Annotated in this window: 59 protein-coding genes (2 of these 59 running past the window's edge); 40 read left to right on the top strand and 19 right to left on the bottom strand. The window is 63.9% G+C overall.

Annotated elements, in window-relative coordinates:
- From flhB to motA, 5 genes are all read right to left on the bottom strand, one after another.
- Nucleotides 1-1,011: the 5' portion of a flagellar biosynthesis protein FlhB gene (gene flhB / locus AC04SH_RS17670; RefSeq protein WP_488575981.1), read on the bottom strand. 72 nt of this gene lie to the left of the window's left edge; only the first 1,011 of its 1,083 coding nucleotides appear in the window; its start codon is at nucleotides 1,009-1,011; its stop codon lies off the left edge, out of view.
- An 82-nt stretch (nucleotides 1,012-1,093) separates the two neighbouring features.
- Complete coding sequence (locus tag AC04SH_RS17665; RefSeq protein ID WP_488575980.1) at nucleotides 1,094-2,110, bottom strand: flagellar motor switch protein FliG; 1,017 nt, start codon at nucleotides 2,108-2,110, stop codon at nucleotides 1,094-1,096.
- Between the two features lie 108 nt (nucleotides 2,111-2,218).
- A complete protein-coding gene (gene fliN / locus AC04SH_RS17660) occupies nucleotides 2,219-2,608 on the bottom strand; it encodes a flagellar motor switch protein FliN (RefSeq protein WP_488575979.1) in 390 nt (129 codons plus the stop codon).
- 33 nt (nucleotides 2,609-2,641) lie between these two features.
- Nucleotides 2,642-3,574, bottom strand: coding sequence for a FliM/FliN family flagellar motor switch protein (locus AC04SH_RS17655; protein ID WP_488575978.1), 933 nt, complete (start codon nucleotides 3,572-3,574; stop codon nucleotides 2,642-2,644).
- 35 nt (nucleotides 3,575-3,609) lie between these two features.
- On the bottom strand, nucleotides 3,610-4,485 hold the full coding sequence (motA, locus tag AC04SH_RS17650) for a flagellar motor stator protein MotA (RefSeq protein ID WP_112559342.1): 876 nt from the start codon (nucleotides 4,483-4,485) through the stop codon (nucleotides 3,610-3,612).
- Between the two features lie 143 nt (nucleotides 4,486-4,628).
- On the opposite strand from motA, the gene AC04SH_RS17645 reads away from it, so the two are divergent.
- The 32 genes from AC04SH_RS17645 (at nucleotide 4,629) to AC04SH_RS17490 (ending at nucleotide 35,812) form a co-directional block, all read left to right on the top strand.
- Nucleotides 4,629-6,440, top strand: coding sequence for a DUF1217 domain-containing protein (locus AC04SH_RS17645; protein WP_488575977.1), 1,812 nt, complete (start codon nucleotides 4,629-4,631; stop codon nucleotides 6,438-6,440).
- 7 nt (nucleotides 6,441-6,447) lie between these two features.
- Nucleotides 6,448-7,173 (top strand): flagellar basal-body rod protein FlgF, encoded by a 726-nt coding sequence (flgF, locus tag AC04SH_RS17640; protein WP_488575976.1) that lies wholly within the window; start codon nucleotides 6,448-6,450, stop codon nucleotides 7,171-7,173.
- A gap of 3 nt (nucleotides 7,174-7,176) precedes the next feature.
- Nucleotides 7,177-8,598 (top strand): flagellar protein export ATPase FliI, encoded by a 1,422-nt coding sequence (gene fliI / locus AC04SH_RS17635; RefSeq protein ID WP_488575975.1) that lies wholly within the window; start codon nucleotides 7,177-7,179, stop codon nucleotides 8,596-8,598.
- Nucleotides 8,585-9,766: a hypothetical protein gene (locus AC04SH_RS17630; RefSeq protein WP_488575974.1), complete on the top strand. Its 1,182-nt coding sequence runs from the start codon at nucleotides 8,585-8,587 to the stop codon at nucleotides 9,764-9,766. The genes fliI and AC04SH_RS17630 overlap by 14 nt, the downstream gene beginning before the upstream one ends.
- A 95-nt stretch (nucleotides 9,767-9,861) precedes the next feature.
- Entirely contained in the window at nucleotides 9,862-10,242 is a 381-nt protein-coding gene (flgB, locus tag AC04SH_RS17625) for a flagellar basal body rod protein FlgB (RefSeq protein WP_112559338.1), read from the top strand.
- 2 nt (nucleotides 10,243-10,244) lie between these two features.
- Complete coding sequence (gene flgC / locus AC04SH_RS17620; RefSeq protein ID WP_142865957.1) at nucleotides 10,245-10,661, top strand: flagellar basal body rod protein FlgC; 417 nt, start codon at nucleotides 10,245-10,247, stop codon at nucleotides 10,659-10,661.
- Nucleotides 10,661-10,996 (top strand): flagellar hook-basal body complex protein FliE, encoded by a 336-nt coding sequence (gene fliE, locus AC04SH_RS17615; protein ID WP_203278535.1) that lies wholly within the window; start codon nucleotides 10,661-10,663, stop codon nucleotides 10,994-10,996. The genes flgC and fliE overlap by 1 nt, the downstream gene beginning before the upstream one ends.
- An 11-nt stretch (nucleotides 10,997-11,007) precedes the next feature.
- Nucleotides 11,008-11,796, top strand: a complete 789-nt coding sequence (gene flgG / locus AC04SH_RS17610; RefSeq protein ID WP_112559336.1) for a flagellar basal-body rod protein FlgG — start codon at nucleotides 11,008-11,010, stop codon at nucleotides 11,794-11,796.
- A gap of 6 nt (nucleotides 11,797-11,802) precedes the next feature.
- Nucleotides 11,803-12,327, top strand: a complete 525-nt coding sequence (gene flgA / locus AC04SH_RS17605; RefSeq protein ID WP_488575973.1) for a flagellar basal body P-ring formation chaperone FlgA — start codon at nucleotides 11,803-11,805, stop codon at nucleotides 12,325-12,327.
- Complete coding sequence (locus AC04SH_RS17600) at nucleotides 12,324-13,565, top strand: flagellar basal body P-ring protein FlgI (protein WP_192254426.1); 1,242 nt, start codon at nucleotides 12,324-12,326, stop codon at nucleotides 13,563-13,565. Before flgA ends, AC04SH_RS17600 begins: the two co-directional genes overlap by 4 nt.
- Before the next feature lie 3 nt (nucleotides 13,566-13,568).
- Nucleotides 13,569-14,144: a MotE family protein gene (locus AC04SH_RS17595; RefSeq protein ID WP_488575972.1), complete on the top strand. Its 576-nt coding sequence runs from the start codon at nucleotides 13,569-13,571 to the stop codon at nucleotides 14,142-14,144.
- On the top strand, nucleotides 14,141-14,845 hold the full coding sequence (gene flgH / locus AC04SH_RS17590; RefSeq protein ID WP_488575971.1) for a flagellar basal body L-ring protein FlgH: 705 nt from the start codon (nucleotides 14,141-14,143) through the stop codon (nucleotides 14,843-14,845). The genes AC04SH_RS17595 and flgH overlap by 4 nt, the downstream gene beginning before the upstream one ends.
- A 17-nt stretch (nucleotides 14,846-14,862) precedes the next feature.
- Entirely contained in the window at nucleotides 14,863-15,363 is a 501-nt protein-coding gene (locus AC04SH_RS17585; protein WP_477351143.1) for a flagellar basal body-associated FliL family protein, read from the top strand.
- Nucleotides 15,360-16,091, top strand: a complete 732-nt coding sequence (gene fliP, locus AC04SH_RS17580) for a flagellar type III secretion system pore protein FliP (RefSeq protein WP_192254432.1) — start codon at nucleotides 15,360-15,362, stop codon at nucleotides 16,089-16,091. The genes AC04SH_RS17585 and fliP overlap by 4 nt, the downstream gene beginning before the upstream one ends.
- Before the next feature lie 213 nt (nucleotides 16,092-16,304).
- Nucleotides 16,305-17,189 carry a flagellin N-terminal helical domain-containing protein gene (locus AC04SH_RS17575; protein ID WP_112559330.1) on the top strand — a complete coding sequence of 295 codons (885 nt, stop codon included), beginning with the start codon at nucleotides 16,305-16,307 and terminating at the stop codon, nucleotides 17,187-17,189.
- Nucleotides 17,190-17,466: 277 nt separating this feature from the next.
- Nucleotides 17,467-18,351 (top strand): flagellin N-terminal helical domain-containing protein, encoded by an 885-nt coding sequence (locus AC04SH_RS17570; protein ID WP_488575970.1) that lies wholly within the window; start codon nucleotides 17,467-17,469, stop codon nucleotides 18,349-18,351.
- A gap of 194 nt (nucleotides 18,352-18,545) precedes the next feature.
- Nucleotides 18,546-20,189, top strand: a complete 1,644-nt coding sequence (fliF, locus tag AC04SH_RS17565) for a flagellar basal-body MS-ring/collar protein FliF (RefSeq protein WP_488575969.1) — start codon at nucleotides 18,546-18,548, stop codon at nucleotides 20,187-20,189.
- A gap of 3 nt (nucleotides 20,190-20,192) precedes the next feature.
- Nucleotides 20,193-20,819, top strand: coding sequence for a hypothetical protein (locus AC04SH_RS17560; protein ID WP_488575968.1), 627 nt, complete (start codon nucleotides 20,193-20,195; stop codon nucleotides 20,817-20,819).
- Entirely contained in the window at nucleotides 20,816-22,165 is a 1,350-nt protein-coding gene (locus AC04SH_RS17555; RefSeq protein ID WP_488575967.1) for a MotB family protein, read from the top strand. The genes AC04SH_RS17560 and AC04SH_RS17555 overlap by 4 nt, the downstream gene beginning before the upstream one ends.
- Nucleotides 22,162-23,586: a chemotaxis protein MotC gene (locus AC04SH_RS17550; RefSeq protein WP_488575966.1), complete on the top strand. Its 1,425-nt coding sequence runs from the start codon at nucleotides 22,162-22,164 to the stop codon at nucleotides 23,584-23,586. Before AC04SH_RS17555 ends, AC04SH_RS17550 begins: the two co-directional genes overlap by 4 nt.
- Nucleotides 23,583-24,977 (top strand): flagellar hook-length control protein FliK, encoded by a 1,395-nt coding sequence (fliK, locus tag AC04SH_RS17545; RefSeq protein WP_488575965.1) that lies wholly within the window; start codon nucleotides 23,583-23,585, stop codon nucleotides 24,975-24,977. Before AC04SH_RS17550 ends, fliK begins: the two co-directional genes overlap by 4 nt.
- Nucleotides 24,910-25,497 carry a transglycosylase SLT domain-containing protein gene (locus AC04SH_RS17540; protein ID WP_477233399.1) on the top strand — a complete coding sequence of 196 codons (588 nt, stop codon included), beginning with the start codon at nucleotides 24,910-24,912 and terminating at the stop codon, nucleotides 25,495-25,497. Before fliK ends, AC04SH_RS17540 begins: the two co-directional genes overlap by 68 nt.
- A 221-nt stretch (nucleotides 25,498-25,718) precedes the next feature.
- Complete coding sequence (locus AC04SH_RS17535) at nucleotides 25,719-26,387, top strand: response regulator transcription factor (protein ID WP_112559323.1); 669 nt, start codon at nucleotides 25,719-25,721, stop codon at nucleotides 26,385-26,387.
- Between the two features lie 79 nt (nucleotides 26,388-26,466).
- Nucleotides 26,467-27,720 carry a flagellar hook protein FlgE gene (locus tag AC04SH_RS17530; RefSeq protein ID WP_488575964.1) on the top strand — a complete coding sequence of 418 codons (1,254 nt, stop codon included), beginning with the start codon at nucleotides 26,467-26,469 and terminating at the stop codon, nucleotides 27,718-27,720.
- Nucleotides 27,721-27,896: 176 nt separating this feature from the next.
- Nucleotides 27,897-29,351: a flagellar hook-associated protein FlgK gene (flgK, locus tag AC04SH_RS17525; RefSeq protein ID WP_477233047.1), complete on the top strand. Its 1,455-nt coding sequence runs from the start codon at nucleotides 27,897-27,899 to the stop codon at nucleotides 29,349-29,351.
- Between the two features lie 3 nt (nucleotides 29,352-29,354).
- Nucleotides 29,355-30,398, top strand: a complete 1,044-nt coding sequence (locus tag AC04SH_RS17520) for a flagellar hook-associated family protein (RefSeq protein ID WP_477233048.1) — start codon at nucleotides 29,355-29,357, stop codon at nucleotides 30,396-30,398.
- A gap of 30 nt (nucleotides 30,399-30,428) precedes the next feature.
- A complete protein-coding gene (gene flaF, locus AC04SH_RS17515) occupies nucleotides 30,429-30,776 on the top strand; it encodes a flagellar biosynthesis regulator FlaF (protein WP_192254454.1) in 348 nt (115 codons plus the stop codon).
- Nucleotides 30,773-31,216, top strand: coding sequence for a flagellar biosynthesis repressor FlbT (gene flbT / locus AC04SH_RS17510; protein WP_488575963.1), 444 nt, complete (start codon nucleotides 30,773-30,775; stop codon nucleotides 31,214-31,216). Before flaF ends, flbT begins: the two co-directional genes overlap by 4 nt.
- Complete coding sequence (flgD, locus tag AC04SH_RS17505) at nucleotides 31,216-31,623, top strand: flagellar hook assembly protein FlgD (protein ID WP_192254459.1); 408 nt, start codon at nucleotides 31,216-31,218, stop codon at nucleotides 31,621-31,623. Before flbT ends, flgD begins: the two co-directional genes overlap by 1 nt.
- Nucleotides 31,624-31,649: 26 nt before the next feature.
- Nucleotides 31,650-31,916, top strand: a complete 267-nt coding sequence (fliQ, locus tag AC04SH_RS17500) for a flagellar biosynthesis protein FliQ (protein ID WP_127853917.1) — start codon at nucleotides 31,650-31,652, stop codon at nucleotides 31,914-31,916.
- A 151-nt stretch (nucleotides 31,917-32,067) separates the two neighbouring features.
- Nucleotides 32,068-33,933 (top strand): asparagine synthase (glutamine-hydrolyzing), encoded by a 1,866-nt coding sequence (asnB, locus tag AC04SH_RS17495; protein ID WP_488575962.1) that lies wholly within the window; start codon nucleotides 32,068-32,070, stop codon nucleotides 33,931-33,933.
- A 235-nt stretch (nucleotides 33,934-34,168) separates the two neighbouring features.
- A complete protein-coding gene (locus AC04SH_RS17490) occupies nucleotides 34,169-35,812 on the top strand; it encodes an MFS transporter (protein WP_477233051.1) in 1,644 nt (547 codons plus the stop codon).
- A gap of 24 nt (nucleotides 35,813-35,836) precedes the next feature.
- Here the strand turns inward: AC04SH_RS17490 and AC04SH_RS17485 are convergent, their stop codons facing one another.
- The 9 genes from AC04SH_RS17485 to AC04SH_RS17445 all read right to left on the bottom strand — a co-directional run bounded on the left by AC04SH_RS17485 (nucleotide 35,837) and on the right by AC04SH_RS17445 (nucleotide 44,510).
- On the bottom strand, nucleotides 35,837-36,205 hold the full coding sequence (locus AC04SH_RS17485) for a cupin domain-containing protein (protein WP_488575961.1): 369 nt from the start codon (nucleotides 36,203-36,205) through the stop codon (nucleotides 35,837-35,839).
- Nucleotides 36,206-36,207: 2 nt separating this feature from the next.
- A complete protein-coding gene (locus tag AC04SH_RS17480; RefSeq protein ID WP_488575960.1) occupies nucleotides 36,208-37,593 on the bottom strand; it encodes an NAD(P)/FAD-dependent oxidoreductase in 1,386 nt (461 codons plus the stop codon).
- 21 nt (nucleotides 37,594-37,614) lie between these two features.
- The gene (locus AC04SH_RS17475; protein WP_488575959.1) at nucleotides 37,615-38,730 is read right to left on the bottom strand and encodes an ABC transporter ATP-binding protein; all 1,116 of its coding nucleotides are present in this window, start codon (nucleotides 38,728-38,730) and stop codon (nucleotides 37,615-37,617) included.
- Complete coding sequence (locus tag AC04SH_RS17470) at nucleotides 38,727-39,524, bottom strand: ABC transporter permease (protein WP_488575958.1); 798 nt, start codon at nucleotides 39,522-39,524, stop codon at nucleotides 38,727-38,729. Before AC04SH_RS17470 ends, AC04SH_RS17475 begins: the two co-directional genes overlap by 4 nt.
- Nucleotides 39,524-40,396 carry an ABC transporter permease gene (locus AC04SH_RS17465; RefSeq protein WP_488575957.1) on the bottom strand — a complete coding sequence of 291 codons (873 nt, stop codon included), beginning with the start codon at nucleotides 40,394-40,396 and terminating at the stop codon, nucleotides 39,524-39,526. The genes AC04SH_RS17470 and AC04SH_RS17465 overlap by 1 nt, the downstream gene beginning before the upstream one ends.
- Nucleotides 40,397-40,418: 22 nt before the next feature.
- Entirely contained in the window at nucleotides 40,419-41,495 is a 1,077-nt protein-coding gene (locus AC04SH_RS17460) for an extracellular solute-binding protein (RefSeq protein WP_488575956.1), read from the bottom strand.
- A gap of 39 nt (nucleotides 41,496-41,534) precedes the next feature.
- Entirely contained in the window at nucleotides 41,535-42,188 is a 654-nt protein-coding gene (locus AC04SH_RS17455) for a helix-turn-helix domain-containing protein (protein WP_488575955.1), read from the bottom strand.
- A 91-nt stretch (nucleotides 42,189-42,279) separates the two neighbouring features.
- The gene (locus AC04SH_RS17450) at nucleotides 42,280-44,013 is read right to left on the bottom strand and encodes a chloride channel protein (RefSeq protein ID WP_488576043.1); all 1,734 of its coding nucleotides are present in this window, start codon (nucleotides 44,011-44,013) and stop codon (nucleotides 42,280-42,282) included.
- Between the two features lie 197 nt (nucleotides 44,014-44,210).
- Nucleotides 44,211-44,510: a putative quinol monooxygenase gene (locus AC04SH_RS17445; RefSeq protein WP_477233060.1), complete on the bottom strand. Its 300-nt coding sequence runs from the start codon at nucleotides 44,508-44,510 to the stop codon at nucleotides 44,211-44,213.
- A gap of 121 nt (nucleotides 44,511-44,631) precedes the next feature.
- On the opposite strand from AC04SH_RS17445, the gene flhA reads away from it, so the two are divergent.
- From flhA to AC04SH_RS17430, 3 genes are read left to right on the top strand one after another with little or no spacing between them, the layout of a single operon-like run.
- Nucleotides 44,632-46,719 (top strand): flagellar biosynthesis protein FlhA, encoded by a 2,088-nt coding sequence (gene flhA / locus AC04SH_RS17440; RefSeq protein ID WP_192254471.1) that lies wholly within the window; start codon nucleotides 44,632-44,634, stop codon nucleotides 46,717-46,719.
- Nucleotides 46,716-47,468, top strand: coding sequence for a flagellar biosynthetic protein FliR (gene fliR / locus AC04SH_RS17435; protein WP_477233061.1), 753 nt, complete (start codon nucleotides 46,716-46,718; stop codon nucleotides 47,466-47,468). The genes flhA and fliR overlap by 4 nt, the downstream gene beginning before the upstream one ends.
- Before the next feature lies 1 nt (nucleotide 47,469).
- Entirely contained in the window at nucleotides 47,470-47,853 is a 384-nt protein-coding gene (locus tag AC04SH_RS17430) for a hypothetical protein (protein WP_488575954.1), read from the top strand.
- Nucleotides 47,854-47,948: 95 nt separating this feature from the next.
- Here the strand turns inward: AC04SH_RS17430 and AC04SH_RS17425 are convergent, their stop codons facing one another.
- The 3 genes from AC04SH_RS17425 to AC04SH_RS17415 form a co-directional block, all read right to left on the bottom strand.
- Entirely contained in the window at nucleotides 47,949-48,764 is an 816-nt protein-coding gene (locus AC04SH_RS17425) for an oxidoreductase (RefSeq protein ID WP_488575953.1), read from the bottom strand.
- Between the two features lie 94 nt (nucleotides 48,765-48,858).
- The gene (gene fabF / locus AC04SH_RS17420) at nucleotides 48,859-50,136 is read right to left on the bottom strand and encodes a beta-ketoacyl-ACP synthase II (protein ID WP_488575952.1); all 1,278 of its coding nucleotides are present in this window, start codon (nucleotides 50,134-50,136) and stop codon (nucleotides 48,859-48,861) included.
- A 46-nt stretch (nucleotides 50,137-50,182) separates the two neighbouring features.
- Nucleotides 50,183-50,761, bottom strand: coding sequence for a TetR/AcrR family transcriptional regulator (locus AC04SH_RS17415; protein WP_488576042.1), 579 nt, complete (start codon nucleotides 50,759-50,761; stop codon nucleotides 50,183-50,185).
- A gap of 222 nt (nucleotides 50,762-50,983) precedes the next feature.
- Here AC04SH_RS17415 and AC04SH_RS17410 point away from each other — a divergent pair, with 222 nt between their 5' ends.
- From AC04SH_RS17410 to AC04SH_RS17395, 4 genes are all read left to right on the top strand, one after another.
- A complete protein-coding gene (locus AC04SH_RS17410; RefSeq protein WP_488575951.1) occupies nucleotides 50,984-51,556 on the top strand; it encodes a rod-binding protein in 573 nt (190 codons plus the stop codon).
- A gap of 13 nt (nucleotides 51,557-51,569) precedes the next feature.
- Nucleotides 51,570-51,986 (top strand): hypothetical protein, encoded by a 417-nt coding sequence (locus AC04SH_RS17405; protein ID WP_488575950.1) that lies wholly within the window; start codon nucleotides 51,570-51,572, stop codon nucleotides 51,984-51,986.
- A 28-nt stretch (nucleotides 51,987-52,014) separates the two neighbouring features.
- The gene (locus tag AC04SH_RS17400; RefSeq protein ID WP_192254485.1) at nucleotides 52,015-52,563 is read left to right on the top strand and encodes a hypothetical protein; all 549 of its coding nucleotides are present in this window, start codon (nucleotides 52,015-52,017) and stop codon (nucleotides 52,561-52,563) included.
- 193 nt (nucleotides 52,564-52,756) lie between these two features.
- Nucleotides 52,757-53,041, top strand: coding sequence for an SCP2 sterol-binding domain-containing protein (locus AC04SH_RS17395; protein ID WP_434221183.1), 285 nt, complete (start codon nucleotides 52,757-52,759; stop codon nucleotides 53,039-53,041).
- A gap of 111 nt (nucleotides 53,042-53,152) precedes the next feature.
- On the opposite strand, the gene AC04SH_RS17390 is transcribed toward AC04SH_RS17395, so the two are convergent.
- Entirely contained in the window at nucleotides 53,153-53,821 is a 669-nt protein-coding gene (locus tag AC04SH_RS17390) for a GNAT family N-acetyltransferase (protein WP_488575949.1), read from the bottom strand.
- A 143-nt stretch (nucleotides 53,822-53,964) separates the two neighbouring features.
- A complete protein-coding gene (odc2, locus tag AC04SH_RS17385) occupies nucleotides 53,965-55,098 on the bottom strand; it encodes an ornithine/lysine decarboxylase (protein ID WP_488575948.1) in 1,134 nt (377 codons plus the stop codon).
- A gap of 540 nt (nucleotides 55,099-55,638) precedes the next feature.
- Here odc2 and AC04SH_RS17380 point away from each other — a divergent pair.
- Nucleotides 55,639-56,418, top strand: partial view of an amidase gene (locus tag AC04SH_RS17380; RefSeq protein WP_488575947.1) — the 5' portion only. 420 nt of this gene lie beyond the right edge of the window; 780 of the gene's 1,200 nt are visible here — the first part of the coding sequence; its start codon is at nucleotides 55,639-55,641; the stop codon falls past the right edge of the window.

Raw genomic sequence — 56,418 nt, 5'->3', positions numbered from 1 at the left:
TTGCGACGGGATCACGCTATCAACCGAAACTTGCTTGTACATGGAGCGGGCGAGCGCCACGTCCTCGAAGATCGGGATATTGTGCTCCTTGGCGATCTCGCGAATCTTGAGCGCCACCAGGTCCTGGCCCTTGGCCAGCACCAGCGGTGCTGAATCCTCGTCGCGGACATATTTGAGCGCGATGGAGAAGTGCGTCGGATTGGCGATGATCAGCGTCGCGCGCGGCACCGCCGTCATCATCCGCTTGCGCGCCCGGTCGCGCGCCAGCGAGCGCAGCCGCGACTTGATGATCGGGTCGCCCTCGGACTGCTTGAACTCGTCCTTGACCTCCTGCTTGGTCATGCGCAGATCCTGCTTCCAGTGGAAGCGCGACCAAACGACGTCGACGGCTGCAATCAGCCCCATGACGAAGACGATCGCCACCAAGATGTCGACGGTGATGCTTTTGATGACGAGGCCGAAAGCGACGGGGTTGGTGATCATGCCGGCCAGGAGCTGGCGGTAGTCCTGCGATAGCGTGAAGTAGAGCACGATGCTGGCGAAGCCGAGCTTGCCCAGCGATTTCAAAAATTCGACCCAGCCCTGAATACCGAACGTCCTGGTCCAGCCCTTGGCTATCGAGATGCGCGACAGTTGCGGCCGGATCCGCTCGCCGACGAATTGCGGCATGTTCTGCAGCACCGAGGCGCCGATGCCGGCCACCACCAGCAGCACCAGCAGGCTGACAACGGCACGGCCGATCTCCATCATCACGGTCTTGTAGAGCGCGATGACGTCGGTCTCGGTGTCCATCGGCCACGCCTCTGGCTTTTCCAGGAACATGGACAGGAACATGCCGAGATCAACGACGGCGTCCTTGACGTAGAAGACGGTGAACACCAATATGGCGATGAAGGACGCCAGCAGTGCGGCTTCCCGCGAATGCGGCAGCTTGCCCTGTTCGATGGTGTCGCGGATCTTCTTTTCCGTCGCGTCTTCGGTTTTGGAGTCTTTGTCCGCCGCTTCAGCCATTTGGTGTCAGCCGCCTTGAGCAATTCCAGGAAAAGTGTGAGCGGTTTTCCGTCCGGAATTGCGTGAAAAAAGAGATCGAGCGTTAAGCCGCTTCGCTCTGCTGCGACGAGGGGAGTTCGAAAGCCCCCTCGCGCGAAAGCCGGATTGTCGCCACTGCAATGTTCTTGCGCGCCGCCATGATGTCGACAAGCTGGATGCCTTCCGAGCCCTGTCCGAGCTCGGACTCGATCATGCGCCGCGACCGGGCGCCGATTGCCGACAGCACCGATTCCGTCAATGCGGGCGGCGCACCACGCAGCGCCAGCGTGATCAGTTCGGTCGACAGGCCGTCGAACAGAAGCACCCTCGCCTTCTGCGTCAGCAGCGGCAGATCGTCGAAGGCAAACAGCCTGGAGCGGACGCCGCCGAGGTCCGGCGTGCCGGCCGCTTCCAGATCCTGCATGACCTCTTCCAACTGCGGCTTGTCCATCTCGTTGAGCACGCTGGCGACGCGCGCCTGTCCCGCCGATATGTCCTTGGTCGCGGTCTGCGCCAGCACGCTGGCGCGCAGCTGGTTCTCGATGATCCTGGTGGCCGCGTCGGGAATGGTGGCCATCGTCACCATGCGCTTGATGATCTCGCTGCGCATCGGCTTTTCCATGGTCAGCAGGATGTTGGCGGCGGCCTGCGGCGCAAGCTTCGACAGCACCATGGCGGCGGTCTGCGGATGTTCGGCGGCAAGGAAGGTGCCGAGCCGCGTCGGTTCGAGCTTTTCCAGCTCCGGCCAGATCGGCGGCGGCCCCTCCGGCGCGACCTCGAAGCGCTTGTCGCCCATGATGGCGCTCATCTCTTCGGGCGACAGCGATTCGTTGAGGATGGTGTCCATCCGGTCTGCGGAATCGAGCAGGCCGGCGCCCTCGGTGAATTCGGCCTCGAATTCGGCGACGATGCGTTCGAGATCGCTCTGCGGAATGGTGCGCAACAGACGCGCCCCTTCGATCAGCGCCTTCAGCTCTTCCTGCTTGAAGAACTTCAAAAGCCGGCTGGCCGACGGCTTGCCCATCGCCACCAAGATGGCGGCGGCCTTTTGCGGACGGGTGAGCGTCACCGGCGTCGTCATGGCATATGCTCCGATCGCTGCTGAGGCCGCATGTCGTCTATTCCTTTGAAGCAATTCCAGGAAAAGTGTGTGCGGTTTTCCGTCCGGAATTGCGTAAAAACAAATACTCTATGCGCTCTTGGTAGCGGCGATGATTTCGGTCAGCCTGATGCCGAAGCGCGACGGATCGCTTTCCAGCACGGTGATTTCACCGCGCGCGATCTTGCGGCCGTTGACCACCACATCGACCGGTTCGCCGATGCGCCGGTTCAGCGCCACCGTCGAGCCCTTCTGCAGCGCCATCAGGTCCGATACCGGCATCTCGGTGCTGCCGAGGATGATCTGGACGTCGACCGGGATGCTCATGATGATGTTCGAATTGCTGCCGGACATGGCGGCCCGCAAGGCGGCGTCGGGGCGCTTTTCCTCCTCCTGGAGGACGCCGCGCAATTCCTCGATGGCGCGGTCGAGCTGTTCGTCCGGCTGGTCGATATCGGCTTCCACCTTGGTCTTGGCCATACGTCGTCTCCAAATGCTTGGGTTTGCCCGGTGTCAGCCCGGCATAAGCCCATCGATAAAATCCTGACCGGCATCATAAGGATGCCTGATCCGGACGGTGTAATTCTGCCCGAGTTTGCCGAACTCGCACACAAACAGCGTCTTGTCGCGCGCGCTCAGCTTTGCGTGCGACTGTGCCGCCTCCTCGAATTCGATGACCTGGCCCGGCTCGAAGCCGGCGAGGTCGCCGAGCGTCAGGCGAGCGAGCGGCATGGTCGCTTCGAGTGTCACCGTCGAGCGCATCACCTCTTCCGAAAAGCGTGCCCGCCAGTCGGAGGTCGTGCCTTCGCTGTCGTGGACATCGGCTATACCGCGGGTCGCCAGCAGGATGCGCTGCGGGATCATCACCGTGACCGTGCCGCTGTCAGTTGGCGTCGAGATGCCGAAGACGATGCGCACCGCAGCGCCATCGCGCAGCACGCGGCGCTTGGCTTCGCTGCCCGAAAGCGCCCGCGGCACCGGCAGTCGCAGTTCGAGCGAGCGGCGGCCCGATCCGTTCAGCGCCTGCGCAACCTCCTGGAACACCGTGGTCGCCACATCGGTTTCGATCTGCGACAGAGCGCGCTCGATCGGCGAAACCGGCTGATCCGGATCTCCGCCAAACAGCGCGCAGACCATCACCGCGATGGCCGGCGCATCAGCCACCAGGGTCATCGCATCCGAGGATGTCGGCGATGCTATGATGGTCATGGCAAAGGCATCGCCAGCATGCGTGCGGGCATCAGGAACACGGCTGATCTCGACCGCGCGCAGGTCGACGGTCACCGGAGCGCCGAGCTCGCCGGCCAGGCTCTTCTGCAACAGTGGCAGCGCGCGCTCGCCCATCGAGCGCCCGGTGCCGATGACATGAGCGGCTTCGCCGCTGTCACCGACCAGACGCTCGATGATCAGCGAGCGGGCTTGCGAGGGGCTGCCAGGACTTGTCATGACGGCGTGCGGTCCTGTCTGTCGTCATGCATGGCTCAGGCCGCTTTCTTCTCGGCGGAGGCTGTGTTCATCGTGCTCTGCTCGACGGCGTCGATCGTCGGCCGCTCATAGGACGAGATGGTCTTGCGGCCGAACTCGATCGCCACCTGCGGCAAGGCACCGTTCATGTAGGCGAGCAGCGTCTGCTTGACGATGATGTAGAGGCGGTTCTTCTTCTCGCGCACCGTCTTGATCTTGGTGGCGACCGGCCCGACCACGGCATAGGACAGGAAGATGCCGAGAAAGGTCCCGACAAGGGCGGCGCCGATCAGGCCGCCGAGGATTTCCGGCGACTGGTCGAGCGCGCCCATCGCCTTGACCACGCCGAGCACGGCGGCGACGATGCCGAGCGCCGGCAGACCGTCACCCACCGCCACCAGCGCGTGATAGGCCTTCATCTTGTCGGACTTGATGGTCTGGATTTCCTCATCCATCAGTGCCTCGATTTCATGCGAGCGCGCATTGCCGATGATGATGATGCGGCAATAGTCGCAGATGAAATGTGTCAGATCGTGATTCTTGAGCACGGTCGGGAACGCCTGGAAGATCGCCGATTCCTCGGGGTTGTCGATATGCGCCTCGACCTCGCTGCGGGACTTCGAGCGCAGTTCGCGCATCAGGCTGTGCAGGACGCCCAGCGTCTCCAGATAGTCGCGCTCCTTCGGCACCGCCTGCTTGAAGGCTTCGAGAATGCCCTTGCCGGTGTCCTTGACCGTCTTCATGGGGTTGGCGACGAGGAAGGTACCGAGCGCGGCGCCGCAGATGACCACCGCTTCCCAGGGCTGCATCAGCACATGCAGATGGCCGCCCATGGCCATGAAGCCGCCGAGAACACAGCCGAGCGTCACCACAAGTCCGATCAGAATGCCCACGCCAGATCCTTCCACATCACGTCAGGCCTAACCGATAGCTCTCGTGCCTTGTGTGAGGCTTGAATCATGCAGGGCGAGGCGATTCAGCCTCGCGCAAGCAAGTCCGCATACTCTGAGTCTGAAGCTGCGACCGGAGGCATGTCGTGTTGAGCACTTTTACCAGCTACCAGCTCATCGCCAGGGATATTCCCAAGGCGATCGACCGCATCGAGGCGGACCCGATCAACAAGCGCGACACCGACTACTATCTCGCCAACATCGGCAGCGTGAAATCGATAGACGATTTCGTCAAGAACACCCGGCTGTTCACTTATGCCATGAAGGCCTTTGGCCTCGGCGACATGGCCTACGCCAAGGCCTTCATGGTCAAAGCCCTGAAGGAAGGTGTCTCCGATCCCGACAGCTTCGCCAACAAATTGACCGACAAGCGCTACGCCGAGTTCGTCTCGGCCTTCAATTTCGCAGCCTTGGGTGCGGATGCCACCAGCTACAGTCCCGCTCAGCAGGGCGTGACCAAGAATTACGCAGCGCAGGTGGGGCTCGGCTCGTTCCAGAACGGCTACAGCTACTACAAAGGCGAAACGTCCAATTTCATCAGCAATATCTCCAAGGTCAAATCGATCGACGATCTGATGGGAGACAACCGGTTGCTTACCTACGCCATGGCCGCATTCGGCCTTGACGCCGAGGCCGAGCCACCCGCGACCGTACGGGCCATGCTCGAGGGTGGTGTCACCGATCCGGACAGTCCTGCGAACAAGTCGATCAACAAGGGTTACGCGGCTTTTGTCGCTGCCTTCGATTTCGTCCAGTATGGCGATCAGGCGACATCGCGGGACGCGGTCCAAGTGGCGATTCCCAAGGCGGTGATGGCCGGGACCGGGCTGGTTCTGGTGAAACCGACCGCCCAGTACATCAAGGGCGAAGCGGACTACTACGCGGCAAACATATCCAAGGTGAAGTCGATCGACGATCTCATCAAGGACAAGCGCCTCTTGACCTTCGCCATGGCCGCTTATGGCATCGATGCGTCAACCCAGACGCCGAAGCAGATCCGCACCATGGTCAATGGCGGCGTCACCGATCCGTTCAGCCCGGCCAACCTGCAGACCGACAAAAGCTATGCCAACTTCGTCCGCGCCTTCGATTTCGCCCAGTATGGCGACCAGACAACCACGCGCGACACGGTAACGAAGGACACACCGAAGCTCTACACCGGTCTGTCTACCCTCGGTCTCATCGCGCCGAACGCCGATGCCGTGCAGGCAGAAACCAATTACTACAACGCCAACATCGTCAAGGTGAAATCGATCGACGATCTGATGGCCGACGGCCGGCTCTACAATTATGCGCTGTCGGCAAGCGGAATAGATCCGGCAAGCGTCAGCAAAGACCTGATCCGCCGGGTCCTGGAAGGCGGCGTCCGTGACCCGAACAGCGTCGCCAACAAGGCCACCAACAAGGCCTTTGCCAGGCTCGCCACGTCGTTGAATTTCGAGGCTTACGGAGAGGCAGCGACCACCCGCGTCGCCTCGCAACAGCCGGTGATCGACAAATACATGCGCCAGACGCTGGAAGAGGATGCCGGCAAGACCAATGAAGGCGTGCGGCTGGCGCTCTATTTCGAGCGCAAGGCGCCGACCATCACCAATTGGTACGACGTGTTGGCCGACACCGCGCTCGCCAGCGTCGTGCGCACCGCGATCGGCCTGCCCGATTCCTTCGCCACCGCCGATATCGACAAGCAGGCGCAGGCCTTCGAGGCAAAGCTCGACCTGACCGATTTCACCGACCCGGCCAAGCTCGACAAATTCCTGACCCGCTTCACCAGCCTGTGGGAAATCAATCATCCGACCTCGACGGCATCGACATCGGTCGGTGTGCTGTTTGCCCAACCGACCACCGTCGGCATCTCGACCGATCTGATGATGGCCATGCAGAAACTGAAATTCTGAGAGCACCATGCAGGACAGCCTTTACGTCGCCCTTTCCTCGCAGATCGCGCTCGAGCGCCGTCTCGACACCATCGCCGACAATGTCGCCAACGCCTCGACCATCGGCTTTCGCGCCACCGGCGTGAAGTTCGAGGATGTCGTCTCCGGCAGCGGTCCCAACTCCGTATCCTTCGCCTCCTCCGGCAAGACCTATTTGTCCGGCGCGCACGGCGCGATGACGCAGACCGGCAATCCGTTCGACTTCGCCGTCCAGGGCGATGCCTGGTTCGGCATCGACACTCCGGCCGGCACCGTGATGACGCGCGACGGACGTTTTTCGATGAACGAGAACGGCGAGTTGATGTCGCTCGAAGGCCATCCGGTGCTCGACGCCGGCGGTGCGCCGATCCAGCTCGACCCGCGCGACGGCCCACCCAAGGCGGGCGCCGACGGCTCGCTGCGCCAGGGCGACAAGCTCGTCGGGGCCATCGGCCTGTTCAATTTCGACCCCGGCCCGAATTTCGTGCGCTACGGCAATTCGGGCATCGTCCCCTCACGCGCGCCGGAGCCTGTCACCGACCGCTCCGATCTCGGTGTCGCGCAAGGCTTTGTCGAGGAATCCAACGTCAATCCTGTACTGGAGATGACGCGCCTGATCATGGTCCAGCGCGCCTTCGAGAACACGGCAGCATTGATGCGCCAGACCGACGCCTCGACCGACGACGCCATCAAGACGCTCGGCTCCAAGTCGTAGCGCATGTCGAGCTCGCAATCATCGATACGTGCGCTTGAACGGCAGCCGGAAGCAGAACCGGAAAACCGGCTGGCTGCGCTGGAGCGTATCTGGCGCCGGTTCGATGACACCGAGACACTGCTGCGGCGCGGCGGCCGCGTCTCCGAGGTTTCGCCGACGCACTACAAGGTGCGCGGCCTGTCTGAAGTCGCCAGGCTGGGCGATCTCGTCGAGCAGCGCGGCCAAGCCGGCACGCGCCGCGGCGAGATCGTCAGGATCGGCCGCAACGAGGTCGTCATCGCGCCTTTCGAACGCAGCGCCGATGCCGGCATCGGCGACGCCGTGTTTCGCCGCGGTCCGCTGGTGGTAACGCCGCACGCTTCCTGGCGCGGACGCGCCATCGACGCGCTGACCCGCGCCATCGACGGCGGTCCGCCGCTGATCAGGAACGGCGAGGCGGCAAGCGGCGACGGCACCACGCCCGGCGCCATGGCGCGGCAGCGTGTCGGCACCGCCTTCACCACCGGGGTCAAGGTCATCGACATCTTCACGCCGCTCTGCTTCGGCCAGCGCCTCGGCGTCTTTGCCGGTTCCGGCGTCGGCAAGTCAACGCTGCTCGCCATGCTGGCCGGCGCCGATGCTTTCGATACGGTGGTGGTGGCGCTGATCGGCGAACGCGGCCGCGAGGTGCGCGAATTCCTCGAAGACACGATCGGCGCGCAAAGCATGGCCAAGACGGTCGCCGTCGTCGCCACCAGCGACGAGAGCGCCATGATGCGGCGACGCGCGCCCGACACCGCCATGCGCGTCGCCGAACATTTTCGCGATCAGGGCCACCGCGTGCTCCTGGTGCTGGATTCGATCACCCGCTTTGCCCATGCGCTGCGCGAAGTGGCCACGGGCACTGGCGAACCACCGGTCGCGCGCGGCTACCCCGCTTCCGTTTTCACCGACCTGCCGAAGCTGCTCGAACGCGCTGGACCCGGCGCTGAAGGCCCAGGAATTAAAGGACAGGGCTCCATCACCGCCATCATCTCGGTGCTGGTCGACGGCGACGACCACAACGACCCGGTCGCCGATTCGGTGCGTGGCATTCTCGACGGCCATGTCGTGCTCGACCGCGCGATAGCCGAACAGGGCCGCTATCCGCCGGTCAATCCACTGTCGTCGATCTCACGCCTTGCCGACAAGGCATGGAGCCCCGAACAGCGCATGCTGGTGACGAGGCTTAAGTCGATGATCTCGCGCTTCGAGGACACGCGCGACATCCGTCTGCTCGGTGCCTATCAGGGCGGCGCCGATGCCGAGCTCGACATTGCGGTGCGCCAGGTGCCGCTGATCTATGAGGCGCTGACGCAGTCGCCGAAGGACCGCGCCTCGAGCGACGCATTCTCCGATCTCGCCCGTCATCTGAAAGGCAAGCAAAGTGTCGATGCCGGAGACTGAGCGCCAATACACCGAGCGGCTTTTGCGCGAGATGCTGGCCGAGGCCACCGCCGCCGAGGAAGCCAGGGCTGACGAAGCAAGGGCTGCCAAGGCGAAAGCTGATCGCGCCAAGGCAGCCAAAACCGAGGCCGCATTGGCCAGGGCGGCCAAGCCACCCTTGCCGAGACTGGTCCAGCCTCGCAGCGTGCCCGAACCTGCCTTGCTCGGCTCGCCCCGGGCTGCCTTGCCGAGCGTAGCCAACCTTGCCTTGCCCGGCATGGGCGAGCCATCCACACCTAGCGCGCTCAGGCTTGCCTTGGCCGGTGCACCGAAGGCCGCCTTGCGCGGGGTGTCCAGGCTTGCATGGGGCAGCGCGAAACTCATATCGAGCAGCGCGTCCAACGCGGCGCGCAAAGCGGCCAAGTCCGCCTCGCGCAAAATGGCCAAGCCTGCTCCAACCGGCGAGACCAAGCCCGTATCGATCAGAACAGTCGAACCTGCACTGCGCGATGTCGGTAAGCCTGCCTTCCCCGAGATCGCCAGACCTGCCCCTCCCACTTTCGCCAAGCCCCCACTGCCCAAGGCTCCGCATGCCGAACTCAAGGAGGCGATCGCTGCTAGCCGTGACTCGCTTCTCGACGGGCTCTTTCCCGACGTCGACTGGCCGCAGCCGCCAAGGGCGCAGTTTCCCAAGGTGAAAAAGAACGATGACCGTCGCAGCGATATCGTCTTTGCCGCGCTTGGCATCACGCTCGGCCTGATCTGCGCGCTGTTTCCCTGGTATATCTTCTTCAATCAGGACCAGTTCGGCGTGCAGGCGATCAAGTTCGGCGGCAGCGGCACCAATGCCGGACGTGTCAGCGGCGGCTCGCAGATGGAAAATTCCGGCCAGCCGCTGACCGCAAACGATGTACCCGACGTCGACCTGTTCGCCACCGGCACGCTGCAGGACCCCGACGACAAGACCCAGCCTCCCGGCGTCGACGAACAGCCCTTTCCCGCGGATCCCAAATTCCGCATGGTTCATGTCGCCAATGGCCGCGCCATGATCGAGGACGACGCCGGCCTGTGGATCGTCCAGCGTGGCTCGAAGCTGCCTGACTCCAGCATCGTCTCGTCGATCGAGCAGCGCGGCGGCAAATGGGTGATGGTCACCAGCACTGACCAGGTGATCGAACTCTCCAAGTAATCGCTAGGCACGGCACGGGCGAACCGCCCCGGGTCCGCGCAAGGTCCGCGCAAGACTGGCGGCCTAGTCTGGTGCGTACCAGCCCGGAGATCCCCATGGAGCCCGTCAATCTTTTCGATCTTGCAGCCAAGCAGTCGCAATGGCTGTCCGTGCGTCAGTCCGCCATTGCCGGTAACATCGCCAACGTCAACACACCGGGCTACACCGCCGGCGATGTCGAGCCGTTCGAGAAGGTGCTTGACCGCACCGCGGTGTCGCTGACGGCCACGCAGGCCGGGCATCTCGGCACCGCTGCCACCAATGCCGGCTTCACGGTCAAGCCCGAAGAGACGACCGGCGCCATCATGCCGTCGAAGAACACCGTGGTGGTCGAGAACGAGCTGATGAAGGCCGGCGAGGTCCGCCGCTCCTTCGAGCTCAACACGGCGATCGTCAAGGCCTTCCATTCGATGATGATGATGGCGGTTAAGACCTGACCATGGACGCGCTCACCGCAGCCCTCAAGATCGCCGCATCCGGCCTCGGCGCCCAGTCGGATCGTTTGCGCGTGGTCTCGGAAAACCTCGCCAACGCGCAGTCGACCGGCAACACGCCGGGCGCCGACCCCTATCGCCGCAAGACCATCAGTTTCGTCTCCGAGCTCGACCGTGCCTCGGGCGGCACGATGGTGGAGGTCAACTCCATCGACCGCGATCCCAGCGACTTTCCCGTCGAATTCCAGCCCGGCAACGAGGCCGCCGACGACAAGGGCTACGTCAAGATGCCCAACGTCAACGTGCTGGTCGAGATGGCCGACATGAGCGAAGCCAACCGCTCCTACGAAGCCAACCTTCAGGTCATCAAGCAGGCGCGTGATCTGATCTCCATGACCATCGACCTGATGAGGAACCAGTAATGATCAGCGGCATTGGCGGTATCGGATCGCTTCCACTCAAGCCGGAGATCGGCGGCACCGACGCCGCGACCGACCTGTTTCAGGGCACCACGGCGCCAATGGCCGGCGGCGAAATCGGCGGCACCTTCGCGGAGGCGCTGAGCCAGGCCGCTTCGAAGACCGTCAACACCTTGCAGAATGCCGAGCAGGTCTCGATCCAGGCGCTCAAGGGCGACGCCGATACCCGCCAGGTCGTCGACGCCGTCATGAGCGCCCAGCAGGCCCTGCAGACCACGATCGCCATCCGCGACAAGGTCGTCTCCGCCTATCTCGAAATCAGCCGTATGGGCATCTGAGGAGACTTGCCGTGAAAGCACTCGCCATTGCAGCGACCGGCATGAACGCCCAGCAGACCAATCTGGAAGTCATCGCCAACAACATCGCCAACATCAACACCACCGGCTACAAGCGCGCGCGGGCCGAATTCTCCGACCTGCTCTACCAAGTCGACCGCACGCAAGGCGTGCCCAACCGCTCCAATTCCTCGCTGGTGCCGGAAGGCGTCTCGATCGGCCTCGGCGTCAAGACGACCGCGGTGCGCAACGTCCATACACAGGGCGAGCTGACCTCCACCGGCAACAGTTTCGACATGGCGCTGACCGGCCGCGGCTGGTTCCAGATCGAGGGCGCCGACGGCGGCACGCTCTACAGCCGCGCCGGCGCTTTCAACACCAACGCCACCGGCCAGCTGGTGACCGTAGACGGCGCCAATGTCATCCCGGCCATCACCGTGCCGGTCGATGCCATCGAGGTCGTCGTCAACAAGACCGGCCAGGTCTTTGCCCGTATCGACGGCCAGACCGATCTTCAGCTGCTCGGCCAGCTGCAGCTCGCCAACTTCGCAAACGAAGCGGGCCTCGCACCGCTCGGCGACAATCTGTTCCAGGAAACGCCGGCCTCCGGCCCGGCCAATGTCGGCGTGCCCGGCGATCCCGGCTTCGCCACGGTCGAGCAGGGCTATCTCGAGGCGTCCAACGTTGATCCGGTCAAGGAAATCACCGAGCTGATCTCGGCGCAGCGCGCCTATGAGATGAACTCCAAGGTCATTCAGGCCGCCGATGACATGGCCTCGGTCGTGTCGAAGAACATCAGGTAAGGTTTGATGGTCTCTCCGGCCTCCCGCTCCGCGCTTTGCCGCACCGCGCTGATCCTCGCGCTGGTGGCCGGCGGCGTGCCGGCTTTTGCCCAGGAGAATGCAGACCAGCAGGTAACGCAGGTCGCCAGCAACCAGGCGGCCGGCGAAGTCGTGCTGATCCCGAGCCGGGTCATCTACCCCGGCGAGATGATCGATACCGGCGCCTTGAAGCCTGTGACGCTGCTCCCTGGCAAGCACAGGCCGGATGCGGTCGCCACGCAGGCCGAGGAACTCCAGGGCAAGGTCGCCAAGCGCACGCTGCTGCCCGGCCGCTACATTCCGGTCGCCGCCATCCGCGATGCCTGGCTGGTCGAACAGGGTGCTGCCGTGCAGGTCTATTTCATCGCCGGCGACCTCACCATTTCGGCCACGGCGGTGTCGCTGCAGCCGGGCGCCGCGGGCGATCTGATCAAGGTCCGCAACACCGACAGCGGCAAGATCTTTTCCGGCACGGTGATGGCCGACGGCACCATCCGGGTCAGCGCTTCATGAGGCGCGGACCTGCCCTTCTGCTCGCGGCCATTCTTGGGCTGCAGCCGGCGCTGGCCGATGGTCTTACGCCCAAGCAAAAGCGCGATCTTGCCGGCCAGAATGGCGGCGCCTTTGTCGACCCCGAATATGACCCGGCCACCACCAGCCGCATGTTCAGGGTCTCCAACGGCCCAAGCTCGCTGCCGCCCGGCCAGGTCGCTTCGCGCATCAAGGACATCGCGCAACTGCAGGCCTCGCGCGACAACCAGCTCGTCGGCTACGGCCTCGTTATCGGTCTCGCCGGATCGGGCGACAGCCTGCGCAATTCGCCCTTCACCGAACAGTCGATCCGCGCCATGCTGGAAAATCTCGGCATCGCCACCGAAGGCGGCAGCGCGCGGGCCAAGAACGTCGCCGCCGTCATCGTCACTGCCAACATGCCGCCCTATGTGCAGTCCGGCGCCCGCATCGATATCGACGTCTCCTCCATGGGCGACGCCACCTCGCTCGCCGGCGGCACGCTGGTGATGACGCCACTGAAGGCGGCCGACGGCGAAATCTACGCTGTCGGACAGGGCTCGGTGATCGTTTCCGGCTTCACCGCCCAGGGCGACGCAGAAAAGCTGACGCAGGGCGTGCCGACGGCCGGACGCGTGCCCAACGGCGCCATTGTCGAGCGCACCGTGCGCGCCGAGTTCGAGGACCAGTCGCTGCTCACCTTGCAGCTGCGCAATCCCGATTTCTCGACCGCCGTCCGCATCGCCGACGCCATCAACGGCTACACCTCGCAGCGCTTCGGCATGCGCGTTGCGGCCGAGCGCGATGCACGCACCGTGCAGATCAGGCGGCCGAAAAATGTTTCGGCGGCGCGCTTCTATGCAGAGATCGAGAACCTGGTGGTCGAATCCGACACGCCGGCGCGGGTCGTCATCGACGAGCGCACCGGCACCATCGTCATCGGCAACGAGGTCAAGATCTCGCGCGTGGCGATCAGCCACGGCACGCTGACTGTGCGCATCACCGAACAGCCGAAGGTCGTCCAGCCCGAACCCTTCTCCAAGGGCGTGACCGCGGAGGAACCCTTCACCACCATTGAGGCCACCCGGCCCGATGCGCGCGTCGCCGTGCTCGATGGACCGAACCTCGAAACGCTGGTGTCCGGCCTCAACCGTCTCGGCGTCAAGCCGGACGGCATCATTGCCATCCTGCAAGGCATCAAGTCGGCCGGCGCTTTGCAGGCCGATCTGGTTCTTCAATAGGCCATGAAGATGATCGATCGCCTTTCTCCAACACACCGCCGCAACGCAGCCCTGGCGGTCTGCGCCATCGCCGCGCTGCTCGCAGCTTTCCCGGCGAACGCCGAAGAAGCGGTGCGGCAGGTTCTGCCCGGCGGGCAGCAGCCGGCGGCAGCCCAGCAACTGGTTCGCGAGAAAGCGCCGGACGAAAGCGAAATCCAGCGCTTTTGCTCCAACATCGCCGATGCCGCCCGCGACCGCCGCTACGCGTTGCAGGCCGAAGAGCTGAAGCAGCTGCAGGCCGGCATCGACCAGCGCATGAAGGCGCTGGACGAGAAGCGCGCCGAATACGAGCAATGGCTGAAGCGGCGCGAAGTATTTCTGGCCCGCGCCGAGGACGGCGTCGTCAAGATTTATGCCGGCATGAAGCCGGACGCCGCGGCCGAGCGCCTGGCCATGGTCACCCCCGATCTCGCCGCAGCCATCCTGATGAAGCTCGATTCGCGCAAGGCCGGCGTCATTCTCAACGAAATGGACCAGAAGGCGGCGGCCACGCTCACCGGCATCATGGCCAGCGCGGCCCGAAGGGTAGATCCGTCATGAAGTTGCAGTTGCTCGTCCTGGTCGCGGCCGCTTCGCTGTCCGGCTGTGCCATCGACCCGAAGGAGATCGGCAGGGAGCCGGTGATGTCGCCGGTCGGCACCGGTATCACTGGCAGCGTCAATGCGCCCTATTCATACCCGGAAGAGCCGCGGGCGCCGGTGAAGAAATTCTCGCTGTGGGACGATCGCCAGAGCCGGCTGTTCACCGATCCGCGCGCGCTGCGCGATGGCGACATCCTGACCGTCAGAATCAAGCTCAACGACAAGGCCAACTTCAAGAACCAGAACGACCGCAGCCGCACCGCCGCGCGCAAGCTGGGCTATGACGTCAAGCTTGGATGGGAAGATGCCAGCACCAGCGGCAAGGGCGACGCCGGCCTGAGCTCCAGCACTGAAACCAACGCCGACGGCGAAATCAAGCGCTCGGAAAACCTCGAACTCAATGTCGCCGCCGTCGTCACCGAAGTCCTGCCCAACGGCAATTTGATGATCCGCGGCTCGCAGGAAGTGCGCGTCAACTACGAGCTCAGGGTGCTGACCATTGCCGGCATGGTGCGCCCCTCAGATATCGGCGCCGAAAACACCATTTCCTACGAACGCATCGCCGAGGCGCGCATCTCCTATGGCGGCCGCGGCCGCGTCAGCGAAGTCCAGCAGCCCGCTTACGGTCAGCAGATCCTCGACCAAGTCCTCCCCTTCTAGGTCCGGAGAACGGCGCGGTGGCAAATGTCGAACAGGTCCAGCCCAAAAAGGGCCCATCGCTTGTCATTCAGCTCGCCATGCTTTTGGCGGTGACGGGCGCTGCCATCGGTATGGGCTGGGTTTCCGGCGGCTATCTGAAGGGCGTCGGCGGACCAGTACCGGTGCCGGCTGCACCCGAGAACCAGTCCAACGCTGAGCAGCCGAGCCCGGCCGCAGAACATGCGCCGGGCACCGGGCCGACGCTCGTGCAGCTGGCGCCAATCACCACCAATCTGGCCGCGCCGGCCGATATCTGGATAAGGCTGGAGGCGTCGGTGGTCTACGACGCCCCGCAACCGCCGGAGCTGACCGAGAGCATTCACCAGGACCTGCTGGCCATGGTCCGCACCCTGAAGATGCATCAGATCGAAGGTGCCAGCGGCTACCAGCATTTGAAAGCCGACCTCGAGGAGCGCGCCGCGATCCGCAGCGGTGGCCATGCCAAACAGGTTCTGATCAGGACATTGCTGCTCGAATGAGAAAACTCATCCTCGCCGCCGCGATCGTCGTCGCCGCCACTTCTGTTGCCGCTGCCCAGCAGCTGGATCTCGGCGGTATCGGCAAGGCCGACGGCGCCACCGTCGGCTATATCATTCAGATGTTCGGCCTGCTCACTGTGCTGTCGGTGGCGCCGGGCCTGTTGATCATGGTGACGAGCTTCACCCGCTTCGTCATCGCCTTCTCGATCCTGCGCGCCGGCATCGGCCTGCAGTCGACGCCGGCCAATCTCATCCTCATCTCGCTGTCGCTGTTCATGACCTTCTATGTCATGGCGCCGACCTTCGACCAGGCCTGGAACACCGGCGTGAAGCCGCTGATGGACAACCAGATCAGCCAGACCGAGGCGTTCGAAAAGATTTCGGACCCGTTCCGCACCTTCATGCTGCACAATGTCCGCGACAAGGATTTCGACCTGTTCGCCGATCTCGCCCGCGAACGCGGCCAGGTGGTTGCCAAGGAAACCGTCGACCTGCGCATCCTGGTGCCGGCCTTCATGATCTCCGAAATCCGCCGCGGCTTCGAGATCGGTTTCCTGATCGTGCTGCCGTTCCTCGTCATCGACCTGATCGTCGCCACCATCACCATGGCCATGGGCATGATGATGCTGCCGCCGACCGTCGTGTCGCTGCCCTTCAAGATCCTGTTCTTCGTCCTCATCGACGGCTGGAACCTGCTGGTCGGCAGCCTGGTGCGCTCCTTCACCTGACCGCCGGCGACCCTGCGTGGCGCCCGGCTAAAACTTCACGCAATATATTTCCGGTTAACCGTCCCGTTTAGCCCTTTGGTAGGGACTTGCCCGCATATTGCTCGCAGATGGCGGGTGATCGGGTCTCACGATCATTGGCATGATGCCGCTCCGTCATACCGGAAAAGCCGGTATGCAAAAAAACACCCTGTAAAAATCAAGGTACGAGTAGCCATGTCCAGTATCATGACGAACGCCTCGGCGCTGACCGCGCTGCAGAGCCTCAACAGCACCAACAAGCAGCTCGAAATGACCCAGGCCCGTATTTCCACGGGCTACCGCGTCGCCACCGCCAGCGACAACGCTGCCTACTGGTCGATCGCCACCTCGATGAAATCCGACAACAAGGCGCTTTCGGCCGTCCAGGACTCGCTCGGCCTCGGCGCCGGCAAGGTCGACACCGCCTACACCGCCATCAATGACATCAAGGACCAGGTCGACCTGATCAAGTCCAAACTGGTCACCGCCCGTGGCGCCAGCCAGGAAGACCAGCAGAAGATCGCGACCGAAATCAATGCCATCCAGGCGCAGATCAAGTCGTCGGTCACCAACGCCAACTTCGCCGGCTCGAACCTGCTGCAGAACGACGGCGCCGCCGCATCGGACCTGAAGATCGTCGCTTCCTACAACCGCACCGGCGCGACCGTCACCATCGACACGATCGATGTCACGGCTGCCGACACGCAGGTTCTCGACGTCGCCGGCACCGGCGGCATCGTCGGCGGCCTGCTGGCCACGACCTTCTTCGACCCGAGTGCAGCCGCGGTTGCCGACACCGCCATCGACACGGCACTCGGCAGCGTTGAAACGGCGCTTAGCTCACTGTCCACCGGCGCTGCCTCGCTCGGCGCTGCCAAGTCGCGCATCGACACCCAGAAGAGCTTCCTGTCGAACCTGTCGGACTCGATCGACAAGGGCGTCGGCGCTCTGGTCGACGCCGACATGAACAAGGAATCGACCCGTCTGCAGGCCCTCCAGGTCCAACAGCAGCTCGGCATCCAGGCGCTGTCGATCGCCAACGGCAACTCGCAGTCGATCCTGTCGCTCTTCCGCGGCTGATCTCTCGACTTTACGACTGACAAGATCCGATCGGGCCGCGCCACCAGCGCGGCCCGATTTCTTTTTGTGGCTGCTGATTTTCTCTTTGAATGGCGGCCGATTTTGCTTCTGGCCGGCGCCCGGATTGGCTTGTTTTAACAGGCCATTAACCATATCCCGCTAGTCATGGTTAACCATACCATGGCGGGCAGACCAGACGGTCGATGGGCTTATGCCTACCCCCTGTTGAAATTGATCCGGCGTGTGACACGCCAGTTTTTGAGAAGGGGTAAATATCTTGGCAAGCATCATGACCAACGCCTCGGCGCTGACGGCGCTGCAGAGCCTGAACAACACCAACAAGCAGCTCGAAATGACCCAGTCGCGCATTTCGACCGGCTACCGCGTCGCCACCGCCAGCGACAACGCCGCCTATTGGTCGATCGCCACCACGATGAAGTCCGATAACAAGGCGCTTTCGGCCGTTCAGGACGCGCTCGGCCTCGGCGCCGGCAAGGTCGACACCGCCTATACCGCTATCACCGACATCAAGGATCAGGTCGACTTGATCAAGGCCAAGCTCGTCACAGCCCGCGGCGCCAGCCAGGACAACCAGCAGAAGATCGCGACCGAAATCAAGGCCATCCAGGACCAGATCAAGTCCTCGGTCACCAACGCCAGCTATGCCGGCTCGAACCTTTTGCAGAACGACGGCCTCCCGGCGTCGGACCTGAAGATCGTCGCGTCCTACAACCGCACCGGCACGACCGTCTCCATCGACACCATCGACGTCAAGGCTGCCGACACCCAGGTGCTCGACCTGCCCGGCACCGGCGGCATCGTCGGCGGTCTGCTGGCAACGACCTTCTTCGACCCGAGCGCCGCCGCCGTCACGGACGCCAACATCGACACAGCTCTGGACAGCGTTGAAACCGCACTTGCCAAACTCTCGACCGGCGCTGCCTATCTCGGCGCCGCCAAGTCGCGCATCGACACCCAGAAGAGCTTCCTGTCGAACCTGTCGGACTCCATCGACAAGGGCGTCGGCGCTCTGGTCGATGCCGACATGAACAAGGAATCGACGCGGCTGCAGGCCCTCCAGGTCCAGCAGCAGCTCGGCATCCAGTCGCTGTCGATCGCCAACGGCAACTCGCAGTCGATCCTGGCGCTGTTCAAGCAATAGGCCGGACCCGGCTTTCTCTTCCTTCGAATTGAAGGGCCGCGCCAACAGCGCGGCCCTTTCGCTTTGTAGCCGTGTTTTGAAGCATGTCGTTGGCCCGGAACCGCTGCACACGTCGGGCGACGTGCTTTATCATCTTCGCACAAGCTTCGCGGTCTAGTGTTCCCACGGAATATCATGCTGGGAGCGCTTGAATCGTGCCGCAACAGATCCAGAGCATCATCTCGAATCTCAGGGCATTTGGCGTCAGGCGCCTCGCCATGCTGGCCGGCATCGCCGCGCTGGTCATGGCCGTCATCGGCATCGGCTCGGTCTATCTCAACCGCCCCGCCTACGAGACACTCTATGTCGGACTCGACCGCTCCGACGTGAACCAGATCGGCCTGGTGCTCGGCGAGGCCGGCATCGGCTTCGATGTCGGCTCCGACGGCACCTCCGTGCTGGTGCCGGCCGGCACCACCGCGCAGGCGCGCATGCTGCTTGCCGAAAAAGGCCTGCCGACCAGCGCCAATGCCGGCTACGAACTGTTCGACAATGTCGGCGCGATGGGCCTGACATCCTTCATGCAGCAGATCACCCGGGTGCGCGCGCTGGAGGGCGAGATCTCCCGCACCATCCAGTCGATCGCGGGCATCAAGGCTGCCCGCGTCCACATCGTCATGTCCGAGCGCGCCAATTTCCGCCGCGACGAACAGCAGCCCTCTGCCTCGGTGGTCATCCGTTATTCCGGCATCGACGCCGAAAAGAGCGCCATGTCGATCCGCCACCTCGTTGCGGCCGCAGTCCCCGGCCTGTCGGCCGACAAGGTGACCGTTCTCGATTCCAACGGCAATCTGCTCGCCGCCGGCGACGACCCCTCCAACACCAGTGCCGCCCGCACGCTCGGCGTCGAGCAGACCGTCGAGGCGCAGATCGGCGACAATATCCGCCGCGCGCTGACACCCTATCTCGGACCAGACAATTTCCGCGCCAGCGTCAAGGCCGATGTCAACACCGACACCCGCCAGACTGAAGAGACGATCTTCGATCCGGAGTCGCGCGTTGAGCGTTCGGTGCAGTCGGTGCGCGCCAACGAAAACAGCAACCAGAGGCAGGCCTCGACCCCGGCCAGCGTCGAGCAGAACCTGCCCGAGACCCAGGCGACCAGCACCGACGGCCCGCAGACGACATCGGCCAACGACCGCAAGGAGGAGATCACCAATTACGAGATCAACTCCAAGAAGATCGCCACCGTCTCCAACGGTTATTCCGTCACCAAAATGTCGATCGCCGTCGTCGTCAACCAGCAGCGGCTGATGACCATCCTCGGCAAGGACGCCACCCCCGAGCAGATCGCCAAGCGCGTCGCCGACATCCAGAAGATGGTGGCCTCAGCCACCGGCTTTGATGACAAGCGCGGCGATATCATCGATGTCTCGGCGGTCGAGTTCATCGACGGGCTGGACGGCGAGCCGATCGAGCAGCCGGGCATAATGGCATCGATCGGAACCCATGCCGGCACGATGATCAATGCCGGCGCCTTCATCGTCGTGGTGTTCCTGGTCGCCTTCTTCGGCCTGAGGCCGATGGCCACCGCGCTGACCGCGCGGCCGACGCCCGCACTTGCCGGCCCAAGCTTCGACGATGTTCAGCGTTCGCTGCCGACACCTGAAACCACCGCCACTGCCGAACCCCCGCCGGCGGCATTGCCGAGCGGTCGCCCCGGCCCGACCCCGCTCGACGATCTTCGCCAGAAGATCAGGCCGGCGCCGCAGGAACGGCTGGCCCGCATGGTCGATCTCAACGAGGAGCGCACCGCGCAGATCCTGCGCAAATGGGCGGCCCAGGAAGCAGCGGTGTAGACCATGGTCTCGGCAGCGCTTTTCGATCTTTTGCCGGATTTCGGCGCACGCACCCAGCGTGCTGGCCAGCCACCGCTTGCGACCAAGGCCGAGCCAAGGCTGGAGACGCCGGCGCCACAGGCCGACATCGGCGCGCTGATCGCCGAAGCGGTCGTCGACGCCGAAGCGGCCCTCGAAGCCCGTCTTGCCCTCGCCCACCAGGCTGCGCTCGAGGCGCAGAACCAGGCCAACGCCGATGAAGCAAAGGCGTTTCTGGAAAGCTTCGGCGGCGATGTCGGCGTAGCCGTTGCTACCCGTATCGACGCCATGGAGGCGAAGGTCAGCGAGCTTGTCGGCGCCACCGTCGCCCGCATCATCGGCGGCATCGTCAGCGACGACCTGCAGAAGCGTTCGCTGGAAGCCCTTGCCGGCACGATCCGCGAAGCCGTCGGCGACAGCGAGGCGGTTCGCATCGCCGTGCGCGGGCCGCTGTCACTGTTCGAGACCCTGAAGGCGTCGCTTGGCCCACGCGCGGCCAATCTCGATTTCGTCGAGGCGCCCGGCTTCGACGTCACCGTCGCCATCGACGAGGCGGTGTTCGAGACCCGTATCGCCGAATGGTCTTCTGCCTTGTCCGAGGCCCTGTCATGAGTACCGCTGACGCCGCCAAACACCCGCACGAGATCATCATCGTACGGCGCAGTCACGACGACCACGACGACGCCCACCATGGCGGCGTCTGGAAGATCGCCTTCGCCGATTTCATGACCGCCATGATGTGCTTCTTCCTCGTCATGTGGCTGATCAATGCCGCCAACGAGCAGACCAAGGCCGCTGTCGCCAGCTATTTCAACCCGGTCAAGCTGGTCGACCGCAACGCCAGCCGCAAGGGCCTCGAAGACCTCGGCGACGGGCCGAGCAAGGTCGGGCTGACGGCCGACGACCCGAAGGACAAGACCAGCAAGGCCGGACAGGACGGCATCGGCGGCGCAGGCACCTCGGACAAGAAGCAGCCGAAGGAATCGGCGCCGAAGACCGATCTTTCCGACGAGCATCTGTTTGCCGACCCCTATGCGGTGCTGTCGGAAATCGCCACCGACACCGGCGTCATGCAGAATGTCAGCGAGAAGGGCGATGGCGGCGCGCAGGCGTCCGGCCCCGCCACCGGTGCATCGGGCGGCCAATCCTACCGCGACCCGTTCGCGCCGGATTTCTGGTCGCAGCAGGTGGCGGCACCCGGCGCCGAAGCCACCGCCGAGCGCAGCAAGATCGAAGGCGATCCTTTGAAGCCCGGCGACAAGGCCGCGAAGGACCAAGTGGCTGAGGTGAAGGCCGTGCCGCCGGCGCCGCCGGTGACGGCAGCGCCGCTCGAGCCGCTGGCAAAGCCCGCATCCAACAAGCCACTGACCAAGGCAGAGGCCAAGGCTGAAGCCGCAAAGGCTGCAGCTGAAAAGGCGGAGATTGCACAGGCGGAAGCCGCCGAAGCTCAAACCGCACCCAAGCCCGAAGCCGCGGAAAAGACGCCGAGTGCCGCCGCCGTCAAGGCCGCGGCTCAGGTCAAGCAGGAACTCGCCGAGGCCTTCAAGCCTGGCGACAGATTGCACGACGGCGTCTCCGTCGAGGCCACCGACAAGGGCGTCGTCATCTCGATCACCGACCAGTTCGATTTCGGCATGTTCGAGATCGGCTCGGCAGTGCCGCGCCGTGAACTGGTGCTGGCGATGGAAAAGATCGGCCGCATCGTCAACGAGCAGAAAGGCGCGATCAGCATCAACGGCCACACCGATGCGCGGCCGTTCCGCAGCGACACTTACGACAATTGGCGGCTGTCCACGGCGCGCGCCCATTCCGCCTATTACATGCTGGTGCGCGGTGGCGTCGACGAGCGTCGTATCACCGAGGTCGCCGGCTTCGCCGACCGCGAGCCGAAGGTTGCAGCCGACCCGATGGCTGCCCCGAACCGACGCATCGAGATCCTGATGGCGACCGACGGATGAGATGCGGCGCCATCATCGGCCGCGCCGTCGGCTTGCTGCTGTTGAGCGCTGTCCATTCGCCGGCGGCTTTAGCCGAGGACGGCTTGCAGCCCTATCAGCTGGTGCGCTCGCTGCAGCTGGTGCAGGACCGCATCGCCGCCGGCGACCATGCCGCGTTGCCGATGCAGGCCAAGCTACTCGAAATGACCGACACAAGGCTTCGCACGGCGGACGCGCAGGACTTCAGCGACCCGAAGAATTTTCGCGCCTTGCTGGTCTATGGCATGAGCGGCGGCAACCCCGTCACCGTCGAGGTGGCGATGTCGCGCGCTAAGACCGACCCACAAAGCCTGGCCATCGCCAAGGGCATTATCGACTATCTGAACGGCCGCCCGGCGGCCGCGATCGAGGCGCTGAAGCCGATCGATCCGATGACGCTGCCCGCCGATCTCGGCGCTTTCCTGGCGCTGGTCAAAGGCTCACTGCTCGCCACCGAGCAACCGGCCGCAGCACTTGCCCTGCTCGACGATGCTCGCCTGCTCAGCCCCGGCACGCTGGTCGAGGAAGCAGCGCTTCGCCGCTCGGTCGGTATCGCCGCCGCGCAAGGCGATGGCGCGCGCTTCGCGCTCGCCTCGACGCAGTATGTCGAGGACTATCTCTATTCCCCCTATGCCAGCCAGTTTGCCGATGCCTTCGTGTCCGGCGTCATCACGCTGCACATGGCCGTCAGCCAGGACAAGCTCGCCGACATCACCGCAATGATGGATCCCGAGCGCGAGAAAGTGATCTACCTGCGCATCGCCCGCCGCGCCGCGATCGACGGCCTCGCCGACCTCTCCGCCTTTGCCTCGGCCAGGGCCGAACAGGGCCGCGACGGCATCCACAATCAGGACGACCCGCGCGCCCAGCTCTATTCCAGCCTGTCCACGGTGACGTCGGGCACCATCGACGAGGTCCGCGCCAAGCTCGACAAGATCGATCGCAGCCAGCTTTCGCAAAGCGACCGCGACTTGCTCGATGCGGCACAGGCCGTGGCCGGCGAAGTGATCGCGCCGCCGGCGCCGCTGCCTGCCGACAAGCCTGCGCCTGCCGCGGTTAAACAGGAACCGGTCAAGACGGCGGCTGCGGCAAACCCCGATGAGCCCGAGCTGCCGCCGGTCGAAGGCGCAATGCCGGAGCAGCCAGCCGCAGCAGCAGGCGGACCGGCCACAACCGACAAGCCGAAGGCGCCAGGCGAGCCAGCCGCGCAGGCACAGAGCACGCCTCAGACAAAGGCGCCGCAAGCACCTTCTGTCGCCACCGCCAGCGATGCGGCTCCTGTCTTGCCGGCATCTGCCCCTGCAGCCGGCGCCGAGCCCGCCGATCCCACCGACGCCGCCATGGCCAAGACGCGTCGCCAACTCGATTTGATCGACCAGATGCTTGGAGCAGCCCCGAAATGACCACCAATGTTGGCCAGGCCCTGCCGGGGTTTGCGCTCGTGCACGCTGGATCGAAGCAGACCACGCCGAACGCCAAGGGCGACGACAAAAGCTTCGGTGAACTGGTGCGCGGCGAGGACAATGCGCCGACGCAGAAAGGCCAGGGAGCAACAGAGGCCGCGCCGCACGAGCCACGTTGGACCCGGCGCAGCGCGGCCGGCCCTGTCAAGGCCGAGACTGCACATGCAGAGACGGCCAAGACGGCCAAACCGGTTGTCGGGAAAGCCGAAAAGAACCCTGTCGACAGCGGTCCGGACAAGACATCCGCTGACGCTGAGGCGGATGGACAAGAGGCAGGCACGGCACCGCTGCAGGATCATCTCCCATTGCTGATAGCGTTGCATGATATCAGCCGTTTCTCGGCGGCCAGAGCGAGCGGGAACGGCGCCGCCACGAATGAACAGACTGAACAACCGGCGCTCGACGGCGAGACCGTTTCTGCGCAGACGCCGCCTCTGTCATTGAAGAAATTCCGCACGGCATCAGGCCCCGACAACAGCCTCGACACGACGCCGCGGCCCGAACGAGCCAAGGCCGGTGCCGACATTTCCGCACAGGATCAGGGGCAAAAGCTGGCCGCGATCGGACCACAGTCCGGCAAGCTGCCTAACCCGGATGGCGCGACGCCAACTCTGCCGGCGAACGGGCCGGCAAGCGAGAGTTCCGCGCCCGCCGCAAAGCGGTCGGCGCTGTCGACAAAAGGCGTCGATGGAGCCCAGTCAACCGAGACGTCCACATCCGAAAAACAGGCGCCGTCCGCCGGGCGCGTCGACATTGTCGCCGAGCAGAGTTTCCCGGCGCCGGCGCAGAGCCCGATAAACCAGACGACGTCGGCTCTGATCGACGTGCTCGCTTCGGACAACGGCCTGCGGCAAGCGGTTTCGACGCCGTCGACGACCGCCCAGACGGCCGGTTCTGTTGCCGTTCCGACACATATATTGAAGATCGAGCTTCACCCGGCCGAACTCGGCATGGTCACCGCCAGTCTCAGGCTCGCCGGGGAACAACTTTCAATAGAATTGAAGCCCGAAACCCACGAGGCTTACCGCCGCCTCGCCACCGACAGCGATGCCATAGTGAAGTCGTTGCGTGGGCTCGGCTTTGATGTCGACAAGGTCACCATCCTGCAACCCTCGGTAGCAATCAACGCTTCGGCCCGCAGCGATGCAGCGAACTCCCAGCCGATGCCGCAAGGCCGCGATCAGTCTGCCTTTCAGCCCGGAAACTCGAGCGGCAACAATGCGGGTTCGGGCGGCCAGCAGTCGGGAAGAAACCGCAATGACGATGCCCAGGAATTCGGCCGCCCTGGCGTGCCTGCTCGCGAGCGCGCTGGCGACGATATGTTCATCTAGCCTCATCATCGGCCCGGCCAACGCCGCCACCAACCCTTGCGAGCCCGAGATCCTGCGCGCCGCCGACCGCTATGGCGTGCCGGCCGGCATCCTCTATGCCGTCGGACTGACCGAGACCGGCAAGAAGGGCAGCCTTCAGCCTAATGCCTTGAATATAGAAGGAAAAGCGGTATTTCCGAGAAACCGAGCCGAGGCCTTGGCGACGTTCGAAGCGGCCCGGCGCGAGGGCAAGACGCTCATCGACCTCGGCTGCATGCAAATCAATCATCACTATCACGCATCGCATTTTCGCAGCGTCGACGACATGCTCGACCCGCGCCAGAATGTCGACTACGCGGCGCGCTTCCTGGCCAGCCTGCATGCCCGTCATGTCAGCTGGTCGATGGCTGTCGCCCGCTATCACGCCGGCCCCGACAACGATCCCGCGCAGAAGTTCTATGTCTGCCGCGTCATCGCCAATATGGTCGCCACCGGCTTCGGCAAATGGACGCCCAACGCCCGCGCCTTCTGCAACCCATAGACGCATCCGCCTTTCGCAGATGTGAGCAAGCCGCGACCCTGCCGGTGCCCCGGCACGTCCCGATATCGGCGGCCAACGATACAACTTCGTGACTGCTGTTATTTCGAAACCCGAAATAACTCCCAAGAAAATAGCTACAAGAAATGATGGTTGTTCAGGATTCCCGCCACCGGTTACGCCTCTTCCCACGGGGCAGATGATCTGATTCGGAGGCGGGGCCGATGATTGTAATCGTTGACGAGCGTGAGCTCGTAACTGAGGGGTATAACTCACTTTTCGATCGCGAGGGGGTCGCCTGTGCGGGCTTCGCGCCTGGCGAATTCGGCGAGTGGGTAACATCGGCTGCCGACACTGATTTGAAGTCGGTCCGCGCCTTCCTCATCGGCGACTGCCGCGAAGGCGCCATCTCGCCACGCCAGATCCGCGACCGCACCGGCGCTCCGGTCATCGCGCTCAGCGAACAGCACTCGCTTGAAAATACGCTGCGGCTGTTCGAGAGCGGCGTCGACGACGTCATCCGCAAGCCGGTCCACATCAGAGAGATCCTGGCCCGTATCACCGCCATCCGTCGCCGCGCCCATGAGGACGTCAGCTACACCGAGATCGGCGCCATGCGCATCTTCATGGACGGACGCGATCCCGAGATCGATGGCCAGCCGCTGCCACTGCCGCGCCGCGAACGCCGCATCCTCGAATATCTGGCGAGCAACCGCGGACGCCGTGTCACCAAGACCCAGGTCTTCAACGCCATCTACGGCATCTTCGACGAAGAGGTCGAGGAGAACGTCGTCGAGAGCCACATCAGCAAATTGCGCAAGAAACTGCGCGAGAAGCTCGGCCAGGATCCGATCGATTCCAAGCGCTTCCTCGGCTACCGGCTGGTGTTCTGATGGCGGTCTGCGCCAGCCTCGCGCAAGACAGAAATCATACCCTCGCGACCACAGACATGGGCATTGAGGAGACGTTTCGATGAGCCTTTACGGAATGATGCGGACCGGCGTTTCCGGGATGAACGCACAGGCCAACCGCCTGTCGACGACAGCCGACAACATCGCCAATTCCGACACCACCGGCTACAAGCGATCCTCGGCCGAGTTTTCGACGCTTATCATGCCGCAGGTCGGCGGCGCCTACAATTCCGGCGGCGTCAACACCACGATCCGCTCGGCAATCAGCGCCCAGGGCGTGCTTCAGTACACGACCTCGGTCTCCGACCTGGCGGTTAACGGCAACGGTTTCTTCGTCGTCCAGGATCCCAGCGGAACGCCTTTCCTCACCCGCGCCGGCGCTTTCGTTCCCGACGCCCAGGGCAGGCTGGTGAACGCCGCCGGCTACCAGCTGATGGCCTACAGCTACGCTAACGGCACACCTGCCGCCACCGCCAACGGTTTCGAAGGCCTGGTTCCTGTCGAGATTTCCGACCAGGAAATGACGGCGACGCCCAGCACCACGGGCAACTTCAACGCCAATCTGCCCGCGGGCGCCACCCCGCCCGCCGGTCCGCTGCCGTCCTCCAACAGCGCGACGGCAGAGTACACGTCGAAATCCTCGATCGTCACCTATGACAATCTCGGCAACAAGAAGCTGCTCGACGTCTATTTCACCAACACCGGCACCGGCACCTGGTCGGTTTCGGTGTTCGACCAGTCCACGGCGACGCCCGGCACGTCCTTCCCCTATACGGGCGGTGCGCTGGCCTCGGCCAACCTGACGTTCGACACCACCACCGGCAAACTCACCGGCGCCGTCGACTCAATTACGATACCCGTGCCGGGCGGTGCGTCGCTCGATCTCGATCTGTCCAGGCTGACCCAGCTCGGCACCGGCTTCACCGTCTCCGAAGCGAAGGTCAACGGCAACGCTCCCAGCACGATCGAAAAGATCCAGATCGGCGAGGACGGCGTCATCTACGCCCAGTATCAGGACGGTTCGACCAAGCCGCTGTTCAAGATCCCGTTGGCCGACGTCCAGAGCGCCGACAACCTCACCGCACTGCCTGGCAACGTCTATGCGCAATCCACCGACTCCGGCACCGTGCGCATCGGCTTTGCCAATGAAGGCAAGCTCGGCAGCATCATCTCCGGCGCGCTGGAAAATTCCAACGTCGATATCGCCGAGGAACTGACCAACATGATCGCGGCGCAGCGCAGCTACACCGCAAACTCGAAAGTATTCCAGACCGGTTCCGACCTCATGGACGTCCTTGTCAACCTGAAGAGATAAACGACGGGCGCTAGTGGGATGAACCCAAACCGGAGCAGCGCGGTGCGCGGATTTCGAATTCAAGGCCACACCGGCAAACCGGCTGGTGTGGTTTGGAATTGGAGGTTTCCGAACGCTGACGCCGCCGACAGGGCAGAAACGTCATCCCCTCCCCACTGGCCTCGTGAAAGACCCGCATGTCGCTGACTTCCGCATTGACCATAGCCCAACAGTCGCTTCAGACCACGTCGAAGCAGACCAGCGTCCTTTCCCGTAATATTGCCGACGCTAGCAATCCCGACTACGCCCGCCGCACCGCGGTCGTCGTCAGCAGCGCGCCCGGCGCCCGCTCGGTGGAGATCCAGCGCGCCGCCAACGCCCTGCTGTTTCGCCAGAACCTCAGCGCGCAATCGGCCTGGAGCGGCCAGAGCACGCTCTACAGCGGCATTGACCGCCTCGCCGTTGCCGTCAACGGCGTCGACAACGCCTCCTCGGCCTCGACCGCGATCGGCAACCTGCAGAACGCGCTGCAGCTTTACGCCTCCACTCCGTCCAACCAGAACCTCGGTTCCAGCGTCATCGACGCGGCCCAGCAGGTGGTGCGCGCGCTGAATGAAGGCACCAAGGCGATCCAGGATTTCCGCACCCAGGCCGATGGCGAGATATCAACGGCGGTCGACGATCTCAAATCGCTGCTCAGCCAGTTCCAGGACGCCAACAAGGCGGTCATCTCCGCAACCCGTTCGGGCACGGACGCGTCCGACGCACTCGACCAGCGCGACGCCCTTTTGAAGAAGATCGCCGACTATGTGCCGGTGTCGACGTTCACGCGCGGCGACAACGACATGGTCATCACCACCAAGGACGGCACGACGCTGTTCGAGACCATTCCGCGCTCGGTCAGTTTCACGCCGTCGGCGGGCTACACCGCCGGCACGCCCGGCAACACCATCTATATCGACAATGTGCCTGTCAGCGCCGGCACCGGCGGCAACGCCAGCGCCGACGGCAAGCTCGCCGGGTTGATCACCTTGCGTGACGGCGTCGCCGCGACCATGCAGAGCCAGCTCGACGAGGTCGCGCGCGGGCTCATCACCGCCTTTGCCGAGACGGCACCTTCGCAGCCCGACCGAACCGGCCTGTTCACCTGGTCTGGCGCGCCGGCCATCCCGGCAGCCGGCACGCTGATCGACGGCCTTGCCGGCTCGATCAAAGTCAACGCCGCAATGGATCCGAGCGTAGGCGGCAATCCGGTTCTGCTGCGCGACGGCGGCGCCAATGGCGCCGCCTATATCGCCAACACCGCCGGCAACGCCTCCTATTCGCAGCTTTTGATCGGTTATGGCGACAAGCTCGACAAGCCGATGCCTTTCGACCCTTCGGCCGGCATCACCGTCACCTCCAGCGTCTCCGACTACGCCGCCAACGCCATTGGCTGGTTCGAAGGCCAGCGCCAGCAGGCCTCTACCAACGCCGACGCCAAGGAAGCGCTGGCATCGCGCACCGCCGAGGCACTGTCCAACGACACCGGCGTCAATGTCGACCAGGAGATGTCGCTGCTGCTCGACCTCGAACACACCTATCAGGCCTCGGCGCGCATGATGAAAACCGTCGACGACATGCTGTCGTCCCTGCTCGATGCCGTGGGATAAGCCATGAAAGCCACATCCGTTTCCTCAGCCGCCCTCTCCAACGCCGCGCGCTATCAGCAGATGCGCATGCAGGCCGAACTGGTCAAAGCCACCAAGGAATCGACGACCGGCACCGTCGCCGATGTCGGCCTGGCGCTCGGCGCGCGCACCTCGCAGGCAGTGACCTTCTCGCGCGATCTCGACCGGTTGAACGTCATCATCGATTCCAATTCGCTGGTCACCGCCCGGCTATCCTCGACGCAGGATGCGCTTGGCCAGCTTTCCGACACGGCACAGAATTTGCTGACTGCGTTGACCGCCGCCGGCAATTCCTCGAGCACCATCACACAGCAAGCCGGCAAGGCCGCCGTGCAGCAGATGACCTCGATCCTCAACGCCAGCGTCAACGGCGAATATCTGTTTGCCGGCACCAACACCGACGTCAAGCCGATCGACGACTTCACCGCCGCCGGCTCACCCGCCAAGGCTGCGTTCGACGCTTCCTTCTCGTCCTATTTCGGCTTTACGCAGAGCGATCCGCTCGCCGCCAACATCACCGCCGCCCAGATGGACAGCTTCATCACCAGCAATGTCGTGCCGCAGTTCATGGGCGCCGGCTGGCAGGCCAACTGGTCGAATGCCACCGACCAGCAGATCGTCAGCCGCATTTCGCTGGGCGAGACCACCCAGACCTCAGCCAGCGCCAATGACGACAGCATCCGCAAACTCGCCATGGCTTCCGCCATGGTCACAAGCCTGCTCTCCGGCAACATCAGCCAGGCCGCGAAGACCACCGTTGTCGGCCGCGCCCAGGCGATGGTCGGCGAGGCCCTCGGCGGTCTCGGCCAGCTACAGGCCGAGACCGGCCTTGCCGAAAAACGTGTGTCCGACGCCAGCGATCGCATGAAGACGCAGGTCGATCTCTTCGAACGCCATATCCTCGATCTGGAAGGCGTCGACCCGGCCGAGGCCGCCACCCGTGTCGCGGACCTGACGCAGCATATCGAGACGTCCTTCGCGCTGACTGCGCGCCTGCAGCAGATGAGCCTGCTGAACTACCTGACCTGACAATCTCAACCGCAACGGTAGAGCCAAACGATGTACCAATTCTCCTACGCCGACATCCAGACCGACTCCGTCACCGATGCCAAGGATCGCGAGCGGCAGCTTTTGACCCGCTCGATCGAAATGCTGTCGGCGGCGGCGGCTGTCGGTCACACCTCGATGGAGGCGGTCGAGGCGCTGCACTTCACCAACCGGGTCTGGACTACCTTCGTCGAGGATCTCGGCTCCAGCGACAATGTCCTGCCCAAGGAACTGCGCGCCAACCTCATCTCCATCGGCCTGTGGCTGCTGCGCGAGGCCGAAGACATCCGCCAGGGCCGCACCGACAATTTCGAAGGCCTGATCGAAGTGTCCCAGATCATCCGGGACGGCATTCAATGACCAACACGCTGAAGATATCGCTGAAGCCGAACGAGAAGATCTACATCAACGGCGCCGTCATCCGCGTCGACCGCAAGGTCACCGTCGAGTTGATGAACGACGTGCAGTTTTTGCTCGAGAACCATGTCATCCAGGCCGACGAGGCCTCGACGCCGCTGAAGCAGCTCTACTTCATCCTGCAGGTCATGCTGATGAACCCGGCCGGCGCCGTAGAGGCGCGCGCCATGTTTCGCCGCTCGCTGCCCTTGCTTTTGGCAAGCTTCGAGGACGAGCAGATCAGCAGCGCGCTGAAGCAGATCGACCGCATGGTCGGCGAAGACCATATCTATGAAGCGCTGAAGGCGATCCGTGCGCTTTATCCGCTCGAACGCCGCGCGCTTGGCGGCAATGACGATGTTCAGGGCGCGAAGCGCCCGCTGGCCGTGGGAGCACAATACTGATGAATGTGGACATGACGACGACAATCCCGACGGGCGCCAACCAGGGCACCCAGCAGACGTCGAAGACAGCGGTCGACTACCAGTCGTTTTTGAAGCTGCTGATCGCCGAGATGAAGAACCAGGATCCGACGAAACCGATGGATTCGACGCAGTATGTCGCCCAGCTCGCCACCTTCTCGCAGGTCGAGCAATCGGTGCAGACCAACACCAAGCTCGACCAGATCATGCAGTCCTCGGCGCTATCGCAGGCGGACGCCCTGATCGGCCGTTCAATCACCTCGGCCGACGGCAAGACGACGGGCGTCGTAGCCTCCGTCAAGCTTGCCAGCAACGGCCTGATCGCCGTGCTGCAGAACGGTACCGAAGTGCCGGTCGGCGCGGGCGTGTCGATAAAACCGGCCAGCTAGACCCGGTTCCGTAGAGGCGCACTCACATGAACGAAGCCGACGCGCTCGACATCGTCCAGTACGCGGTGTGGACGGTGCTCACCGCTTCCGCGCCGGTGGTGCTGGTCGCCATGGCGGTCGGCATCGGCATCGCGCTGATCCAGGCCCTGACCCAGATCCAGGAAATCACCCTGACCTTCGTGCCCAAGATCGTCGCCATCATGCTGGTCGTGGCGCTGACCGGCCCGTTCATCGGCAGCCAGATCTCGGCCTTCACCAACGTCATCTTCGAGCGCATCGAAAACGGATTCTAGAAGCAATTCCAGGAAAAGTGTGTCGCGGTTTTCCCGGGAAAAGCGCGTAGCGCTTTCCCTGAGGAATTGCGTAGTAGCGAGAGCTGCTTGCAGCCTGCTTGGTTCCAGCTAGATTGCGAGTCATGATCCAGGCAACATCGACCGGCAGGCCATGTGCGGAATAGCCGGCGTCTGGCGCAAGCGAAACCCGATCAACGCCAACGACCTGTCGGATGTCATCCGCATGATGCAGGTGCTGGTGCATCGCGGCCCCGACGATCATGACAGCTGGAGCAACAACCGGCTGGCCCTCGGGCACCGCCGGCTGACCATCATCGACCTCTCGCCCGCTGCCCGCGAACCGATGCTGACCGCATCCGGCCAGGGCGTGCTCGTCTACAATGGCGAGGTCTACAATTACCGGTCGCTGCGCGAGACGCTTCAGGCGCAAGGCCTGGTCTTCCGAACCGTCAGCGATGCCGAAGTGGTGCTCGAAGCCCTGCGTCACTGGGGTCCCGAAAAGGCCGTGCCGCTGTTCGACGGCATGTTTTCCTTCGCCTATTTCGACGCCCGCAACAGTGCGCTGTGGCTTGCTCGTGACCGTCTCGGCATCAAGCCGATGTCGGTGGCCGACATGCCGGATCGATTCCTGTTTGCCTCCGAGGACAAAGCACTCCTTGCCTGCGACGGTTTCCCGCGTGACATCGACAGCCGCGAGATGACATTGCGGCTGGCCTGGCAGAGCCGCGATTCCAGCTACAGCCTGTTCGACCGCATCGAGCGCTTGCCGCCTGCCGGCCTGTGGAAGATCACCGACGGCGGTATCGAAAAGCGCCGCTTCTGGCATGTGCTGGACGTGCTGGAGACCGCGCGCATCACCGGCGACCGATCTTCTGACGCGGAGCACATGGCAACGCTCGAGGCGCTGCTCAAGGACAGCGTCGGGCTTCACTGCATCGCCGATACCGGCGTCGCCACGGCCTGCAGCAGCGGCGTCGATTCCGGCCTGATAACGGCGCTGGCAAAGCGGTTCAGGCCAGAGGTCCATGGTTATGTCGTCGACCCGCAGCTCGGCCGCAGCGAGGCCGAAGACGCCGAGCGCACCGGCCGCCATGTCGGTGTGCCCTTGCGCCGGGTACCAGTCGACAGGGATCGTTTTTTCGACCTTTGGCCAAGGGTAATCTGGCATCTGGAAAGCGATGGCTGGCACGCCAGCCATGTCGGGCTGCTGGCGCTTGCCGAACAATGCCGGGTAGACGGCGTCAAGGTGTTGCTGACCGGTGAAGGCGCCGACGAATTGTTCGGCGGTTACCCACTACAGGCCTTGAGCCTGAAGATGTGGCGCCCCTGGTCGTGGCCCCGGCGTCTGTTCCATTCGAAGCGCTCGCTCGATCGGCGATTCGAGCATCAGCGCCGTGCGCCCTACAAGGTCTCGGCTGGAAGCCACTCACAAATGGAGCGCAACATGGTCCTGCGCGCCCTGTCGCCGGAGCTGAACTTCCTGCAGACAGAGATTTTCGACCGCTTGCAGCCGATAGCGCCGCCCGCCGATCGTGCCTTCCTCGGACATTGCCTCTATGACCTCTATTCACATCTACAGGACATCCTGCACCGGCACGACCGGCTGAGCATGGCGGCGTCCGTGGAGCTGCGGGTCCCGTTCCTGGAAAACCGGCTGATCGATTTCGCGATCCATTTGCCGAGGCGGCATAAATACCGCGACAAAACAGGAAAATGGCTTTTGCGGAAGGTCGCTGAAAAGCATATTCCGCGCCAGAACGTCCAGGCGCGCAAGATCGGCTTCGAGATATCGTCCGAATTTTCGGCCGGCACCGAGACTTTGCTGCGCGGCGGTTTCCTGCGCGATGCCATGAAGTGGCCCACAGCCAGCGTGGAGGACATGATCCAGTTCGCGCGGCGCGAGGAACCTTCCAGACTGCGGCTTGTCGGCATGGAGCTTTTCCTGCGCCTTCACGCCGGCGGCGAGACGACCGGCCGGCTCACCGAAGCTCTGCATGCCGCCAGCGACAGAAGCTGACTTCGCCCCCGGTCAATACCCCCTGCCGATACCCGGCGCGGTGGACCAACGAGAACATCGCCCTGGGCAGCGAACCCTTGCCGGCTGACGTATTTTCGCCTTGCTACCCTGTTGTTGGACCATGATCTTTTTCGAAGAGGCGTTCGCCCTTTTGGATGTCGTGCTCTATTTCAAACGCATGCCGTGATTGTCGTCCCGGCGGACGAAACCAGCGCATGAAGGTGGGACAGATCTGATGATCGATGACGAGCCGGACAGCGAACGCGTCTCGGCGCTGGCGCCGTTCCGGCATGGTATTTTTCGCGCCGTCTGGTCGGCCAGTCTGGTGTCGAATTTCGGTGGCCTGATCCAGGGCGTCGGCGCCGCCTGGATGATGACGACCATCGCCACCTCGCCCTATCAGGTGGCGCTGGTCCAAGCGTCGACCACGCTGCCGATCATGCTGTTTGCGCTCGTCGCCGGCGCCATAGCCGACAGCTTCAACCGGCGCAAGGTGATGCTGATTGCCCAGGTCTTCATGCTGGTCGTCTCTGCACTTCTAACGCTGTTCACCTGGAACGGCTGGATGACGCCTTGGACGCTGCTTGCCTTCACCTTCCTGATCGACAGCGGCACGGCGCTCAACAATCCGTCCTGGCAGGCATCGGTCGGCGACATGGTGCCGCGCAACAAGCTGCCGGCGGCTGTGGCGCTGAATTCGCTCGGCTTCAACCTGACCCGCAGCGTCGGCCCGGCGATCGGCGGTATCATCGTTGCCGCTGCGGGTGCGGCCGCGGCCTTTGCCGCCAATGCGCTGAGCTATATCGGCCTCATCATCGTGCTCTTCCGCTGGAAGCCGGATCTGCCGGTCTCGTCGCTGCCGCGCGAGACGCTGGGTGCGGCCATGGGCGCCGGCCTGCGCTATGTCGCCATGTCGCCCAACATCGGCAAGGTGCTGGTCAGGGGCTCGGCCTTCGGCTTCAGCGCCGGCGCGGTTCTGGCGCTGCTGCCGCTGGTGGCGCGCGACGTCGTCAAGGGCGATGCCTTGACCTACGGCATCATGCTCGGCGCCTTCGGCATCGGCGCCGTCGGCGGTGCGCTGATCAGCGTGCGTCTGCGGCAATTGCTGTCCAGCGAGACGATGGTGCGCATGGCCTTCGCCGGCTTCGCCGTCTGCGCCCTCAACGCCGCAATCAGCCACAATGCCTGGCAGACATCAGCGGGCCTCCTCATTGGCGGCGCCTGTTGGGTGATCGCCCTGTCGCACTTCAACGTCACCGTGCAGATGTCGACGCCGCGTTGGGTCGTCGGCCGGGTGCTGTCGGTCTACCAGACGGCGACCTTCGGCGGCATCGCGCTGGGCAGCTGGATCTGGGGCGTCGTTGCCGATGCGCATGGCGCCGAAACCGCGCTCATCGCAGCAAGCATCGCAATGCTCGTCGGCGGCGCCATCGGCCTGCTCTTGCCCTTGCCGCAGCAGACCGCGCTCAACCTCGACCCGCTCAACCGCTTCAAGGAGCCGCATCTCGGCCTTGACCTAAAGCCACGCAGCGGCCCGATCGCCATCATGATCGAGTATGTCATCCGCGACGAGGACGTGCCCGAATTCCTCGCCACCATGGCCGAGCGCGGGCGTATCCGCCGCCGCGACGGCGCCCGCAACTGGACGCTGGCGCGCGACCTCGAAAATCCGACGATCTGGATCGAGCACTACCACACGCCGACCTGGCTGGAATATATCCGCCACAACCGGCGCGCCACCCATGCCGACGCGGTCGTCAGCGAGCGGGTGCGGGCGCTGCACAGCGGCGACGAACCGCCGCGCGTGCGCCGCCTGATCGAGCGCCCGACGACCGCCGGCACCGCGCTGGTCTCGCCGAAGGGTCCGATCGACCACTGACTTCGTCTGGATCGGCGACGCCTCTCAGCCCGCGCTCTGAATCATGTAGAGCTTGCGCGTGGTCTCGCGTATCCGCCACTCGCCTTTCCAGCCCTGCGGCAGGACCAGCAGGTCGCCCGGACCGAGTTCGCGCACCTCACCGTCGATGCGGCTCAGTTCCACGCGCCCCGAAATGATGTGGCAGATCTCAGACGAGTCCGAACGATCGGCGGTGAAGCGACCGGGCGTGCATTCCCAGATGCCGATATCGACGGTTCCGTCCGGCGACTGGAAGAACGAACGTACGGCCTCGACCTGATCGCCTTCGATGGAGGTAGGCTTTGGTGAGAACGCACCGATCTCGGCCTTGGCGAGGTCGTGGAAAGTCGAGAGGTCGATCAAGTCGGGCTCCATAGTCAGTGGCCTGTGAGGCTGTCGGCAATGGCCGCCAGCTTCGAGGTGTGCGCAAGCCCTGCCGCTTCGCGGCGGTCGGCGATGCTGTAGAGCTGGTACATCGAATGCACGCCCAGCCACCGGAACGGTTCCGGCTCCCACGGCCTGACCTTGCGGTTGACCCACGGCAGCTGCGTCAGTTCGGTGTGCGCCCCGAGAACAAGGTCGGCAAGCGTGCGCCCCGAAAGGTTGGAGCTCGAAACGCCGAGCCCGACATAGCCGCCGGCCCAGCCGATGCGGGTAGCGGGATCGAGGCCAACCGTCGTGCACCAGTCGCGCGGCACGCCAAGCACGCCGCACCAGGCGTGGTCGATACGGCAGCCCGCCGTCTGCGGCAAGAGCGTCGTCAGGATCGTGTGCAGCTGGTCGATCGTCGCCTGCTGCGTCTGCCCGTTGACGTCGGTGAGCGAGCCATAGCGATAAGGCACGCCGCGTCCGCCCATGGTGATGCGGCCCTCGCGCGTGCGTTGCGCATAGCAATAGGCATGCGCCGCATTGCCGAGCAGTTCGTGCCCTTCCCAGCCGATGTCGCGCCACAGTTCGGCCGACAGCGGCTCGGTCACGATCTGCGCGCTGTTCAGCGCCAGCCAGGTCCGCTCCTCGCCGGGAATGCCCGCCGTGAAACCTTCAGTCGCGCGGATGATCGTTTCCGCCCGCACGGTACCGCAGTCTGTCGTCACGCTGCCTCTGGCAATGGTGGTCACCGTCGTCTTCTCGTAGATCGGCACGCCCAGCCGCTCGACGGCATCGGCAAGCCCGCGCACCAGCTTGGCCGGCTGCACCCGCGCCTGGCCATGAACGACGAAGCCGCCTATGACATTGCGGATGTTGATGCGCGCGCGTGTCGCGGCGGCGTCCAGCATCTCGACACGGTTCGGGTCGACATCCCAGGAGCGGATCGTCTCGCACTCCTCGCGCACACGCTCTAACTGCGCCGGGTTGGTCGCCACCGTCAGATTGTCGACGCGACGAATGTCGGCGTCGATGCCTTCCTCGGTCGCCACCCGGATCACCTCATCGACGCAACCCGCCATCGCTGCCTGCATCGCCATCACGCCTTGCCGGTTCGATGTCTTGAGGTACTTTTCGCGCGACCAGCTGAAGCCGCCCGACAGCCAGCCGCCATTGCGGCCCGAAGCGCCGAAGCCGGCAAATTCGCGCTCGATGATGACGACGCGCAACGAGGGCTTCGCCTTCTTCAGATAGTAGGCCGTCCACAGGCCAGTATAACCGGCGCCGACGATGGCGACATCGGCCTCGATGTCGCCGGGCAAGGCCGGCCTGGGCACCGGAATCGCCCCCAGATCCGCATACCAGAACGATATGTCGCCGTTGCGCTTGGCTTGCATGGAATGACTTTCAGACGGGGATCAGGTGAGGGTGGTGTCGGCGGTGCTGTCGTCGGCGAGCAGCTTGGCGTCGGTGCCGTCGAAGCAAAGCTCGACCTTTTCGCCGAGGCCAAAACTCTCGCCGGTCAGCGGTGAGCGCACGATGGCGGCGGAACCGTCGGCGAGTTTCACTTCGTATTTCGATTCCGAGCCGAGATAGATGGCTTCAGCGATCGTCCCCGACAGGCGATTGCCGCCATTGGCAGCACTTTGGCCTGGCCGGCGTAGGCTGAGCTTTTCAGGGCGCAGCAGCATCACCGGGCTGGCCTCTCCCGATAGCTTGCGCGGCGCCGTCACCGTCTCGCCGGCGATGCTCAGCGCGGTGCTGGTGCCGTCGCCGCGCGCTTGCCCGCGCAGCACCGTGGAATCGCCGATGAAGCGACCGACAAACAGCGTTGCCGGCTCGTCATAGAGCTGTCGGCCGGTGCCGACCTGTTCTATGCGTCCGCGGTTGAACACGGCGATGCGGTCCGACAGGACCAGCGCCTCTTCCTGGTCATGCGTGACATAGACGAAGGTGGTGCCGAGTTCGCGGTGGATGCGCTTGATCTCCAGCTGCAGCCATTCGCGCAGCTTCTTGTCGAGCGCGCCGAGCGGCTCGTCCATCAGAAGCAGCGGCGGGTCGAAGACTATGGCGCGGGCAAGCGCCACGCGTTGCTGCTGGCCGCCCGACAATTCGCTGGGATAGCGATGCGCGAAATCGCCCATCTTGACCATGTCGAGCGCCCTTGCCACGCGTGCCTGCCGCGTTGCCTGATCGACGCCGCGCAGCGTCAGCGGATAGGCGACGTTGCGACCGACGCTCATATGCGGGAACAGCGCATAGTGCTGGAAGACGACGCCGATGTTGCGCTTGTGCGCCGGCACGCCGATGACGCTCTTCTCCCCGACCAGCAGCTTGCCGCTGGTCACGTCGGTGAAGCCGGCAATCACATTGAGCGTCGTCGTCTTGCCCGAGCCGCTCGGCCCGAGCAGCGTCATGAACTCGCCCGGCTCGATGCGCAGCGACACGCCATCCAGCGCCTTGAAGCCGCCATAGGCTTTGCTGATCGCTTCGAGATCGATCGCCGCGCCCTTGCTTGTCGGCTTCGGGTTCATGGGCGTCCTTTCCGTTCGCGGCCAAGAAGAAGCATGCCGCCGCCGATCAGGATCGTGGTGGCGAAAAGCAGGATCGTGCCGACGGCCGCGACCGTCGGGTCGGCATCGCGCGTGATCGAAGCGAAGATCTGCACCGGCAATGTCTTGAGATAGGGGTTGGTGATGAACAGCGACACGACGATCTCGTCGAAGGAAGTGGCGAAGGCGAACAGCAGGCCGGACGCCACGCCGGGCGCGATCAGAGGCAGCGTCACCGTCCGGAATGTGGTGAGCGCGCCCGCACCCAGGCTCGCCGCAGCCGTCTCCAGCCGCCTGTCGAACACTTCGAGACTGGCCGACACGGCGATCAGCACGAAGGGCAGCGCAAGGATGGTGTGGGCGAGCACGAAGCCGGTGAGCGTGCCGACAAGCTGCGTGTCGAGATAGACGGCGTAGATGCCGATGGCCAGCACCACGCCCGGCACCACCATCGGCGTCAGCATCAGCATGCGCAAAAGGTTTGCCGGCCGCGCCTTCATACGGTCGAGGCCGAAGGCGGCAAGCGTGCCGAGCACCGTTGCCAGCACCGCCACGATCGAGGCGACCTTCAGCGAATTGAGGAAGCTGTTCGACCAGTCCGGATTGGTGACAAAATTCTGGTACCATTGCCAGGAGAAGCCCTGCGGCGGAAACGCCAGCGACTTGTTCTCGTTGAACGACATCGGCACCACGACCAGCGTCGGCGCCACCAGCCATATCGCCACCAGCAGGCAGACGAGGCCGAGAAAAACGCGGGTGAGCGGCTTCATCTCCATCAGCGCCGCCCCGCTTCCCGATATCTGGACCGCATCACGGGTGCAGCCAGTGCCAGCAGCACGAAGGTGGTGACCAGCAGCACCACGCCCATGGCACCGCCCCTGCCCCATTGCAGCAGGCTCAGCACCTGCGTCTGCACCAGCGTCGACAGCATGGTCGAGCGCGGCCCGCCGAGCAAAGCCGGTGTGATGTAGAAGCCCAGCGACAGGATGAAGACGATGATCGCGCCGGCATAGACGCCGGGCAGCGACAGCGGCAGGTAGACGGTGAGGAACGCGCGGGAAGGTCGTGCGCCTAAACTTTGCGCCGCGCGCATCAGCCTCAGGTCAATGCCTTGCATCACCGAATAGAGCGGCAGGATCATGAACGGCAAAAGCACCTGTGCCATGCCGATGACAACGCCCGTCTGGGTGCGGATCAGCTTGACGCCGCTGAACCCGGCCGAGCGCAGCAGCGAATTGATGACGCCGGAATCCTGCAGCAGGATCACCCAGGACAGCGTGCGCACCACGCCGCTCACCCAGAACGGGATCAGCACGCACAGCACCAGCACCAGGCGGACGCGCGGCCCGACCGCGGTCATCAGATAGGCATAGGGATAGGCCGCGATGACGCACACCAGCGTCACCCAGGCCGAGATGGTGAAGGTCCGCTGCAGCACCGTCAGGTTGACCGGCGCACCGAAGAACCAAGTGTAGTTCTGCAAACCCCATTCAGGTTCCGACAGGCTGCGCAGAACGATGGTGAGCAGCGGATAGCCGATCACCGCGATGAGCAAGATGAGTGCCGGCGCCGTGAGCGCGAACGGCCGCCATGCCCGACCCGGCCGCGCATCGGCGACGGGTTGGGCGATGGGGTCGGACGCGCTCACGATCGGCCTCTCACGCGCTCGCTCAGTTGCCGGCCATCAGCGCCGCCCACTTCTCCTGCGCCACCGCAAAGTTCGGGACCCAGAACTTGAAGTTCTGCTTGTAGCCCTGCTTCTGGCGCTCTGGCGTGTTGGTCAGGAAGGCGGCGACCGACGCATCGACTTTGGGCTGCGCGTCATTGTTGATCGGCGTGTAGGAGGTCTGCTGAGCCAAGATCTCCTGCGCGCCTTTGCCGAGATAGGCATTGAGCAGCGCATAGGATGCGTCCGTATCCTTGACGCCGACCGGGATGGTCATCTGGTCCATCACCACCAGCCAATCCTGCCAGGCCGGCGTATATTTGGCGCCGTTCTTCACCGCCGTCATGGCGCGGCCCGTCCACATCATCAGCATGTCGGCCTCGCCGGATTCGGCGAGTTGCTGCGATTCAGCACCCGTCTTCCAGAAAATGGTATCGGGGCCGAGCTTGCGGACCACATCGATGGCCTTGTCGATATCGGCCACCGTCATCGCCTTCGGGTCGCCGCCGGCGACCTTGAACGCCTGTTCGAGCAAGCCGCCGGTCGGGCTGCCGGAGCCGTCGATCCCGCGCACGCCGGGGAATTTCTCCGTGTCGAAGAAGTCGGCCCAGCTCTTGGGCGGATTATCCTTGTACTTCTCGGTGTTGTACATCAGCACGACGCCGTAGTTCATCGCCGGCACCGAGCATTCGCCGACCTGGCCTTCCGGGATTTTCGAGACGTCAAGCTTCGTCAGATCCAGCTTCTGGAACAGCTTGCCGCAGTAGACGTAAGGCGGCAGGTCGTCGGTGTCGACGACGTCCCAGGTGACGTTGCCGGATTCGACCTGCGCCTGCAGCTTGGCGATCTCGGTCGGCCCGTCATTGAGCAAGGTGACACCGGACTTGTCGACGAACTCTTTCAGCGCGGCCGCCTGGCCGTCCTGGTAGATGCCGCCATAGGAAACGAGCGTCAGGGTCTTGCCCTTGAGCGACCCTTCCTTGACCTCGCCCGCCACCGGCTTTTCCTGCGCCAGTGCCGCGGTTGCCAGCACGCCAAGCGCCAGTATGGCGCTGAGATACAAAGTTTTCGTTTTCAGCATGATTGTCATTCTCCCATTTGTGACCCGCATGGCATGAACCTACCTGGCTGCGAGCGGTTTCCAGGCCGTGTATTGATCGAGTTCGGCGCGCACCGAAGTCGGCGGCGCGATGATCCACATCACCTCGGCTCGGCCACTGCCGATGTTCTCGGTGCGATGCGGGGTAGCGGTGGTGTATTCGACGCTGTCGCCCTCTTCGAGCACGTGACGCGCCTCGCCAAGCGAGACCTCGACGACGCCGCGCAGCACCACCAGCATCTCGTGCGCGTCGCCATGCGTGTATTGATCGGAGCCGGTCGAACCGCCGATTTCGAACTCGCCGATATAGACTTCCATGTCGCTCAAGGGGGGACGCGAGAGCAGCATCTTGCGGCAGCCATCGCTGGGCGGCAGGCTCGGACGCTCGCTGCGCCGTAGCACGCCATGCTGTCCGGCCGCGCTGTCCTCGAACAGCATCGCCACGCTAACCCCCAGCGCCGAGGCCATCTGGTTGAGCGAAGCGGTGCTGGCACCGGTCAGGCCGCGTTCGAGCTGGCTGATGAAGCTGGCGCTGGTTCCGGTCATCTCGGCGAGTTCACGCAGGGAAAGCCGGCGTCCGAGGCGCAGGCTCTTCAGCCGCCGGCCCAGCATCTGATGGGCATGTGTCGCTGTCGAGGCGACGCGACTCTCGGCCGGAGCCTGGTTGCTACTCATCCCGTCTTTTCTCCCACTGAACAGCTTGTACAGTGACACTGTACAGCTGGCAAGCGCTGAGTCGGGGAGATTTTGAGATGCCGGCTGAGGCCTACTCCTCGCCCGACAGGTCGCGCCGCGCCTTGTCGAGTTCTTCGGCATAGCGCCGCATCAGATGGCTTTCGGTGAGCAGGCCGAGCACGACGCGGTTGTCGAAATCCTCGACCACGGCCAGTTCCTCGGCGCCGGCGCGCTGAAAGGTTTCGGCGGCGGACTGGACGTTCATGGTCGGCACCAGCACCGCATCCGTGAATTTGGCCAGCGCCAACACCGGCGTCTCGCCGTCGGACGGGTCGCTATGCAGTTCGGCGACAATCAGCACGCCGGCATAATGCTGGTCTTCATCGACGGCGATAACGCGCTGCGCCGAACCCAGCGGCACGTCCTTGCGAAACGCGGCAAGCGTCTTTGCGGCATCGACGGTGCGAACATCCTGGCGCATCATTTTTCCGACCGTCAGGTTGCGCATCCAGCCGACATCGTGGGCGCTGCGGATGGTCTCGCCGCGCAGATGGAAACGCCAGGTCGAGAAGGAGTAGCCGAAGGTTTCGCGCACCAGGATCGCCGCCATCAGCGAGGCCGCCAGCACGACGCCGGTCAACGTCAGGTCGCGAGTCGATTCCAGCGCCAGGAATGTCATCGTCAGCGGTCCGCCGACGACGCCGACAGCAAGCGACGTCATGCCGACGACGGCAGCGACGGAAGGGTCGATGCCGGTCGCCGGCGAAATGATGGCCATCACGCCCGCGAAGGCCTTGCCGAGCAGCGCGCCGAGGAAAAGCGAGGCGAAGAACAGGCCGCCGCGAAAGCCCGAGCCGAGCGAGATCGCGGACGCCGCGAGCTTCAGCACGAAGACGCTGGCGACGACCGCGAGCCCGTAATTCATCGCGAATTCGCGATGCAGCGCGCCATGGCCTGAGGACAGCACCTGCGGCGTGATCAGCCCGAGCATCCCGACGGCGACGCCGCCGATGACCGGGCGCAGCGAACCGTCGATCGACAGACGCGCGAAGCCGCGCTCGACCAGGCTGACCAGATGCATGATGGCGATGGAGGCCGCACCGCCCAGCAGCCCGAGCAGCAGGAACGGCAGATACTGGCTGGCGGTCAGTTCCGGCAGGCCGGAGAGTTCCATCGGAAACGGCACGACGCCGAACATCTCGGCGGTCAGCGAGGCGCAGATTGCGGCAGTCATCACCGGCGCGACATTGGCGACCGAATAGATGCCGATGATCAGCTCGAAGCCATAAAAGGCGCCGGTCAGCGGTGCATCGAAGGCAGCGGCGATGGCGCCGGCCGCGCCACAGCCGACCAGGATGCGCACATCGTTGCGGCGCAGCCGCAGCGCACGCGCCAGCCGCGACGCCAGGCCGGAGCCGACCTGCGTGTAGCCGGCCTCCAGGCCGACCGAAGCGCCGAAGCCGCTGGAGATCATCGTCTGCCCGGCGATGATGAAGGTGTCGGTAAGCGACATGCGTCCGCCGTACAGCGCATTGGCCTCAATCGGGTCGACCGGGGTGCGGAATTTCCGCTTTCGCAGCCAGATCACCGTCAGGCCGAGCAGGATGCCGCCGATCGCCGGAATCAGCGCCTGGAACGGGCTTTGCAGGGAAAACATCCCCGACAGCCGGCCGCCGGGTTGGACGCCAAACAAAAGGAAATGCAGGCCTTGCACGGCCTCGCTCATGCCGGTGACCAGCACCGCCGAGATCACCCCGACGACGCCGGCCAGGGCAACGATGACGATGCCGCGCGCTTCGAGCAGCGGGATCGATCGGATCAGCACCGCGCGCAAGCGGCGGGCATAGACTTGGCGGTGGCTTATGGCGGACACGAGGCAGCTCGCCGATGTGCGAGGGATGAAAGCTGCCGTGCCTGTTACGCCCGGCGGCATTGCGTGGCAATCGCAATGCCGACTGCTTGTGGCGCCATTTTGGCGCTACGGTGATCGGGACGATATCGACGAAGACTGCCGCTGAGCGATCAGGTCGGCTTGGGCTCGCCGGCCTCATAAAGCATGAGGTTGCGCTCGCCTATGCCGAGTGCTGCCCAGCTCGCCCGCCAGTCGGCGATGTGCGGCGAGCGGAAATGCGCGTCAAGTGCGGCCCTGTCGCTCCACACCTCCGTGACATGGATGAGCCCGGCGTCGAGCACATCCTGCGCATAGGAATAGTCGATACAGCCCGGCTCGGCGCGGCTGGCCGAGATCATGCGCTGCATGGCCGGCCTTGCCTCGTCGAGCCGTTCCGCCGGCAGGCGGATAGTGCCGATGATCACCAGCATATTTTTTCTCCTCAAGCCTATGACCTGCCGGCAGTAGCCAGTCTCCCACCCTCGCGCAAGCTTGGCCGGCTAGGCTCGAAGGGCTGCCCTGCTTTCGGGCAGTTCATGGCTCGGGGACGTTATGGCGATCAGCGAAAGCTTAGCGACGGGAACAGTGGCCAAGAACGGCCGCGATGTCTTCTTCGCCATCGGCATCGTCATCATTCTGGCCGTGCTGTTCCTGCCGATCCCGGCCTTCCTCATCGACATCGGCCTCGCCTTCTCGATCGCGCTGTCGGTGCTTATCCTAATGGTGGCGCTGTGGATCCAGCGGCCGCTCGATTTCTCGTCGTTCCCGACCGTGCTGCTCATCGCCACCATGCTGCGGCTATCCCTCAACATCGCCACCACGCGCATGATCCTGTCGCATGGCAATGAGGGAACGCATGCCGCCGGCTATGTCATCGCCGGCTTTTCCAAACTGGTGATGGCTAGCGACTTCGTCATCGGCCTGATCGTCTTCATGATCCTGATCGTGGTCAACTTCATCGTCATCACCAAGGGCGCCACCCGTATCGCCGAAGTCGGCGCCCGCTTCACTCTCGACGCCATCCCCGGCAAGCAGATGTCGATCGACGCCGATCTGTCCGCCGGCATGATCGACGACAAGACGGCGCAGTTGCGCCGCCGCGAACTGGAGGAAGAATCGTCCTTCTTCGGCTCGATGGACGGCGCTTCGAAGTTCGTGCGCGGCGACGCCATTGCCGGCCTCATCATCACCGCCATCAACATCGTCGGCGGCATCGCTATCGGCTATATCAGGCACGGCATGGGCATGGGCGAAGCCGCCGACGTGTTCATCAAGCTTTCGGTCGGCGACGGCCTCGTCACCCAAATCCCGGCCCTCATCGTCTCGCTCGCCGCCGGCCTGCTTGTGTCCAAGGGCGGCACCCGTGGTTCCACCAACCAGGCGGTGTTCGGCCAGCTCGGCGCCCATCCGCGCGCACTCTATGTCGCGGCCTCGCTGCTGGTCCTGCTCGGCCTGATGCCCGGCCTGCCGTTCTTCCCGTTCTTCACGCTGGCCGCCGGCATGGCCGGCCTCGGCTACGTCATCCCGATGCGCGCCAACCGTGAGGCTGCCGCCGTCGAAGCACTCAAGGATCAGGAGAAAGCGAACAAGGTCGAGGAGGAGAAGAACTCGGTCAAGGCCTCGCTCACCACCGCCGAGATCGAGCTTCTGATAGGCAAGCAGCTGTCGACAAGGCTGCTGGTGTCGCATCAGGAACTGGTGTTCCGCATGGCCAAGATGCGCAAGAAGTTCGCCACCCAATACGGTTTCGTCGTGCCGGAAGTGCGTGTCGCCGACGATTTCGGCATCCCGCCGAAGAGCTACCAGATCAAGGTCCATGGCACCGTCGTCGCCGAATACCAGATGCGCGTCGGCGAGATCATGGTGCTGCTCGGCACCCGCGATCTGCCCGACGTTCCCGGTGAGGAGATCCGCGAGCCGGCTTTCGGCATGCGCGCCTTTTCGGTGCTCGAAACCTTCGCCGAGGATCTGAAGCGCGAGAACTACACTTTTGCCGACAACATGTCGGTGCTGCTCACGCATCTGTCCGAGGTGATCCGCAACAACCTGCCGCAGCTTTTGTCCTACAAGGACATGAAGGCGCTGCTCGAACGCCAGGATCCGGAATACCGCAAGCTCGCCGACGAGATCTGCACCTCGCACATCTCCTATCCCGGCCTGCAGGCGGTGCTGAAACTGCTGCTCGCCGAGCGCGTCTCGATCCGCAATCTGCACCTGATCATCGAGGCCATCGCCGAGATCGCGCCGCATGTGCGCCGCACCGAGCAGATCGTCGAGCATGTCCGCATCCGCATGGCCCAGCAGATTTGCGGCGATCTCTCCGAAGGCGGCATGCTCAAGGTGCTGCGCCTCGGCAACCGCTGGGACCTCGCCTTCCACCAGAGCCTCAAGCGCGACGCCAAGGGCGAGGTGCGCGAATTCGACATCGACCCGCGCCAGCTCGAGGAATTCGGCCAGGACGCCACCAAGGCGATCCGCAAACATCTCGAGGCCGGCGAGCGTTTTGTCCTCGTCACCGCGCCCGATGCGCGGCCCTATGTGCGGATGATCATCGAGCGCCTGTTCACCACCCTGCCGGTGCTCTCCCATGTCGAAATCGCCAAGGGCGTCGAGATCAAGGTGCTCGGGACGATCTCGTGAACATACTGTCGCAAGGCGTCGTCATCGCCGCCTTCCTCGCCTTCTGCCGCATCGGCGCCTGCTTCATGCTGATGCCGGGCCTGTCCAGCGCGCGCGTGCCGGTCCAGGTCCGGCTGTTCGTGTCGATCGCCGCCACCGGCGGCCTGCTCGCCTTCCTGTGGGACAAGATCTTTCCCTTCGTCGATGCGCGTCCGCAGGTGCTGGCACCGATGATCATTTCGGAACTTTTGGTCGGCGGGCTGATCGGCGCCATGACCAGGCTCTACATGGAGGCCCTGCGCTTCATGGGCTCGGCCATCGCCATGCTGATCGGTTATGGCGGCACCGGCGGGCCGGCCATCGAGGAGCCGGAGCCGCAGGCGGCGCTCGCCGCCATCATCTCGTTCTCGGCGCTGCTGCTGCTCTTCGTTTTCGATTTCGACCACGAGATCATCCGCGCGCTGGTCGCTTCCTACACGGTGGCGCCGGTCAACGTGTTCTTCAACCCGCAGGCAGCCCTGGTCGATGTCACCGACACGGTGTCGGACGCCTTCTTCCTGGTGCTCCGGCTCGGCAGCCCGTTCGTCGCCTATGCCATTCTGGTCAACCTGACGATCGGCTTCGTCAACAAGCTGACGCCGCAGATTCCGGTCTATTTCATCTCGCTTCCCTTCGTCATCGCCGGCGGCATGATCATCTTCTATTTCGCCATCGGCACCATGCTGTCGCTGTTCGTCGACGGCTTCGTCGACCTGACGCTGGCGAGGTGAGATGACCACGCGCAAGGAACGGCTGAAGAAACTGGTCAAGGTGCAGGAGCAGCTCAAGGCCCTGCACGAGACTCGCCACGCGAGTTTCCTGGCGGCGGCGGCATCGGCCGAGACCGAGGCCAAGGAACTTGTCCAGCATTTCGACACCGACCAGTCGATGGCTGTGCTGTTTCCCGACCTTTACCATCGCCGCATCGCCAATGCGCTGGTCCGGCAGGAAGCGAGCCTGGAAAGCGCCAGGCAGGAGGTCGGGCTGATCGCCACCGCGACGGCGCGCACCAACATGGTCGAGCGCGCCTACAAGGACGTGCGCCGCCAGGACGAACGCGAACGCTCCGACCGCGACCGGCTCGATCTGATCGCCCAGAAGCGGGGGCAGGAGTAGCGGCGAGAGTTTTTGCTTTTGACCCGAAACCAGCCTTTACCACGCAGACTGGCGCTCGATACCCTTTGGGCCTGCGCGATCTTAATGTCTTTTCGTCAGACCGGCAGCCCGAGCTGCTTTCGCAGGCTTTTGTCGAATGCGGACGCGGGGACGAAACGGCGCAGGAGACTGACCTGGCGCGCCATTTTGCCCGCCGCATAGCGTTTCTTCGGAGCGGGATCGATCGCAGCGGCCAAAATGGTCTTGGCTACCACTTCGGGCGCGTCGCCTTTTTCCATCGCTTTCCGAACAGTTGTAGTCATGCCGGCGCGCGCGGAGTCATAGATATCAAGCAACTGATCGGGCGCGGCGAGATTGTCCTCGAATGATGTCCGGGTATAGGCGGGCTCGACCAACGAAACGCGAATGCCGAACGGTCGCAATTCGTGATCGAGCGATTCGGAATAACCCTCGACGGCATGTTTGGTCGACGCGTAAAGCGCGAAATAGGGCGCCGGGATGAACCCCTGGACCGAACTCAAATTAACGATTCTGCCCTTCCCTTGGCGTCGCATTGCCGGCAGGATTGCGTTGGTCACGCGGAAAACGCCGAAGACATTCACTTCGAACAGCGCCTGAGCCTGCGCGATTGAGGACTCCTCCGCGCCGCCAAACAGACCCATGCCGGCATTGTTGACAAGCAGGTCGATGCGTCCGGTGTTGGCCAGAACGTCATCGACCATTTTCGCAACGGACGCGTCGTCGGTCACGTCGCAGGTCAGCATGGTAACGCCGTCGGATTGTTTGGAGGCCGTGCGACGGCTGGTTCCGAATACGTGAAAGCCGGCGTTCCGTAGGGTGTTGGCTGTTGCGCGCCCGATGCCGGAGGATGCCCCTGTGACGAGGGCGACGCCAGGATTGGCCTTGTTCATGGAAATCATTTCCTTCTTTGCGTTGGATCGGAGTCGGGGAAGCATGAAAGGCCGGAGCAAAGGGCGTCAGTCATGACTGCCTCTGGCGCTCGCGTCAGGCTACCGGGTGGTTCCAGCGCCTGAACAAGGCGCTGGCATTCACGCCGCCAAAGCCGAATCCATTGGAGATCGCGTACTCCATCTCCACTGGCCTGGGCTCGTTTGCGACGAAGTCGATTCCGTCGCCGGCCGGATCGGCCGCGCCCAGATTGAGGGTCGGCGGGGCGACCTGATCCCTGAGCGCCCGGATCGCGAAGATGGCACCAAGCCCGCCAGCCGCGCCCAGCAGGTGTCCGGTCGCCGATTTCGTTGCGCTGACTGCTATCGCGTAATCGCGCCCGAACACGCTCTTGATTGCCTCGATCTCACCCAGGTCGCCTACTGGCGTGGAGGTCGCATGCGCATTGAGATGACGAACCTCGCGCGGCGAAATCTCTGCTTGCGCAATTGCGATCTCCATGGCTCGGCGCGCACCGTCGCCGTCCTCAGGACCAGAAGTGACGTGGTGAGCATCCGCGGTCGTCCCGTAGCCGACAAGCTCGGCGAGCGGTTTTGCGCCGCGCGCCAGCGCATGCCTCAATTCCTCGATGACCAGCATGCCGGCTCCTTCGCCCATGACGAAGCCGTCGCGCGACTTGTCGAACGGTCGGGAGGCCTCATCAGGACGGTGATTAAAGGAGGTCGAAAGAGAGCGTGCCGCGGCAAACCCACCGAGGCTGACGATATTCATGCATGCTTCCGTCCCGCCGCACACGGCAATATCGGCTTCATTGGCGCGAATAAGACGAGCCGCATCGCCGATCGCCTGGATGCCGGCCGCGCACGCCGTCACCGGCGCGCCGAGTGGGCCTTTGAAGCCATGGCGGATCGAGATGTGGCCTGCAGCAAGATTCACCAGGAAGGACGGCACCGTAAAGGGCGACAGGCGGCGGACGCCACGCAGGTCGACGGTGCGCACCGCCTCGGTGATGGCGGGAAATCCGCCGATCCCTGAAGCGATGATCGTGGCCGTGCGCAGGCGATCCGTTTCCGAACCCGGCTTCCATTTTGCCTGCACAAGCGCCTCTTCCGCCGCCGCCAGCGCAAAGAGAATGAACCGATCTACCTTGCGCTGATCCTTCGGCGGCAGGACGGCATCCGGATCGAAACCAGCGTCCGGATCTTCTTCTATGGAGGGCACCACCCCGCCGACCTTCGCGGGCAGGTCGCCCACCACATCGTCCGGAAGCCTCCGGATGCCCGAGCGGCCGGCCAGGAGACGCGACCAGGACGCTTCAACATCGGCAGCAAGGGGCGTGACCGCCCCCATGCCTGTAACCACAATCCGTCGCATCTATTCTCCTATCACTTGGGTGCGCCGACAGCGCTGTCCACACCGTTCAAGCGGTGACTGCTTTGCGAACCTGATCGATCGCCGCATCCAGAAAAGCCTGCGCGAGGCCCGGGTCGTTGACGACCCGTGAGAGCAGCACCGCGCCGACCATTGTCGAGAGAATGGCCATGGCCTTGCCGCCGGCCCCGTCGCCGTCGGCCTCGCCAACCCAACTGCCGAGCATCTCAAGGTACTCCTTGATCCCGGCTTCGAATGACGCCTTCACGTCGGCACCCTGTCTGGCAGCATCCGAGCCGAGTGCAACGACCGGGCAGCCGTCCATCTTTTCTTCGCGATGCTCCATGCTGAGATAGAACGACATCACTGCGTCGAGCGGATTCTCAGGGTTTGCTGCTGTTGCGGCCGACCATCGGTGGGTGGCACTCTCCATCGCCCGCCTGGATGCCTGCGCAGCCAAGTCGTCCTTTGACTCGAATTGCTTGTAAAAGGCGCCTTGGGTCAGTCCGGCACCCTTCATCAGATCCTTAAGGCCGATGCCGTCAAAGCCTCGCTCCCGAAAAAGACGGCTTGCCACATTGATCACGGCTTGGCGGTTTTCCGCAGCTTGGGCCCGACTCACGCGCATCGTCATCTCCGTTTCTTAGATTGCGTTCATAATCTATACCTCATATAGAGTGTGAGCGCAATCTATTGAGACTCAAGCGATTAAGCCGACTGCTATGAGGTTTCGACGGAGGAACTGGACGACGACCACTTCAGGCTGCCAACAGGCCTGCATTCCGCGCAAGCCTGCCACAAGCTTGTTGCGGCATGGTCGCTCAGGAAACCCGGCAAAGAGGCGGACTTCTTGGCGATTTCTCCACCCAGTGACATCGTTCTCGATGTTGCCCGAGCCGTCGACCCGACGGATATCGAGGCTGCCCGTGCCGCGCTCACCAAGCGGGCCAACGGCGTTGGCGGTGCCTTCTCTGTTGACATGGCGGCTTCCGTCGATGCCGGCTCGATCCTGTCGCGCGCCCCGGCCGACAAGGCCGCAGCAGGTGCCGATCCCGCCAACAAGTTCAAGAAGTTCGAGGCGATGGTCCTGCAGACCTTCATCCAAAACATGCTGCCCAAGGACACCGAGGGCGTCTACGGCAAGGGGCTGGCGGGCGACATGTGGAAATCGCAGCTGGCAGAGCGCGTCGCCGACGTCATGGCCGAGCGCGGCGGCATCGGCATCGCCAAGTCGCTGCTGGCCGACCATTACAAGGACGGCAAGCGCACCGTGCCGATCGGCCCGGTGTCAACCGGGCCGCACAAGACCGAGATCGACCAGCAGACCCGGCTCTCCACCTCGCTGGTCGAGGAATTGCAACGCAAGGCCGCACGGTCGATGACCGGCGACGAGACGACCATCAAAACCGACATCAAGATCTAGACCAGGATTTTCAATGGCCGATTTTTCAAAATTCTCTTCCAACCTGCCGGCACGTACTTCCGAGGCGCCGATCCCGTTTGCACGGCCGGGCAACCTTGCCGCCATCATCGGCCGCATCGAGGAGGCGGTCGAGGAAGAGACGGCGGGTCTGAAGAACGACACAAGCTATGACCTCAAGGCCTCGAACGCCCGCAAGAGCCGCTACCTCTACGAGCTGACCCGCGCCATGAAGGGCGCCAACGAGATCGAATTCCTGGAAGAGCACCGCGACAGCCTGGCGCGGCTGCGCCAGAAACTCGCGAAGAACGAGGCCGCGATCCTCGCCCACCTCAACGCGGTCAACGAGGTCGCTACGCTGTTGAAGAACGCCATCCAGCACGCCGAAGCCGACGGCACCTACTCGGCCGGCGAATTCGGATGGGCGAGCTGATGATCTCGGCAACAGGCGGGAACAGCCGGTGATCAAATTCATCGCCGCCGCGATCTGGATTTGTGCAGCCACGCTGGGCGCCGTGTTCTATTCGTTCCAGGCGGCCGGCGAGCGCGGTGTCGGCGAGACGCCGAAGCCGATGCTGGGCGGTCTCGACTACGTCAAGACCGACATCATCTCGGTGCCGCTGATCCGCAATTCCAAGATCGACGGCTATTTCCTCACCAAGCTCGTCTACACGGTCGAGCCGGCCGAGATAAAGAAGATGTCGATCCCGGCCGAAGCGCTGATGACCGATCAGGTCTATTCCTATCTCTATTCCAACCCGCAGATCGACTTCACCAAGAAGGAAACCATCGATCTCGATGCCTTCCGCAAGGCCATACGCGACACCGTCAATGCCCGCGTCGGTGCCGACCTTGTGCACGAAGTGCTGATCGACCAGGTCAACTTCCTGACCAAGGACGAGATCCGCGACAACGCCATGCGTCGCCGCAAGGACCCGGCCACACCGACCGAACCGGCCGCGGCGGAATCGGCCCAGGGCGAGCCGGCCAAACCGGCCGCGGAGCACTGACCCCGCCGCAGGAGGGATGTTCCCTTCGCCTTTATCCCTTCCGACTGAAACGAGATGACGCACCGCGTTGACGTTTACGTCAACTCGAAGCTATATGCGCCAAGCGACCAGGATCGCGGCACGCGCGAGAGAGCGACTTCGGCAGAGGCCGGCACTGACGTGTGGCAAAACGCAACGAGACGAGGAGAACAGCATGGGCGTTCAGGAGATTGCCGAGAAGATCAAGTCGCGCGTGGCGAGCGCCGGGTTCGAACATTCGGTGAAGTTCGATACCGGCAGCGACGGCGTCATCGTCATCGACGGCGCAACCGTCTCGACCACCGACGCTCCGACCGACTGCACCGTCAAGCTGTCGCTCGACGATCTGGATTCGCTGATCGCCGGCGACCTCAACCCGACCATGGCGTTCATGTCCGGCAAGATAAAGGTCGAAGGTGACATGACGGTCGCCATGGCGCTCAGCCAGCTGCTCGGCTGATCCCTTCGCAAAAAACAAAACGCCGCCCGTCAGGCGGCGTTTTGTTTTGTCGAGCCCTGGCTCTTTACACCGTGCAAAGCCGAAGGCTTTGCGCCTCGGAAAGCCGAGGGCTTACGCCGCGAAGGTCAGCGGCAGCGCCTTCAGCTTGCGCCCGGCAGCCTTCAGCGTGCCATGCGCACCGTCGAGTGCGCCCTCGACCAGTTCCAGCGCCAGCAGGCGGTGCCGCTCGTACGGACCGGGCATCGCCAGCGCGCCGGTTTTATCGGCCGAAAAGCCGAAACGACCGTAATAGGGCGCATCGCCGACCAGCAGCACCGCGGCATGGCCGAGACGCGCGGCTTCCGCCAGCGCAAGGCGCATCAGCGCCGAGCCGATGCCGGCATTCTTCAGCGCCGGGTCGACGGCAAGCGGGCCGAGCAGGAGCGCTGCCGGACCACCCTCGCCCAGCCTCACATCCCACAACCGCACAGTGCCCATGACAGCGCCCGACGCATCGCGCGCGACAAAGGCCAGGCCTTCGGACGGCCTGCGGCCGCGCCGCAGTTTCTCCGACGATTTCTTGCGCCGCATTGGCCCCATAGCATCGTCCAGCAAGGCTTCGCGCGATGCAATGTCGGCCGCAGTTTCAGCGACGATGACAATGGCGCGGACACTCTCCCCCCTTGAGGGGGAGATGTCGCCGAAGGCGACAGAGGGGGTCGCCGCGCGAGAAGCGCCAACGCCCTTTAGCCCAAGCGAGGCCGAGGCAGCCGAGACGACCCCCTCTGGCCTGCCGGCCATCTCCCCCTCAAGGGGGGAGATCCCCACGGCACCGTCAATGTAATTTGCAACGTCCATTTCCGCGATCCTTCACGAGCGGAGCTTGTTCCACAGGCGAACCCAAGTGGGCGACAAACGCCCACCCGGGATGATCTTTCGAACCGTCAGATCACGTAGGATCGGAGAGGCTCGAAGCCGTTGAACGCGACCGCCGAATAGGTGGTCGTGTAGGCGCCGGTGCCTTCGATCAGCACCTCGTCGCCGATGGTCAGCGACAGCGGCAGCGGATACGGCGTCTTTTCGTACATCACGTCGGCCGAATCGCAGGTCGGGCCGGCGAGCACGCAAGGCGCCGTCTCCGAACCGTCATGGCGGGTGACGAGCGGGTAGCGGATCGCCTCGTCCATCGTCTCGGCCAGACCGCCGAACTTGCCGATGTCGAGGAACACCCAGCGCACATTGTCGTTGTCGGCCTTCTTGGAGATCAGCACGACTTCCGACTTGATGACGCCGGCATTGCCGACCATGCCGCGGCCCGGCTCGATGATGGTCTCCGGAATGGCGTTGCCGAAGTACTTGCGCAGTGCCGAGAAGATCGCCTGGCCATAGGCCTGGGCGGCCGGCACGTCACGCAGGTAGCGCGTCGGGAAACCGCCGCCCATATTGACCATCTTCAACACAATGCCTTCGTCGGCGAGCGTGGCGAACACCTTCTTGGCGTCGCCCAGCGCACGGTCCCAGGCCGTCAGGTCGGTCTGCTGCGAACCGACATGGAACGACACGCCATAGGCGTCGAGGCCGAGCGTCTTGGCATGGCGCAGCACGTCGACGGCCATCGCCGGCACGCAGCCGAACTTGCGCGACAGCGGCCATTCGGCGCCTTCGCCATCGGTCAGCACGCGACAAAACACGCGCGCGCCGGGAGCGACGCGAGCGATCTTGTCGACTTCCTCGACGCAATCGACCGCGAACAGCCGGATGCCGAGCTGGTAGGCGCGTGCAATGTCACGCTCCTTCTTGATGGTGTTGCCGAAGGAGATGCGGTCCGCCGGCGCACCGGCATCCATCGCCATCTCGACTTCGGCAACGGAAGCGGTGTCAAAGGACGAGCCCATCGCAGCAAGGAGGCGCAGGATTTCCGGCGCCGGGTTTGCTTTCACCGCATAGTAGATCTTGGAATCGGGCAGCGCCTTCTCGAAGGCGCGGAAATTGTCGCGCACGACATCGAGGTCGACGACGAGGCAGGGGCCGGACGGACGTCGGGTGGCGAGGAAGTCAAGGATGCGCTGGGTGGCCATCGGGGTCTCTCCATAAACGCCTTGCGGCGCGCAATAAGGCTGCGGGACGCGGGCTGTCGGCCTCGCGAACGCGCGGTGGACAAAGGCGGGACGTCAAATCATGGAACCAGCCGGTGGAGACCCCGGAACCATGAAACGCCGTCTCGCGGCGGTGAACCTTGGCCTTGCCCGGCCTCGGTTCGCTTTGTCTGCCTTGGCTTGGATGGGAGACCCGTCCGCACTGCCGGCAATGAAGGTGTGCCTCTTCAGTAACCCCGGTCTTTGGACGACCGGCAGAACACCAGAAAGGCCCGCACCGTCGTTGCTTCAAGGTGTCCTCGGGCTGGCGGTTGGCCGCTAGACCGACTGGAGGGGTTGGCTCCAGTTACCTTACCGATTTCCCTCACCATTCGAGGATCGGCGGACACCCACAGGCACGTGCGACTTTGGGCAAGCGCGATATAAGATCGAAAGATTTCACAATCAATAAAAATCGTATCCCAGGTTGTAAAATTTCTGGCATCGAACAATGCTGCGCCAACCGTATCCGGATATCGAACGATGACAGGCACGCACGGCCCGCTCAACGCCTTCCTCAATCTGCGTCGAATGCCGGTCGCCAATGCGGAACTGGGCCCCCTGGCCGGGCTGCGCCTGGCTGTGAAGGACATTTACGATGTCGCGGGCTACCGCACCGGCTGCGGCAATCTGGTGAAGTTTGCCGAAGCGCACGCAGCCTCCAGCACCGCACCGGCCGTGCAGATGATTCTCGATGCCGGCGCGCGCTTCATCGGCAAGACGCAGACCGACGAGCTCGCCTTCTCGCTGATGGGCCAGAACGCGCATTTTCCCTTTCCGGTGAACCCGGCGGCGCCCGATCGCGTCACCGGCGGATCGTCCTCCGGGTCGGCGGCGGCAGTGGCGGGCAAGCTTGCCGACATCGCCACTGGCTCCGACACCGGCGGCTCGATCCGCGCGCCGGCGAGCTTTTGCGGGCTGATCGGGCTGCGCACCACGCATGGCCGCATTTCGCTCGAAGGCACCATGAAGCTGGCGCCGAGCTTCGACACGTTCGGTTGGTTCGCCGACGACATCGAAACCTATGAGACGATCGGCAAATTGCTGCTCGGCCGCGACCCGCATCAGCATCCGCTCAACCGGCCGCTTTCGATCCGCTGGCTGGACGCCTTCGCCGCCGGTCCGGCCGAGGCAGCCGAATATGCCAGGATGAGAGCAATGGCGGCCACTGTGGTCGGTGAACCGGAGCAGGTGGAATACGTCTTCGCTTCCTTCCCCGACGAGCTCTACTGGTGCTTTCGCCGGCTGCAGGCATTCGAGGCC

The organism is Mesorhizobium sp. CNPSo 4688 (assembly GCF_057784295.1).
The sequence above is the reverse complement of the archived record's forward strand: the minus strand, read 5'-3'. Positions and strand labels throughout refer to the sequence as shown.

Bases quoted from the DNA above. Each gene is read 5' to 3' on its own strand.
- AC04SH_RS17630 (WP_488575974.1), top strand. From the start codon at position 8,585: ATGCCGGAGACTGAGCGCCAATACACCGAGCGGCTTTTGCGCGAGATG.
- AC04SH_RS17490 (WP_477233051.1), top strand. From the start codon at position 34,169: ATGATCGATGACGAGCCGGACAGCGAACGCGTCTCGGCGCTGGCGCCG.
- AC04SH_RS17530 (WP_488575964.1), top strand. From the start codon at position 26,467: ATGAGCCTTTACGGAATGATGCGGACCGGCGTTTCCGGGATGAACGCA.
- AC04SH_RS17470 (WP_488575958.1), bottom strand. From the start codon at position 39,524: ATGGAGATGAAGCCGCTCACCCGCGTTTTTCTCGGCCTCGTCTGCCTG.
- fliE (WP_203278535.1), top strand. From the start codon at position 10,661: ATGATCAGCGGCATTGGCGGTATCGGATCGCTTCCACTCAAGCCGGAG.
- AC04SH_RS17595 (WP_488575972.1), top strand. From the start codon at position 13,569: ATGAAGATGATCGATCGCCTTTCTCCAACACACCGCCGCAACGCAGCC.
- fliK (WP_488575965.1), top strand. From the start codon at position 23,583: ATGACCACCAATGTTGGCCAGGCCCTGCCGGGGTTTGCGCTCGTGCAC.
- AC04SH_RS17575 (WP_112559330.1), top strand. From the start codon at position 16,305: ATGTCCAGTATCATGACGAACGCCTCGGCGCTGACCGCGCTGCAGAGC.
- fliN (WP_488575979.1), bottom strand. From the start codon at position 2,608: ATGGCCAAGACCAAGGTGGAAGCCGATATCGACCAGCCGGACGAACAG.
- asnB (WP_488575962.1), top strand. From the start codon at position 32,068: ATGTGCGGAATAGCCGGCGTCTGGCGCAAGCGAAACCCGATCAACGCC.
- AC04SH_RS17455 (WP_488575955.1), bottom strand. From the start codon at position 42,188: ATGAGTAGCAACCAGGCTCCGGCCGAGAGTCGCGTCGCCTCGACAGCG.
- flgK (WP_477233047.1), top strand. From the start codon at position 27,897: ATGTCGCTGACTTCCGCATTGACCATAGCCCAACAGTCGCTTCAGACC.
- flgC (WP_142865957.1), top strand. From the start codon at position 10,245: ATGGACGCGCTCACCGCAGCCCTCAAGATCGCCGCATCCGGCCTCGGC.
- AC04SH_RS17600 (WP_192254426.1), top strand. From the start codon at position 12,324: ATGAGGCGCGGACCTGCCCTTCTGCTCGCGGCCATTCTTGGGCTGCAG.
- fliI (WP_488575975.1), top strand. From the start codon at position 7,177: ATGTCGAGCTCGCAATCATCGATACGTGCGCTTGAACGGCAGCCGGAA.
- odc2 (WP_488575948.1), bottom strand. From the start codon at position 55,098: ATGGCCACCCAGCGCATCCTTGACTTCCTCGCCACCCGACGTCCGTCC.
- flgB (WP_112559338.1), top strand. From the start codon at position 9,862: ATGGAGCCCGTCAATCTTTTCGATCTTGCAGCCAAGCAGTCGCAATGG.
- AC04SH_RS17405 (WP_488575950.1), top strand. From the start codon at position 51,570: ATGGCCGATTTTTCAAAATTCTCTTCCAACCTGCCGGCACGTACTTCC.
- fliP (WP_192254432.1), top strand. From the start codon at position 15,360: ATGAGAAAACTCATCCTCGCCGCCGCGATCGTCGTCGCCGCCACTTCT.
- AC04SH_RS17550 (WP_488575966.1), top strand. From the start codon at position 22,162: ATGAGATGCGGCGCCATCATCGGCCGCGCCGTCGGCTTGCTGCTGTTG.
- AC04SH_RS17445 (WP_477233060.1), bottom strand. From the start codon at position 44,510: ATGCTGGTGATCATCGGCACTATCCGCCTGCCGGCGGAACGGCTCGAC.
- flgF (WP_488575976.1), top strand. From the start codon at position 6,448: ATGCAGGACAGCCTTTACGTCGCCCTTTCCTCGCAGATCGCGCTCGAG.
- flhA (WP_192254471.1), top strand. From the start codon at position 44,632: ATGGCGATCAGCGAAAGCTTAGCGACGGGAACAGTGGCCAAGAACGGC.
- AC04SH_RS17540 (WP_477233399.1), top strand. From the start codon at position 24,910: ATGCCCAGGAATTCGGCCGCCCTGGCGTGCCTGCTCGCGAGCGCGCTG.
- AC04SH_RS17425 (WP_488575953.1), bottom strand. From the start codon at position 48,764: ATGAACAAGGCCAATCCTGGCGTCGCCCTCGTCACAGGGGCATCCTCC.
- flaF (WP_192254454.1), top strand. From the start codon at position 30,429: ATGTACCAATTCTCCTACGCCGACATCCAGACCGACTCCGTCACCGAT.
- flgD (WP_192254459.1), top strand. From the start codon at position 31,216: ATGAATGTGGACATGACGACGACAATCCCGACGGGCGCCAACCAGGGC.
- AC04SH_RS17535 (WP_112559323.1), top strand. From the start codon at position 25,719: ATGATTGTAATCGTTGACGAGCGTGAGCTCGTAACTGAGGGGTATAAC.
- AC04SH_RS17520 (WP_477233048.1), top strand. From the start codon at position 29,355: ATGAAAGCCACATCCGTTTCCTCAGCCGCCCTCTCCAACGCCGCGCGC.
- AC04SH_RS17555 (WP_488575967.1), top strand. From the start codon at position 20,816: ATGAGTACCGCTGACGCCGCCAAACACCCGCACGAGATCATCATCGTA.
- fabF (WP_488575952.1), bottom strand. From the start codon at position 50,136: ATGCGACGGATTGTGGTTACAGGCATGGGGGCGGTCACGCCCCTTGCT.
- AC04SH_RS17460 (WP_488575956.1), bottom strand. From the start codon at position 41,495: ATGCTGAAAACGAAAACTTTGTATCTCAGCGCCATACTGGCGCTTGGC.
- AC04SH_RS17395 (WP_434221183.1), top strand. From the start codon at position 52,757: ATGGGCGTTCAGGAGATTGCCGAGAAGATCAAGTCGCGCGTGGCGAGC.
- flgH (WP_488575971.1), top strand. From the start codon at position 14,141: ATGAAGTTGCAGTTGCTCGTCCTGGTCGCGGCCGCTTCGCTGTCCGGC.
- AC04SH_RS17655 (WP_488575978.1), bottom strand. From the start codon at position 3,574: ATGACAAGTCCTGGCAGCCCCTCGCAAGCCCGCTCGCTGATCATCGAG.
- flbT (WP_488575963.1), top strand. From the start codon at position 30,773: ATGACCAACACGCTGAAGATATCGCTGAAGCCGAACGAGAAGATCTAC.
- AC04SH_RS17480 (WP_488575960.1), bottom strand. From the start codon at position 37,593: ATGCAAGCCAAGCGCAACGGCGACATATCGTTCTGGTATGCGGATCTG.
- AC04SH_RS17665 (WP_488575980.1), bottom strand. From the start codon at position 2,110: ATGACGACGCCGGTGACGCTCACCCGTCCGCAAAAGGCCGCCGCCATC.
- flgA (WP_488575973.1), top strand. From the start codon at position 11,803: ATGGTCTCTCCGGCCTCCCGCTCCGCGCTTTGCCGCACCGCGCTGATC.
- AC04SH_RS17485 (WP_488575961.1), bottom strand. From the start codon at position 36,205: ATGGAGCCCGACTTGATCGACCTCTCGACTTTCCACGACCTCGCCAAG.
- AC04SH_RS17390 (WP_488575949.1), bottom strand. From the start codon at position 53,821: ATGGCCGGCAGGCCAGAGGGGGTCGTCTCGGCTGCCTCGGCCTCGCTT.
- AC04SH_RS17415 (WP_488576042.1), bottom strand. From the start codon at position 50,761: ATGCGCGTGAGTCGGGCCCAAGCTGCGGAAAACCGCCAAGCCGTGATC.
- fliQ (WP_127853917.1), top strand. From the start codon at position 31,650: ATGAACGAAGCCGACGCGCTCGACATCGTCCAGTACGCGGTGTGGACG.
- AC04SH_RS17430 (WP_488575954.1), top strand. From the start codon at position 47,470: ATGACCACGCGCAAGGAACGGCTGAAGAAACTGGTCAAGGTGCAGGAG.
- AC04SH_RS17560 (WP_488575968.1), top strand. From the start codon at position 20,193: ATGGTCTCGGCAGCGCTTTTCGATCTTTTGCCGGATTTCGGCGCACGC.
- AC04SH_RS17475 (WP_488575959.1), bottom strand. From the start codon at position 38,730: ATGAACCCGAAGCCGACAAGCAAGGGCGCGGCGATCGATCTCGAAGCG.